The organism is Ideonella sp. (assembly GCF_036277275.1).
GTDB lineage: Bacteria > Pseudomonadota > Gammaproteobacteria > Burkholderiales > Burkholderiaceae_C > Ideonella.
The window spans coordinates 1-57671 of the sequence record NZ_DASUNH010000043.1 but is presented as its reverse complement, the minus strand read 5'-3'; the positions used below and the strand labels follow the sequence as shown (position 1 = coordinate 57671).

49 protein-coding genes (1 of these 49 running past the window's edge) are annotated in these 57671 nt (G+C 67.3%); 22 read left to right on the top strand and 27 right to left on the bottom strand.

Features of this window, described 5'->3' with window-relative positions:
- Positions 1-372, top strand: partial view of an SRPBCC family protein gene (locus tag VFY73_RS08945; RefSeq protein ID WP_329717791.1) — the 3' portion only. It extends 57 nt beyond the left edge of the window; 372 of the gene's 429 nt are visible here — the last part of the coding sequence; its start codon lies off the left edge, out of view; the stop codon is at positions 370-372.
- A 15-nt stretch (positions 373-387) separates the two neighbouring features.
- Here the strand turns inward: VFY73_RS08945 and VFY73_RS08940 are convergent, their stop codons facing one another.
- Positions 388-2952 (bottom strand): ABC transporter permease, encoded by a 2565-nt coding sequence (locus VFY73_RS08940; RefSeq protein WP_329717789.1) that lies wholly within the window; start codon positions 2950-2952, stop codon positions 388-390.
- A 123-nt stretch (positions 2953-3075) separates the two neighbouring features.
- On the opposite strand from VFY73_RS08940, the gene VFY73_RS08935 reads away from it, so the two are divergent.
- A complete protein-coding gene (locus tag VFY73_RS08935; RefSeq protein WP_329717787.1) occupies positions 3076-3933 on the top strand; it encodes a class III extradiol ring-cleavage dioxygenase in 858 nt (285 codons plus the stop codon).
- Between the two features lie 117 nt (positions 3934-4050).
- On the opposite strand, the gene VFY73_RS08930 is transcribed toward VFY73_RS08935, so the two are convergent.
- Entirely contained in the window at positions 4051-5172 is a 1122-nt protein-coding gene (locus tag VFY73_RS08930; RefSeq protein ID WP_414654439.1) for an ABC transporter substrate-binding protein, read from the bottom strand.
- A gap of 319 nt (positions 5173-5491) precedes the next feature.
- Positions 5492-6487, bottom strand: a complete 996-nt coding sequence (locus tag VFY73_RS08925) for a tripartite tricarboxylate transporter substrate-binding protein (protein ID WP_329717785.1) — start codon at positions 6485-6487, stop codon at positions 5492-5494.
- A gap of 485 nt (positions 6488-6972) precedes the next feature.
- Between VFY73_RS08925 and VFY73_RS08920 the strand changes: the two genes are divergently transcribed.
- The 3 genes from VFY73_RS08920 to VFY73_RS08910 all read left to right on the top strand — a co-directional run bounded on the left by VFY73_RS08920 (position 6973) and on the right by VFY73_RS08910 (position 10472).
- Positions 6973-8460: an alkaline phosphatase PhoX gene (locus VFY73_RS08920; RefSeq protein ID WP_329717783.1), complete on the top strand. Its 1488-nt coding sequence runs from the start codon at positions 6973-6975 to the stop codon at positions 8458-8460.
- Positions 8461-8673: 213 nt separating this feature from the next.
- Positions 8674-9513 carry a DUF1906 domain-containing protein gene (locus VFY73_RS08915; RefSeq protein WP_329717804.1) on the top strand — a complete coding sequence of 280 codons (840 nt, stop codon included), beginning with the start codon at positions 8674-8676 and terminating at the stop codon, positions 9511-9513.
- A 50-nt stretch (positions 9514-9563) separates the two neighbouring features.
- Positions 9564-10472 carry a DUF4232 domain-containing protein gene (locus VFY73_RS08910; RefSeq protein ID WP_329717782.1) on the top strand — a complete coding sequence of 303 codons (909 nt, stop codon included), beginning with the start codon at positions 9564-9566 and terminating at the stop codon, positions 10470-10472.
- A gap of 78 nt (positions 10473-10550) precedes the next feature.
- Here VFY73_RS08910 and VFY73_RS08905 read toward each other — a convergent pair whose 3' ends face one another.
- Positions 10551-11543, bottom strand: a complete 993-nt coding sequence (locus VFY73_RS08905; protein WP_329717780.1) for a quinone oxidoreductase — start codon at positions 11541-11543, stop codon at positions 10551-10553.
- A gap of 161 nt (positions 11544-11704) precedes the next feature.
- Entirely contained in the window at positions 11705-12337 is a 633-nt protein-coding gene (locus VFY73_RS08900; protein WP_329717778.1) for a sulfotransferase family 2 domain-containing protein, read from the bottom strand.
- 92 nt (positions 12338-12429) lie between these two features.
- Between VFY73_RS08900 and VFY73_RS08895 the strand changes: the two genes are divergently transcribed.
- From VFY73_RS08895 to VFY73_RS08865, 7 genes are all read left to right on the top strand, one after another.
- Complete coding sequence (locus tag VFY73_RS08895; RefSeq protein WP_329717776.1) at positions 12430-13149, top strand: FkbM family methyltransferase; 720 nt, start codon at positions 12430-12432, stop codon at positions 13147-13149.
- Between the two features lie 56 nt (positions 13150-13205).
- A complete protein-coding gene (locus tag VFY73_RS08890) occupies positions 13206-13847 on the top strand; it encodes an FkbM family methyltransferase (RefSeq protein ID WP_329717774.1) in 642 nt (213 codons plus the stop codon).
- Between the two features lie 18 nt (positions 13848-13865).
- Positions 13866-15272 (top strand): sulfatase family protein, encoded by a 1407-nt coding sequence (locus tag VFY73_RS08885; protein WP_329717772.1) that lies wholly within the window; start codon positions 13866-13868, stop codon positions 15270-15272.
- A gap of 288 nt (positions 15273-15560) precedes the next feature.
- Positions 15561-16484 carry a DMT family transporter gene (locus VFY73_RS08880; RefSeq protein WP_329717770.1) on the top strand — a complete coding sequence of 308 codons (924 nt, stop codon included), beginning with the start codon at positions 15561-15563 and terminating at the stop codon, positions 16482-16484.
- Positions 16485-16535: 51 nt separating this feature from the next.
- The gene (locus tag VFY73_RS08875) at positions 16536-17012 is read left to right on the top strand and encodes a thioredoxin family protein (protein WP_329717768.1); all 477 of its coding nucleotides are present in this window, start codon (positions 16536-16538) and stop codon (positions 17010-17012) included.
- Positions 17009-17638 carry a DUF924 family protein gene (locus VFY73_RS08870; RefSeq protein WP_329717766.1) on the top strand — a complete coding sequence of 210 codons (630 nt, stop codon included), beginning with the start codon at positions 17009-17011 and terminating at the stop codon, positions 17636-17638. The genes VFY73_RS08875 and VFY73_RS08870 overlap by 4 nt, the downstream gene beginning before the upstream one ends.
- 102 nt (positions 17639-17740) lie before the next feature.
- Positions 17741-18079 (top strand): NIPSNAP family protein, encoded by a 339-nt coding sequence (locus VFY73_RS08865; RefSeq protein WP_329717764.1) that lies wholly within the window; start codon positions 17741-17743, stop codon positions 18077-18079.
- Positions 18080-18127: 48 nt separating this feature from the next.
- On the opposite strand, the gene VFY73_RS08860 is transcribed toward VFY73_RS08865, so the two are convergent.
- Positions 18128-18946, bottom strand: a complete 819-nt coding sequence (locus tag VFY73_RS08860; protein ID WP_329717762.1) for an alpha/beta fold hydrolase — start codon at positions 18944-18946, stop codon at positions 18128-18130.
- A gap of 163 nt (positions 18947-19109) precedes the next feature.
- Between VFY73_RS08860 and VFY73_RS08855 the strand changes: the two genes are divergently transcribed.
- Positions 19110-19706 carry a DUF6940 family protein gene (locus VFY73_RS08855; RefSeq protein WP_329717760.1) on the top strand — a complete coding sequence of 199 codons (597 nt, stop codon included), beginning with the start codon at positions 19110-19112 and terminating at the stop codon, positions 19704-19706.
- An 11-nt stretch (positions 19707-19717) separates the two neighbouring features.
- On the opposite strand, the gene VFY73_RS08850 is transcribed toward VFY73_RS08855, so the two are convergent.
- From VFY73_RS08850 to VFY73_RS08780, 15 genes are all read right to left on the bottom strand, one after another.
- The gene (locus VFY73_RS08850) at positions 19718-22756 is read right to left on the bottom strand and encodes a diguanylate cyclase domain-containing protein (RefSeq protein WP_329717758.1); all 3039 of its coding nucleotides are present in this window, start codon (positions 22754-22756) and stop codon (positions 19718-19720) included.
- 211 nt (positions 22757-22967) lie between these two features.
- Positions 22968-23756 carry an SDR family oxidoreductase gene (locus VFY73_RS08845; RefSeq protein ID WP_329717756.1) on the bottom strand — a complete coding sequence of 263 codons (789 nt, stop codon included), beginning with the start codon at positions 23754-23756 and terminating at the stop codon, positions 22968-22970.
- Positions 23756-24187 carry a VOC family protein gene (locus VFY73_RS08840; RefSeq protein ID WP_329717754.1) on the bottom strand — a complete coding sequence of 144 codons (432 nt, stop codon included), beginning with the start codon at positions 24185-24187 and terminating at the stop codon, positions 23756-23758. The genes VFY73_RS08845 and VFY73_RS08840 overlap by 1 nt, the downstream gene beginning before the upstream one ends.
- A gap of 11 nt (positions 24188-24198) precedes the next feature.
- Positions 24199-24837, bottom strand: coding sequence for a LysE family transporter (locus VFY73_RS08835; RefSeq protein ID WP_329717752.1), 639 nt, complete (start codon positions 24835-24837; stop codon positions 24199-24201).
- Positions 24830-25255 carry a hypothetical protein gene (locus VFY73_RS08830; protein ID WP_329717750.1) on the bottom strand — a complete coding sequence of 142 codons (426 nt, stop codon included), beginning with the start codon at positions 25253-25255 and terminating at the stop codon, positions 24830-24832. Before VFY73_RS08830 ends, VFY73_RS08835 begins: the two co-directional genes overlap by 8 nt.
- A 1-nt stretch (position 25256) precedes the next feature.
- On the bottom strand, positions 25257-26189 hold the full coding sequence (locus VFY73_RS08825) for a DMT family transporter (protein WP_329717748.1): 933 nt from the start codon (positions 26187-26189) through the stop codon (positions 25257-25259).
- Positions 26186-27052: a GNAT family N-acetyltransferase gene (locus VFY73_RS08820; protein ID WP_329717746.1), complete on the bottom strand. Its 867-nt coding sequence runs from the start codon at positions 27050-27052 to the stop codon at positions 26186-26188. Before VFY73_RS08820 ends, VFY73_RS08825 begins: the two co-directional genes overlap by 4 nt.
- Positions 27053-27233: 181 nt before the next feature.
- On the bottom strand, positions 27234-28862 hold the full coding sequence (locus VFY73_RS08815; protein ID WP_329717744.1) for a gamma-glutamyltransferase family protein: 1629 nt from the start codon (positions 28860-28862) through the stop codon (positions 27234-27236).
- A 134-nt stretch (positions 28863-28996) separates the two neighbouring features.
- Complete coding sequence (locus VFY73_RS08810; RefSeq protein ID WP_414654438.1) at positions 28997-30628, bottom strand: MFS transporter; 1632 nt, start codon at positions 30626-30628, stop codon at positions 28997-28999.
- Positions 30629-30913: 285 nt separating this feature from the next.
- Positions 30914-32428 carry a tripartite tricarboxylate transporter permease gene (locus VFY73_RS08805; protein WP_329717742.1) on the bottom strand — a complete coding sequence of 505 codons (1515 nt, stop codon included), beginning with the start codon at positions 32426-32428 and terminating at the stop codon, positions 30914-30916.
- A 19-nt stretch (positions 32429-32447) separates the two neighbouring features.
- Positions 32448-32912, bottom strand: a complete 465-nt coding sequence (locus VFY73_RS08800) for a tripartite tricarboxylate transporter TctB family protein (protein WP_329717740.1) — start codon at positions 32910-32912, stop codon at positions 32448-32450.
- 183 nt (positions 32913-33095) lie between these two features.
- On the bottom strand, positions 33096-34934 hold the full coding sequence (locus VFY73_RS08795) for a GspE/PulE family protein (RefSeq protein ID WP_329717738.1): 1839 nt from the start codon (positions 34932-34934) through the stop codon (positions 33096-33098).
- Positions 34935-34946: 12 nt separating this feature from the next.
- Positions 34947-35714, bottom strand: a complete 768-nt coding sequence (locus VFY73_RS08790; protein ID WP_329717736.1) for a spermidine synthase — start codon at positions 35712-35714, stop codon at positions 34947-34949.
- Between the two features lie 76 nt (positions 35715-35790).
- On the bottom strand, positions 35791-36357 hold the full coding sequence (locus VFY73_RS08785; RefSeq protein WP_329717734.1) for an outer membrane beta-barrel protein: 567 nt from the start codon (positions 36355-36357) through the stop codon (positions 35791-35793).
- Between the two features lie 177 nt (positions 36358-36534).
- On the bottom strand, positions 36535-40113 hold the full coding sequence (locus VFY73_RS08780; RefSeq protein WP_329717732.1) for an indolepyruvate ferredoxin oxidoreductase family protein: 3579 nt from the start codon (positions 40111-40113) through the stop codon (positions 36535-36537).
- A gap of 272 nt (positions 40114-40385) precedes the next feature.
- Here VFY73_RS08780 and VFY73_RS08775 point away from each other — a divergent pair, with 272 nt between their 5' ends.
- The 9 genes from VFY73_RS08775 (at position 40386) to VFY73_RS08735 (ending at position 50995) form a co-directional block, all read left to right on the top strand.
- Positions 40386-40880, top strand: a complete 495-nt coding sequence (locus tag VFY73_RS08775; protein WP_329717730.1) for an Lrp/AsnC family transcriptional regulator — start codon at positions 40386-40388, stop codon at positions 40878-40880.
- Between the two features lie 32 nt (positions 40881-40912).
- Complete coding sequence (locus VFY73_RS08770; RefSeq protein WP_329717728.1) at positions 40913-41500, top strand: GNAT family N-acetyltransferase; 588 nt, start codon at positions 40913-40915, stop codon at positions 41498-41500.
- A 250-nt stretch (positions 41501-41750) separates the two neighbouring features.
- Positions 41751-43352, top strand: coding sequence for an ABC transporter substrate-binding protein (locus tag VFY73_RS08765; protein WP_329717726.1), 1602 nt, complete (start codon positions 41751-41753; stop codon positions 43350-43352).
- A 13-nt stretch (positions 43353-43365) separates the two neighbouring features.
- Positions 43366-44514, top strand: a complete 1149-nt coding sequence (locus VFY73_RS08760; RefSeq protein WP_329717725.1) for a branched-chain amino acid ABC transporter substrate-binding protein — start codon at positions 43366-43368, stop codon at positions 44512-44514.
- Positions 44515-44683: 169 nt separating this feature from the next.
- Positions 44684-45694, top strand: coding sequence for an ABC transporter permease subunit (locus VFY73_RS08755; RefSeq protein ID WP_329717723.1), 1011 nt, complete (start codon positions 44684-44686; stop codon positions 45692-45694).
- Positions 45687-46613, top strand: a complete 927-nt coding sequence (locus tag VFY73_RS08750; protein WP_414654437.1) for an ABC transporter permease subunit — start codon at positions 45687-45689, stop codon at positions 46611-46613. The genes VFY73_RS08755 and VFY73_RS08750 overlap by 8 nt, the downstream gene beginning before the upstream one ends.
- A 215-nt stretch (positions 46614-46828) precedes the next feature.
- The gene (locus VFY73_RS08745; protein WP_329717719.1) at positions 46829-47845 is read left to right on the top strand and encodes an ABC transporter ATP-binding protein; all 1017 of its coding nucleotides are present in this window, start codon (positions 46829-46831) and stop codon (positions 47843-47845) included.
- The gene (locus VFY73_RS08740; RefSeq protein WP_329717717.1) at positions 47842-48843 is read left to right on the top strand and encodes a dipeptide ABC transporter ATP-binding protein; all 1002 of its coding nucleotides are present in this window, start codon (positions 47842-47844) and stop codon (positions 48841-48843) included. Before VFY73_RS08745 ends, VFY73_RS08740 begins: the two co-directional genes overlap by 4 nt.
- Positions 48844-48925: 82 nt before the next feature.
- Entirely contained in the window at positions 48926-50995 is a 2070-nt protein-coding gene (locus tag VFY73_RS08735) for an FG-GAP-like repeat-containing protein (protein ID WP_329717715.1), read from the top strand.
- A gap of 133 nt (positions 50996-51128) precedes the next feature.
- Here the strand turns inward: VFY73_RS08735 and VFY73_RS08730 are convergent, their stop codons facing one another.
- From VFY73_RS08730 to VFY73_RS08705, 6 genes are all read right to left on the bottom strand, one after another.
- Positions 51129-51593 (bottom strand): YbhB/YbcL family Raf kinase inhibitor-like protein, encoded by a 465-nt coding sequence (locus VFY73_RS08730; RefSeq protein WP_329717713.1) that lies wholly within the window; start codon positions 51591-51593, stop codon positions 51129-51131.
- Between the two features lie 153 nt (positions 51594-51746).
- Complete coding sequence (locus VFY73_RS08725) at positions 51747-53831, bottom strand: S46 family peptidase (protein WP_329717711.1); 2085 nt, start codon at positions 53829-53831, stop codon at positions 51747-51749.
- Positions 53832-53967: 136 nt separating this feature from the next.
- On the bottom strand, positions 53968-54174 hold the full coding sequence (locus VFY73_RS08720) for a DUF3606 domain-containing protein (protein WP_329717709.1): 207 nt from the start codon (positions 54172-54174) through the stop codon (positions 53968-53970).
- Positions 54175-54342: 168 nt separating this feature from the next.
- Positions 54343-55431, bottom strand: a complete 1089-nt coding sequence (locus tag VFY73_RS08715; RefSeq protein ID WP_329717707.1) for a hypothetical protein — start codon at positions 55429-55431, stop codon at positions 54343-54345.
- Positions 55432-55545: 114 nt separating this feature from the next.
- Entirely contained in the window at positions 55546-56661 is a 1116-nt protein-coding gene (locus VFY73_RS08710; protein ID WP_329717705.1) for an ABC transporter substrate-binding protein, read from the bottom strand.
- A gap of 684 nt (positions 56662-57345) precedes the next feature.
- Positions 57346-57671 (bottom strand): helix-turn-helix domain-containing protein (locus VFY73_RS08705; protein ID WP_329717703.1); only part of this gene is annotated, 326 nt, incomplete at its 5' end.

Genomic DNA, 57671 nt, shown 5'->3' with positions numbered 1-57671 from the left:
GCGCTGCGCGACGTAGGCGCCTTGCACACCAGGCTGGTCAAGGGTTTCGTCGTCGACTGCCGGTTGGACGGCGAAGCACGTACCGTGCAGTTCGCCAACGGCATGACGGCGCGCGAGCTGATCATCGACGTCAGCGACGGCCAGCGCCGCGTCGCCTGGTCGGCCACTGGCGGCCGTCTGACGCACCACAACGCGTCGGCGCAGGTGCAAGACGACGGCACGGGCCGCAGCCGCGTGGTCTGGCTGGCCGACCTGCTGCCGCACGAGATGGCCCCGGCCATCGCCGGAATGATCGAGCAGGGTCTGCAGGCGATGCGGCGCACGCTCGAAGGCGAGGCCGTCAGCACCGAGGGCGACTGGCGCGGTGGTTGAGAGCCAATCCCGGCGTCAGATTTCGCCGGCGCGGCGCAGTGTGTCCATCACCGGCCGATGCAACAGGCCGCGCAGGCTCCACCAGCCGGCGGCCAGCGCCAGCCACGCCCCGGCCAGCGCGCCCGCCAGCGGCACCCAGGGCGCCGCGGTCCACGGGAACTCGAACGCATAACGCGCCAATGCACTGCCCACGGCCGCCGCCGCCAACGTGGCCAACAGGCCGGCCAACGCGCCCACGCCCAGCAACTCCGCGCGCTGCACCTGGCCCAGCAGTCGGGCGCCGGCGCCGCAGGCGCGCATCACCGCGTATTCGCGGGCCCGCGCCTCGCGCGTGGCGCTGACCGCCGCGAACAGCACCGCCAGCCCGGTGGCCAGCGTGAACGCGAACAGAAACTCGACCGCGCGAATCACCTGGTCGAGCACCTGCTGCAACTGGCGCACCGAGGCCGAGACGTCGATCACCGTGATGTTCGGGAAGCGCTTGGTCAACGCGTTGTCGAAGCCTGGTGCGGCCGTTGCATCCGGCGCGCGAAACGCGGCCATGAAAGTCACCGGCACATCGGTCATCTCGCCCAACGGGTAGATGACGAAGAAATTGGCCCGCATCGAGCCCCAGTCGACCTTGCGGATGCTGGTGATGCGAGCTTCGCGCAGTTGACCCGCGATGTCGAAACGCAGCGTGTCGCCGAGCTTGGCGCCTATCGTTTCGGCCACGCCCTGCTCGATGCTCAGGCCGTCGGCCTCGTTGGGAGTCCATTTCCCTTCCAGCACCTGGTTGTGCGGCGGCATCTGGCCACTGTGGCTCAGGTTGAACTCACGTTCCACGGTACGCCGCGCCCGCTCATCTTCGGCAAAGCGGGTGCCGATTGGCTCGCCGTTGATCGCCACCAACCGGCCGCGGAACATCGGGTACCAGTCGTAGCCCTGCGGCACCTTTGCGTCGGCCAGCATGGCGCGGAACTCGTCGACCTGGTCGGGCTGAACGTTGATCACGAAGCGATTGGGGGCGTCGACCGGCGTGCTGGCGCGCCAGCTGTCGACCAGGTCGGTGCGCAGCAGCACCAACAGCGCCAGGGCCATCAACCCCACCGACAGCGACGACACCTGCAGCACCGTGAACGCTGGCCGCGCCGCGATCTGCCGCGTGGCCAGCACCAGCCAACGCGGCGCGCGCGCTTCGGGCACGGCGCGACGCAGCAGCCACACGGCCAGCCAGGCGAGCAGCGCGAAGAAGGCGAGCGCGGCTGCAAAACCGCCGACGGCGATGGCGCCCAGCACCGGATCGCGTGCCACGGTCAGCAACAGGCCGGCGAAGCTGGCGGTGCCGGCCAGCAACACGCCCAACGACACCGGCCGCAGCTGACCCACGTCACGCCGTATCACCCGCAGCGGCGGCACCTTGGCCAGTTGCAGCACCGGCGGCAAACCAAAGCCCAGCAGCAGCGTCAGACCCACGCCGAGGCCGAACAGCGCCGGCCAGACGCCGGGCGGCGGCAGCGTGGCCGGCACCAAGGCGCCCAGCAGCTTGACGAACAGCAGGTGCATCGCCAGCCCTGCCAACACACCGGCCAGGCTGGCCGCGAGGCCCAGGCCGATGAACTCGATCGCGAATGCGCCGGCGATGCGCCGTTGCGGCAAGCCCAGCACCCGCAGCATCGCGCAATCGTCGAGGTGGCGCTGCGCGAAGTCGCGTGCGGCAATCGCCACCGCCACGGCGGCCAGCAGTGCCGCCAGCAACGCGACGAGGTTCAGGAACTTCTCGGCCCGGTCCAGCGTCTGGCGCATTTCCGGCCGGCCCGCCTCGAGCGACTCGACACGCATGCCGCGCAGTCCTTCGCCCTTGATCTTGGCGCCCGCCCATTGGGTGTAGTCGCGCACCGCCGCCTCGCGGCCGGCTGGTGCCACCAGCGCGAGCCGGTAGGTCACCCGGCTGGCCGGCTGCACCAGGCCGGTCGCGGCCAGGTCGGCCTCGTTCAACATCACCCGCGGCGCGAACGCGAGGAAGCCGGCGCCGCGGTCGGGCTCGATCACGATGACCTTGGCCAGCACCAGCCTGGCGTCGCCCAGCAGCAGGCCATCACCGAGCTTCAGGCCCAGCGCGTCGAGCACCGTGGCGTCCGCCCACACCTCACCACGCGCCGGGCCCGCCTGCACCGTTGCCTCGCCACCGCCGGCACTCACCGTCAGGCTGCCGCGCAGCGGGTAGCCGCTGCTGACCGACTTCACCGCCACCAGCCGGCTGGCGCCGCCCTTGTCGTCCGGCGCCCGCGCCATGCTGGGGAAGGCCGCCGTGCGCGCGGTCGTCAACCCGACCTGTTTCGCGTGTTGCTCGAACACTGGCGGCAATGGGTGGTCGCTGCTGATCACCGAATCGCCCCCCAACAGCTGCGCTGCGTCGCGCGTCAAGCCCGCCTGCAGCCGGTCGGCAAAAAAACCGACCGCCGTCAGTGCCGCCACCGCCAGCAACACCGCCACCAGCACCAGCCTCAACTCGCCGGCGCGGAAGTCACGCAGCGCCTGCTGCGCCGCCAGGCGCCAGACCGAGGGTTCGCGGAGTGTCGAAGTGAGAGCGTCAGTCATGGCCGGCACGGTACACCGAAAGACCATCGGCGCCGGTGCCCGCCCTACAAGCCCGACTGCGTTGAATGCAGCATGCAGTGGGCTCGAAGCTTGGCCGAGGCCGCCGATGCTTCAATCTCCGACATGGACACCCCCACCGCGCTGCCGCCGCTGTACATCTCCCACGGCTCGCCGATGACCGCGCTCGACGCGGGCGAGGCCGGCGCCTTCTGGCGCCGCCTCGGCCCAGCGATCACCGCCACCTTCGGCAGGCCCAAGGCCATTCTTGCCGTGTCGGCCCATTCGCTGACGCGAGAGCCAGTGCTGCTGGCCGCGGCGCGGCATGCGGCGGTCTACGATTTCTCCGGTTTTCCCGACGTGCTGTACCGGCTGCGCTACGACGCGCCCGGGGCGCCTGCGCTGGCCGAGCGTGCGGCCACGCTGCTGCGCGACACTGGCCTGCCGGTGCATGTGGACAACGACGGCGGGCTGGACCACGGCATCTGGACACCGCTGCGCTCGATGTTCCCCGACGCCGACATCCCGGTGCTGCCGCTGGCGTGGCCGTCCCATTGGAAGCCCGAGGCATTGTTCAAGCTCGGTGAAGCGCTGGCGCCGTTGGCGGCCAACGGCGTGCTGGTGATGGGCAGCGGCGCGATCACCCACAACCTGCGGCTGTTTGCCGCCGGGCGTGGCGCCATCGATGCGCCGGAGTTTCCCGAAAGCGCGGCCTTCCGTCGGTGGGTGCGCGACGAAGCGGCTGCGCGCGACTGGCCCGCGCTGTTCGACTATCGCGCCCAAGCGCCACACGCTGTACACATGCACCCGAGCGACGAACACTGGCTGCCCTTCTACGTGGCCGCCGGCGCCGGCGGCCACGACGCCGCGGGTCTGCGCCTGCACGACAGCGTGACCTACGGCCACCTGGGCATGGACGCCTATGCCTTCGGTCCGCAGGCCGGCCGGCTGGCCGACGCGCTGAAGACGCCGCAAGCCGCGTGAACCGCGGCATGTCCACCCTGCAGACACGTCGACGCGCGTCGCTTCATCACCCGGGCCACGCGCGCCTTGCCGCTTGATGGGCGCCCAATCGACCATCGGAACGCCGTCGACGCCAGGTCAACGCCGGAAGCGACCGTCGTCCCCGATGATCGACAGGTCCGCATAGTCGAGCCCCGTGTGGTCGGTCGCGCTGTAGCTCACCTCCAGGCCGCCCAGATCCACACGCTTGAAGCTCTCCAGCGCGGTGCGCAATTTCTCTCGAGTGATGTTCGGCCCGGCCCGGCGCAGCCCTTCCACCAGCACCTTGGCTGCCGTGTAACCCTCGAGCACCGACGGGGTCACTTCCGCCACGTTCGCCGCCCGCGCGGACTCGATCGCCTCTTTGACGATCGGTGCCGCGATCGAGCGTTCGTACGGGAAGACCTGACTCACCACGGTCCCCCGCGCATGGCTGCCAAGCATCTTGATGAAGCCCGCCGACGCGTTGTTCGACAGCGTCACAATCTGGGCCCCCGAGCCGGCCGCCCTCAGTCTTGCCGCGCCGTCCGCCACCACCGGGCCCGCTGCGAGAAGCATGACCGCCTGTGCTTCTGACTTGACCACTTTCGGGATGATCTGCGACAGGTCAGGCTTGTTGCGGTCGAACCTCTCGTGCAAGACCGGTTGCTTGCCCACGGCGGCAAACCCCGCCATCGCTCCCGCGGCGGCGTCGGCGCCAAACGAATCGTCCACCTGCACCAGTGCAATCCGGCTCATGCCGATCAGACTCAGGTGCCGAATCGCCCGCTCGGCTTCGCGTTGGTAGGTGGCTCGCACGTTGAACAACCACGGGTGCGCAGGCTGGTGCAGCGCCATCGCACCCGATGACGGGCCAACCAAGGGCAGGCGGTACTGCAGCAGCAGCGGCATGATCGCCTGGGTGTGCGGCGTCCCGCGCGTCAGGAAGAGCGCAACCACCCCCTGATCAATCAGCTTCTTCGCGTTCTCCGCAGCCAGCGCCGGGCTGAACTTGTCGTCCAGCGCCAGCACCTCGATCTGCTGTCCGGCAATGCCGCCCGCCTTGTTGACCGCATCGAAGTACAGCTTCGCACCGAGACTCGCCTCTCTGACCCCTGGCGCAATGGGCCCAGTGAAATCGGCCGTCTGTCCTATCTTGATCTGCGCCGCCGCACCACCCACCGCACACGACATGGCCAACGCACCGCACAGCTGAACTACCCAACGCGTCCACGAATTCACACTCTCTCTCCCATCATCGAAGTCCCCTGGGGTGTGGCACGCGTCCCCGCAGGCGCCCCGTCCGGCTGGCCCGGTGTCTACCCGCCGAAGCTCGCGCTCAACCGGCGCTTGAACCCGTAGGTGCTGTTTTGGGGGACATGTGGTTGTGCCGAATGGCATTGCCTTACGGAAAATTACGCCTCGCTCGCAGGCGCGCGTCATCAGCAAGGGGAGTCGCCCGCAGCACGGTGGCGCGTCTGCGAAGCGCGCGCACGACAGGGGCAGCGTCTCATCGCCCATGCTCCCATGCGTCCAGCGCTCATCGCCATGGATCGATCTCTCACGGAAGGTCGCCAGGCGAGCCAGGTGGGCCGAGCACGGAGCGCCAGTGGGCGATCTGTTCAGCGACGAAGCTCTGGTGCCCCTTCGGTGATTGGCGCGCGTCGCTGATGACGACTGCACCAGCCGCCGACTGCTCTTCCACGAAGTCGCGGCTTTGCGCAACGGCGCGGACAATGTCGGCGAGCCGGGCGATTTCCGCGCTGGGCGTGGCCTTGGGCACGCTGAGGCCGAACCACACCCCCATCTCGGCGTTGCGAAAGCCCTGCTCTTGCAGGGTCGGTATCTCCCGCAGCGACTCGCGTCGCGACCGCGCTGTCGATGTCAGCCCGTAGGGACGGACTTGCCCCTCTTGAACCGTTTGAGCGGCTGTGTTCGCCGCGTCGCACAACAGGTCGACCTTGCCCGACTTCAAGTCGACAGTCGCCGGTGCGTTTCCCGCATATGGCTTTGCGTCGAACTGCTGCTGGATCGCCCGCTGGAAGAGCAAGCCGCACAAGTGTGAGGCCGAGCCTTTGCCAGCATGGGCAAGGGTCAATCTGGCCGCGGATCGACCCGCCAGTCCCCGCAACTCGGCGAGGCTCGTTGGCAACTGGGGCCGGCCCATGATGACCATTGGCACCTCCAGCAGCATGCCAAGGTACGCAAAGTCACCCACCGTGTCGTAGCTCAGAGATGGGTACAGCGACGGGGCACTGCTGATGGCGATGTTGTGCAGCAAGACCACCGAACCGTCGGCAGGCCCACGTGCCACGCGGGCGGCGGCGATGGTCCCGCCCTCGCCGCCAACATTCTCGACAACGAATGTTTGCCCACCAGCATGGCGCTGGGCCTCATTGGCAAACGCCTGCGCGACCTTGTCCGTCGGCCCCCCCGCGGCGAACGGGACGACGATCGTCACGGTGGCAGGACTGGCAGCCACCCCGTCAACTTGGACGGCGATGGCTGCGCCAAGGCAGATCCCCCTGACGACAGAACTCGCGAGCACGCTGCGCATTGCCAACTCCCAAGATGGTGCCCAAAAGAGTGAAGAGTGCAGGTCCGTGCCAGGCACGGCTCGTCAGCAGTCTTCTCGAACTGCGTTTCAGCGCTCCCTGGCCGCCATACAAGCCCCTGCGACCTGGGTGATGCCGTTGTTCACCACCAGCCCGCCGTAGGACTCATGCGGCCCGTCCCACCAACCTGTTCTCGTCGGTCTGCTGCCCCAGCATGCTGGCGTTGTAGCTGTCGTTCGCGCGTACCTCGCCGGACGCGAATCAACCTCGTGTCCCAACGGCGTCGAAGGGTATGCCCCGCCACCTGAGAAGAACCTGAAACACCCGCTTCGCACTGGCCCCATTCCAGTCTCGCCGTTATGGACCGGCGCCGGTCATCGGCCCGTCATCCGCCCTTCAACACGGTGTCATCGGTGCCGCCTAGCCTGTGCTGCAGCTGCGCCGCCCTGCACAGGTGGCGAGCCCATCATCACAAGGAGCGAGATTCATGAAGTTGAAGACCTTGGCGCTGGCCGCCGCGATGACCCTGGTCTTGTCACCGACACTGGCCGCCACCGGCCCGAGCAGCAGCAAGCCGTCGTATGTCCTGCCGACCGCGACCGGCGTGACGCTGACGTCGATCCTCACGGTCGGCGATGTCGCCGACAACGGCTACAAGATGGTCGGCATTCCCGATGGCCTGGGCGCCTACGACAACGGCACCGGCACCATCACCATCACGATGAACCATGAGCTGGGCAACACCGTCGGCGCCGTCCGTGCCCATGGCAGCATCGGCGCCTTCGTGTCGAAGTGGGTCGTGCGCAAGAGCGACCTGAAGGTCCTGAGCGGACAGGACATGGTGCAGTCGGGCGCCAACGTCTACACCTGGGACACCAGCACCAACGCCTGGGTGGCTGGCACCACGGCGTTCGCCCGTACCTGCTCGGCCGACATGGCCGACCCGGGCGCCTTCTGGAACCCACTGACCCGCAAGGGCGTGAAGACCGCGCGCATCCACCTGAACGGCGAGGAGAATGGAGTCGAAGGCCGCGCCCTGGCCTGGGTGGTCGGCGAAAACGGCGGCCCGAACACCGTGTGGGAACTGCCGGCGCTGGGCCGCTTCTCGTTCGAAAACGCCGTGGCGAACCGCGTGAAGCAGGACAAAACGATCGTCGTCGGCACCGACGACGCCAGCGTCGACGGTCAGGTCTACGTCTACGTCGGCCAGAAGCAGAACACCGGCAACGTGATTCAGAGGGCCGGCCTGCACGGTGGCAAGCTGTATGCGATCAAGGTCACCGGCAACCAGAGCGAAGACACCAGCGACAAGCCGTTCGGCGATGCGGCCGACGGCTCCTTCACGCTGGTCGATGTGACGCCCACCGCCTACGGCAGCGGCAGCGGCCTGGCGCTGAACGTGCAGACCGTGGCGGCCGGCGGCAGCAACTTCCTGCGCCCCGAGGACGCCGGCTGGGACCCGCAACGCCCGACCGTGTTGCACTTGGCCACGACCTCCAGCACGACGGGCCGTTCGCGCGTCTGGGAACTCAGCTTCAGTGACATCGCGAACCCCGAGCAGGGCGGCCACATCCGCGTGGCTGGCGACGGCGGGGCCAATGGTTCCGTCTTCCAGATGGCCGACAACCTGACGGTCGACAAGAAGACCGGTCATGTCATCGTCCAGGAAGACGTGGGCAGCAACGCCCGCCTGGGCAAGATCTGGGCGTTGAACCCCGGCACCGGCGCGGTGGCCGAACTGGCCGCGCACGACCCCGCGCTGTTCCTGACAGGCGCCCCGGGCTTCCTGACGCAGGACGAAGAAGCGTCCGGCGTCATCGACGTGACGGATCTCTTCAAGGCCACGCCGGGCTATGACACCAAGGCCAATCGCTACTACCTGATGAGCGACCAGACCCACTATCCGATCGCCGGTGAACTGGTCGAGGGCGGCCAGCTCCAGCTGATGGCGGTGCCGACGAAACTGCTCAAGTAACGCCATCCATCCGGCTGTGCACGCAGGCCGGCCGCCCGCCAGGGTGGCCGGCTTTTTTCATGGTGCAACCAAACAAACCCGCCGACGCATTTTCGTCGTTGCAGGACGCGCGCCGCGGGTGCATGGTGCGCCCGGACGCCGTGGGATCCTGCGACGCGTCCTGGCGTCGCTGCCCACTGCGTTCTCAAACCACAAGGAGATCACCCAGTGAAGATGCAAAGAAACGGTTCTTCTCGAACCTGGCTTTCGTTGGCAGCGCTGGCCGGGGTTGGCCTGACGCTGTGCGGCCCCGCGCAGGCGGTGCCGGCGGGCAATGGTGTGATGCAAGGCCAAGGCTTCGACGCCTGCACGGCGCCGTCAACGTCGACGATGCAGAAGTGGTGGAGCGGCACGCCGTGGTCGTGGATCGGCGTCTACATCGGCGGCAACTCGCGCGCCTGCAGCCAGCCCAACCTGACCTCGTCGTGGTTCAACACCACCTATGCGCAAGGCTGGCGCTACGAGCTGCTGTGGGTCGGCCCGCAGGCGCCGTGCACCAGCTTCGCGCACCGCTTCAGCTCGGACACCGCCACCGCCTACCAGCAGGGCAAGACCGAAGCGATCGCCGCCTACAACGCACTGAAGGCACTGGGCTTCGGCACCGCGCTGAACACCCCGGTCACCTACGACATGGAGGCCTATCCCAACAGCAGCTCGTGCCGCGCGGCCGTCAAGTCTTTCATGCAGGGCTGGGTCGACCAGCTCGCCGTCGCGCCAGCGCAGGTCTCGGGCGTCTACGGCTCGGCCTGCGGCACCTACCTGAGCGACTACGCGTCGATGGCGCGGCCGCCACGCTTCATCAACGCGGCCGACTGGGACCTGGACCATTCGACCTGGCACCTGTCGTGCATCAGCTCGAGCTACTGGGTCAACAACCAGCGCTTCAAGCAGTTCCGCGGCGATCACAACGAGACCTGGGGCGGCGTGACGATCAACATCGACAGCAACTGCGCGAACGGGCCCACCGCCTCCGGCGGCCACTTGTTCCCGAACAGCTCGTGCATCGTCAAGTGAGCGCCGCCGCGCGCCGCCCACAGACCACAACCTCTCAAGGAGTCGTCCAGATGATCTCTCTGTCGAATTCGAACGCCCACCGTGTCGCCGCTGCCTGGGCGGTGCTGGCACCGCTGGCCGTCGCCGCGGCCCCGGTGGCCTGGCTGGACCAGCCGGCCCTGATGCCGGTGCCCGACGCCGTGGCTGCCGCGCCCGGTGCGCCGTGCGCACAGTCCGACCTGGTGCTCACGCTCGGTGGACAAGGCGCCTGGCATGGCCAGGCCACCCAAGAACTGCTGCTGCGCAACCGCTCGGCCGCCCGCTGCCAGCTGTCGGCGTTGCCGGTGATCGAGCTGCAATCGGCGTCGGGCTGGCAGGCCGCGCGGGTGCGGCCCATGGCCGAGACCGCCGATGCAGTCGAGCTCGCGCCGAACGAGGCGCTGGCCGTGCTGTTGGGCACGCCGGGCGCCTGCGAGGCCACGCTGAGGCCTGAACGCACCGTCGTGCGCCACCTGCGCGTGTTGCCGCCTGGAGGCGGTGTGCTCGACGCAGCGGGTGCCCACGTCGACACCACCTGCGGCCCGGCGATGATCGTGCGCGCCGATCGCCACGGTACGCGGGCAGCGCGGCCGATGCCGGGCTCCACCGAATCGCTGACCGTGCAGGTCACCACCCCTGCCACGGTGGTCGCCGGCGCGTCGTTCAACTACCTGGTGACGCTGAAGAATCCGGGGGACCAGGCAGTGGCGTTGTCACCCTGCCCGAGCTACGAACAGGTGTTGAACACCCACACCGGCACCACGGCCGCGGCGCTGCGCCTGAACTGCAGCGGCGCCGGCGACAGCGTGCCCGCGCACGGCGAGGTGCAGTTCGAGATGCGAGCCAGCGTGCCCGAGGCGTCGGCGCACGACGCCGGGGTGAAGCTCAGCTGGCGCCTGGCCGGTGGGCCTGCGGCCGGCACGGTGATTCCGCTGCACTGACGCGCGGTCTCAGGAAAACGAGGGGCCGCTCCCGAGTTTCCTGATCCCCGGCCGCCTCGCCGCGCCAGACCGGGGTGCCTATTTCGGCAACAGCACGCTGCAGCCGGTGGTGGCGCGGGCCTCGAGATCGCGGTGGGCCTGCGCCACATCGGCCAGCGGGTAACGCTGGTCGATGCGGATCTTCACCGCCCCCGAGGCCACCACCGCGAACAGGTCGTCGGCCATCGCCTGCGTGCGCTCGCGCGTGGCGATGTGGGTGAACAGCGTCGGGCGGGTGATGTACAGCGAGCCCTTGGCCAGCACGCCGGTGTCGAGCGGCGCCGGCTTGCCCGAGGCACTGCCGAAATTGGCCAGCAGGCCGAACGGCGCCAGGCAGTCGAGCGATTTCATGAAGGTGTCGGCCCCGACCGAGTCGTAGACCACCTTGACGCCGGCGCCGTTGGTGATCTCCTTGACCTTGGCGACGAAATCGTCGCGCCGGTAGTTGATGGCATGCGCGGCGCCATGGTCGATCGCCAGTGCGCACTTGTCGTCGCTGCCGGCCGTGCCGATCAGCTGCAGGCCCAGTGCACGTGCCCACTGGCACGCGATCAGCCCCACACCACCGGCTGCGGCGTGGAAGAGCACGAAGTCACCGGCCTGCAGCCCGCCCTGCGGCAGCGTCTGGCGCAGCAGGTACTGCGCCGTCAGGCCCTTGAGCATCATCGCCGCGCCGGTCTCGAAGCTGATCGCCTCGGGCAGCTTCACCACGCACTTGGCCGGCATCACGCGGCGTTCGCAGTAGCTGCCGGGCGGGTTGCTGGCGTAAGCGGCGCGATCGCCGACCGCGAGGTGCGTGACGCCTTCGCCGACCGCCTCGATGACGCCGGCGCCCTCCATGCCCAGTTGCAGCGGCAGCGGGTTGGGGTACAGCCCCGTGCGCTGGTAGACATCGATGAAGTTCAGGCCCACCGCCTCGTGGCGGATGCGGATCTCGCCCGGGCCGGGCTCACCCACCTGGGTGTCGACGAGCTGCATCTGCTCGGGGCCGCCGAAGGCGTTGATCTGAATGGCGCGGCTGGGTAGGCTCATGGCAGCAGGCTCGCTGGTTCTTGGATGGGCTCGGGTATCGTGCCACCCTTTGCGCCGCCGCGCCCGACCCGCGCCGATGAAACCCCACGCCCTGCCCCCGCCTGTGGGTCGCGCCGTGCGGCTGACGCGGTAACGCCGTCGTGCCGGCCATTCGCAGCAGGCTATGGAACGTCGGGGTGCTCGAATGTGTAGCCGAAGAACTCGATCTCGTCCCGGAAACGCTGGGTCACCAGCGCCCGGGTCTCGTCGTCGTAGTACTTGCGGTAGCCTTCGCGCTCAGAACGGTTGCGCCGCGGCAGCTCCTGTGAGGCGATGCCGATCGTGCTGCAGACGGCGTTGAAATCATCCTGCAGGTGTTCGAAGCGCAGGATCCGGTGCACGTTGCGCGCCGCGACAGCCAACGTGGGTGCCGCATCGCCCGGCAACGCGAGGTACTCCCTGGTCGCCGGCACGGTGGGTATGAAGCGTAGGAAATCCTCGCGGGTCCACTGCACCCGCCCGCGATGGGGCGAAAAATAGAAAGACACGACGCGGTCCCAAGGATTGCGCGTGCAAGTGAACCTGAACAGGCTGTCGAACAACTCGGCACCGTACTCGCGGTGGTACTCGGCGAGCGTCGAATGCTTCTGCGTCCGGTAGCGGTTCGAACGCAACTCGAAGCGCTCGATGCCGTCCTGGTGCGGCGCGAGGCAGACGAGCCGGTCATCGGACAGCGGACGCAGCAAGTCTTGGATCGAGTTGCCACCTGTCTTCGGGATGTGCAGGAAGAGGAACTGGCGTTCGATCGAAAGCATCGCTGCGCTTGAGCCCTGTGTACTCGAGAGTCAAAGTCAGTATGGCACACTCGTGTCGGGTCTTCGGGCGGGTATCGAGTGAGGAATCGGGGATGAGCACCACGGTGTACGAGTTCGGCAACGGTTTGCGGCTGCACCGTACCGACCTGATGGACGTCCAGTTGCAGCGCTACACGATGGAGGGCAACCCCAACCTGCACGAGCCCGTCGAGGAGGAGTGCATGCTGAGTGCCTTTGCCACCGACATGCCACCCGAGCCTGTATTCCTCGATATCGGCGCGGCCGTCGGCTACTACTCGATCCTGATCAAGTCGCGCTGGCCGGCGGCACGCGTGATCGCGGTGGATGCGCTGCCGCGCCACCTGGCCGCGTTGCGCTCGAACGTCGAGCTCAACGGTCTCGCGCCCGACGCGCTCGAACTCGCGCAGGTTGCGGTCGGCAAGGAAGATGGCTACGCCGACTTCGTCGACGCGGGCTACGGCAGCGCGTTTGCCGAGGCGATCGCGCTCCCCCGGCGCCAGCAATTGCCATTGCTCCGGGTGCGCATGCGGCCGTTGGCGAGCCTGCTGGCGGAGTTGCCGCGGGTGCACCTGATGAAGATGGATATCCAGGGCGCCGAACTCGAGGTGCTCACGGCGGCACGCGAGGCCCTCGCGGCCGGACGCGTCGCGCATGCGCTGGTCGGCACACATGGACGCGCGCTTCACGACGGGGTGCGGTCGCTGCTCCTGGACTGCGGCTTTCGCATCGTGCTCGACGATCCAGCCCCGCCCATGCAGCCCGACGGCATCGTGCTGGCGCGGCACGCGTGAAGACCGAGCCCATCTGGGACATCGCCTGCGACCTGGTGCGGCGCGTGCAGCCGCGCGTGGTCTTCGATGTCGGCGCGCACCGCGGCCGCATGAGCCGCCTCTTCCTCGACGCTCTGCCGGGTGTCCGGGTCTATGCGTTCGAGCCGCAGGCTGAACTGCAGGCCTATCTGCGCGAGCAGTTCGCCGGCGAGTCGCGGCTCAACGTGATCGATGCCGCACTCGGCGACAGCGAAGGGCGCACCACGTTTCACAGGGGCGCGTCCACTGCGACCTCGTCACGCTTTCCGCGCAACGTGACCGGCCGCCGCTACCATCGTGCGGACTTCGTCATGGTCGACACGACGGAGGTTCGCCTCGACACGCTCGACGCCTTTTGCGCGCGCGAGGGCATCGAGCGCATCGATCTGCTGAAGCTGGACACCCAGGGCGGCGAGCGCGACATCCTCCTCGGCGCCAGCGGGCTGCTCGCCGCCGGCCGCGTCGAAGTGATCGTCACCGAGTTCTTCGCCGTGTCCCACTACGAGGGCACGCCGCTGCTCGACGAGATCTGGAGCCTGCTGCGCCGCTTCGGTTATGGACTGTTCGACATCTTCTGCGGCCCGCATGCGGTCAACGGCCAGCTGCGCTACGGCGATGCCATCTTCGTCAGCCCGGGGTTCCGCAGCGAGCATCTCGATAGCGCCCCCCCGGAACCCTGACCACGCGAAGCCGCGCTGATGACCAGCACCCGCCCGCTCAACATCGTGATCGTCAATCCCGACCAGATGCGGTGGGACTACTGCACGCACGCTGGCCACCCATTCATCGGAACCCGGCATCTGTCACGGCTTGCGGCCATGGGCACGGCGTTCGGCAAGGCCTTCGTGGCCAATCCGATGTGCGCTCCCAGTCGCACGTCGTTCATCACCGGCACCTACCCGATGCAGCACGGCGTGCGCGACTTCGGACCGGCCCTCGATGCGGCACCTCCGAATGCGCTGTCGAACCTCGGTGCAGCCGGCTACGTACGCGCGCTGCACGGCAAGGACCACGTACTGCGCGAGCGCCCCAAAGGCCCGCGGGCGATCGGCACCTTCTATGACGAAGGCGAGAACATTTGCCTCGGCAACCTGTCGGACCACCCGGACAACCACGCGAGCTATGCTTCCGGCGTGCTGGCATCAGGCAGCAAGTGGGACATCACCGAGCGTCTCACGACCGCCGGTATCGAGTTCATCCATCGACAGGCGCGTGCAGGGAACCGCTTCTTCCTTACCCTCAATTTCCAGGATCCCCACCCGTACTTCTGCTGCCCCGAGCGCTATGCGAGCCTGTTCTCGGCCGAGCAGTTCAGTCTGCCGCCGAACTTTCGCCAGGAACCGGATACACGCGAGCCGCGGCGCTTGACGCTGTGGCGCGAGCACAGCCGGCACCATGAAGCCTCCGAGCATGAGATGCTCAAACTGATGGCCATCTACAGCGGCCAGATTCGCTACGTCGACGATCAGCTCGGCCGCGTGCTGGACGCGCTCACCGCGCTGGAGTTGCTCGACAGCACCATCGTCTTGTTCTGGTCGGACCACGGCGAGTACCTCAACGACTACGGGGTCACGCACAAGCAAGCCGCCTTCTACGACTGCCTGATGCGCGTGCCGCTCGTGCTGTGGGACCCCACCGGCCGCGTCGCGCGCGGACCCTGCAACGACCTGGTGGAGGCGATGGACATAATGGCCACGGTGCTCGACCTCGTCGGTGTCCCGCAACCCGCCGGCAGCCGGGCATGGAGCCTGTTGCGCCCCGGATACTCGCCCCGTGTCGACGTGTTTGCCGATGGGGGCCTGTACCGCATTCCGCCGACCGAGCCCGTCCCGGGCCTGCGGCTGCGCGGCGCGCACCCGCCTACCGCCTACGGCCCGGGCGCAATGCTGCGAACGCACAGCCACAAGCTCTGCATCTCTGCCTTCGACTGCACCGAGCTGTACGACCTCGAGAACGATCCATACGAGACGATCAACCTCGCAGGCGATCCGGATCATGCGACCGTGCAGGCTGATCTGACACGGCGGCTGATGTCACGCATGTTGTGCATGGGCCAGGCGCCCGAGCACTTGGATCCCTGGGGCGCGGAGGTCGTCAGCCGCTGAGCACGCCGCGATGGCACTTCAGAGCATCGGCACGCGCTCGAACCGGCCGGGGCGCCGTCCGGGCGGACAACGCCGGCGCGAGTGAGTGCGGCACGGGCCTCGTGCTTGAGCGTTGAGCACAAGCAGGAACCGTGGCGACCATGAGGCATGGTTGCCGCGCAATGCCGACACCGAAATGGTGAGTCCAGCAGTTGGGCGTCAAGCCTATAGTCGGACGTGCGATCACAGTGGCGGCAGCGCACCGGCAGCGGCGCGCCATGCAAACCGCCCTGCGGCTGCCCGCGCCGAATGAAACCCCACGCCCTCACCCCCCGATTGGCCCTGTTGTTGACGCTGCCGCCGCTGCTGTGGGCCGGCAATGCGGTGGTTGGCCGGATGGCGGTGGGCGCCGTGCCGCCCATCGCGCTGAACTTCAGCCGCTGGCTGCTGGCCTTTGTGCTGCTGTGGCCGCTGGGGCGACTGGCGCTGAGCCAGCGCGCGGTGATCGCGCAGCGCTGGAAGTACTTTGCCCTGCTCGGCCTGCTCGGGATGGGCAGCTACAACGCGCTGCAGTACATGGCACTGCACAGTTCGAGCCCACTGAACGTGACGCTGATCGCCGCCAGCATGCCGGCCTGGATGCTCGGCTTCGGCCTGCTGCTGCACCGTGTCCACCCGACGCCACGCGAGCTGGGGGGCGCGGTGCTGTCGCTGGCGGGCGTGGCGCTGGTCATCGCACGCGGCCAGCCAGCCCGCCTGGCCGAGCTGCAGCTGGTGCCCGGCGACCTGCTGATGCTGCTGGCCATCGTCAGCTGGGCGCTGTACAGCTGGCTGCTGGCGCGCCCACCCGCGCACATGCAAGGCGATGCGCGGCCCGATTGGGACTGGGCCGGCTTCCTGCTGGTGCAGATCAGCTTCGGCCTGGTGTGGAGCGGCGGCGCGGCCGGCCTGGAGGCACTGGTGGCCGACGATGCGCGCTGGCACTGGTCGCCCTGGGTGCCTGCGCTGCTGCTGTATGTGGCGATAGGCCCGTCGCTGGTGGCCTATCGCTGCTGGGGCCTGGGTGTGTCGACCGTCGGGCCGGCCATGGCCGCCTTCTTCGGCAACCTGACGCCCGTCTTCGCGGCCATCCTGTCGGCGGCGCTTTTGGGCGAGGCGCCGCACTGGTATCACGGGGCGGCGTTCGCGCTGATCGTCGGGGGGATCTGGCTGTCGGCGCGCCGAAGGGGCTGATCTGTCCTAACCTTGAGCCCCTGTCACCCTTTCAACTTTTGCGAGAAGCCGATGCTGATCAAACGCCGCCTGCTGTTGCTCGCCATGGCCCTGGCCACCACGCTGGCCACTGCCGCCACCGGCCCCTACGACGAGAGCGCCGATGCGCACAAGGATGTACAGCGCGCGTTCGAGACGGCCGCCAAATCGCAACGGCCCGTGCTGGTGATCTTCGGAGCCAACTGGTGCGGCGACTGCCGTGCGCTGGACACGGCGCTGAAGAGCCAGGCCAACGCCGATCTGATCGCCAAGGAATTCGTGGTCGTCAAGGTTGACGTCGGCAACTTCAACCGCCACCTGGACATCGCCGAACGCTACGGCAACGCGATCAAGAAGGGCATCCCGGCCGCAGCCGTCGTGTCGCCCAAGCAAGAGCTGCTCTATACCACCCGCGGTGGCGAGTTGGCCAATGCGCGCAAGATGAGCGACGCCGGCGTCTACGAGTTCTTCCGCGACGTGGTGGCCACCGCGGCGAAGGCCGGCAAATGAGCACCGCGCCTCACGCCCACCCGAGCACCGAAACCGCGGCCAGCGTGCTGGCCTTCTGGTTTGGCGAGCGGCCCGAACGCGCAGCGACCAGCCCGGATTGTGCGCGGCTGTGGTGGTCCAAGCAGCCGGCGGTCGACGCCGAGATGCGCGTGCGCTTCGGCTCGCTGATCGCCCAAGCCGGCGCCGGCGCGCTCGAAGGCTGGGACGCTACGCCCGAAGGCCGCCTGGCGCTGATCCTGTTGTGCGACCAGTTCACCCGCAACACGGCACGCGGCACGCCCGAAGCCTTCGCACTCGACCCGCTGGCCCGGGCCTGGTGCCTGGAGGGCCTGCAAGCGAACGCTTTCGCAGCGCTGCTGCCGATCCAGCGGCTGTTCGCCTACATGCCGCTGGAGCATTCGGAGTCGCTCGATCACCAGGACCGTTGCGTCGCGCTGATGCAGGGCCTGCGCGACGAGGCCGGCCCGACCGAGCGCGAGACCTTCAACGGCTTCGTCGATTACGCCGAGAAGCACCGCGAGATCATCCGCCGGTTCGGCCGCTTCCCCCATCGCAACGCCATCCTCGGCCGCACCAGCACGCCCGAAGAGGCGGCCTTCCTGCAGACGCCGGGTTCGTCGTTCTGACAGCCGGGAGTCGGCAGCCGGGGCTGCCGTCAAATGCTGACGTGGCTTGTCAGCCATGGCGGTGCAACATGGCGCCTTCGAAAACCCAGCCGAAAAGACGCCATGAAGCGACTGATCGAAATCCGCTCCTACAAGCTCAAGGCCGGCGAAGCGGTGGCCTTCCACGACGCGGTGCTCCACACCGTGATGCCGATGCTGCGCGAGGCGATGGACGTCGTCGCCCACGGCCCCTCGGCCCATGAGCCCGACACCTATTACCTGGTCCGCGCCTACGCCGACCTGGCCGACCTCGAAGCGCAGCAGGCCGCGTTCTACGGCGCCGATGCGTGGCGCCAAGGCCCCCGCGAATCGATCGTGTCGCGCATCGAGAGCTACCTGAACACCGTGCTGTGGCTGTCGAGTGAGGCGGTGGAAGACATGCGGCGGCAGAACGCCGCTTGACCTGCGCACACGCCATGCGGATCGCTGGCAAAGATTGACACCGCGGCGTCAGTGGCGACGCTGCTTCAACATCCACTCGAACAGGTCGGCCCGGTCATAGGCCTGGGTCCACGCATCGTGGGAGACGCCGGGCAGTTCGGTGTACTGGACGCTGGCGCCCGCCGCCTTCAGCGCGGCGAACATGCGGCGCGACTGCTCCACCGCCACGACGTTGTCGGCGTCACCGTGGAAGATCCAGATCGGCAGCGAGGCGAGCGGCCGCGCCACGGCGGCGTACGGATCGGCCGCGTCTTTCGGGGCCAGCGAGGGGTAGCGGACCCCGCTTTGCCGGCCCTTGAACTCGGTCACGAAACCGCAGGCCACGGCGACGGCGGCAAAGCGTTCGGGGTGCCGTGACGCGAGGTACCAGGCGCCATTGCCGCCGGCCGAGTAACCGGTGAGGTAGACCCGCGCCGGATCGCCCGAGAACTCGGCGATCGCGGCGTCGACCGCGCGCAGCGCCGCGCGGCCAGCGTCGAGTTGCCAGCCGGGTTTGCCGTCGGCGGGCGCCTGCGGAAAGACGACGATCGCCGGCACGCGCTCGGGATGCTGGCGGATGGCGGCGGCCACGCCATGCACGGTCGGTCGGATCCCGTCGCTGCCGTACTCCCCGCCGCCGTGCAGCGTCAGGATGACCGGCCACTTCGTCGCGCGGCTGAAGCTGCGCGGCACGTACACCTGGTACGGGTATTCGGCGCCTTCCAGCGCCAACGACCGGTCCAAGAAGCCGGTTTCGGTGCGCTGCGTCGCGGTGGCATTCGGAACGCCGCCTCCCCCAAGCGTGGCGAAGGCGACGAGGGCGCACAGGGCCCATGGCCTCAGGTTCATGGTGGGTTTCCTCCTCGATGCACGGGCGCACGGCAGACGTCGATGCTACTGCCCGACCCGACGAGATGGCGCCTGGCCACCGCTTTGCACGGTGTCAGCACCAGCACCCGGTTGAGCGCGGCCGCCCGCAGAATGCGGACACCGTACCGACAGGCCATCGACCATGGATACGCTTTCCCACCGACGTGAATCGCTCGCCGCAGGCCGGGTCACGCGCTATGCATTGAGCCGCGATACGCAACCGCTGAGTTATCGACAAGCGCTCGACCTGCTGGCCGGCGATGTCTCGTTCAGGCAGTACCTGAGCAACTTGCTGGCGCAGGCCGACTTCGAATCGTTCCGCTGGGAAACGCCGCCGATCACGCGGGCCACCGTCGATCGTCCGTTCGAGTTCGTGCTGGTCCACGACCCGTACCTGCAGGCACCAGCCGAACCGCAGGTGTTTGCAGAACACTTTGCCAACGCCGGCCCGGCCGCGCTGGTGCTGCCGCTGCCGAACCTCGGCCGCACGGCGACGCTGGTGGTGCCGCGGCAGCTCGATGCGGCGTGCGCCTACCCGCACCTGGCCGCGTTCGTTCGCACCGCGCCCGAGCTGCAGTTGCACGCGCTGTGGCAGTGCGTCGCGGTCACGGCGCAGCAGCAACTGTCCGGCTCGCCGATGTGGATCAGCACCGCCGGCGGCGGCGTGGCCTGGCTGCATGTTCGCCTCGAAGGCACTCCGAAGTACTACGCCCACCGCCCCTACGCCACCGAGGCTTGACGAGACCCGGATCACAGCGACGCCGTCTGTTCCGGCACGTCGATCCTGGTTCCCGGGCACATCTGCCAACGATTGCGCCCCGCACGCTTGGCCGCATAGAGGGCCATGTCGGCCGCCTTGTACAGGACGTCCAGCGTTTGACCGTGGCGCGGGCACTGCGCCGCACCAATGCTGCCTTGGGGCATCAGGCGAATCATGTTGTGTTCGACGGGCTCGGCGAAGGCGGCAAAGATCCGCTCGCAGACGGTGGCCACGTTGGCATCGTCGTCCAGGTCGTGCAACAGAACGGCGAACTCGTCACCACCCAGCCGAGCCACCCGATCGGTCTCTCGAACGGCGGCCTGCAAGCGCAGCGCCACGGCCACCAGCAAGGCATCGCCGGCATCGTGGCCCTGCGTGTCGTTGACCTGCTTGAAATGGTCGAGGTCGATGAGCAGCAATGCGAAACCCCTTCCCGTGCGCTGCGACTGCGCCAGCAGCCGGCGCGATTCGTCGTTGAAGAGGCGGCGGTTGGCCAAGCCAGTCAGGCCGTCGAAATAGGCGATCTTCTCGAGCTGACGCTGACTCTCGAGCAGTTGCTGCGTGCGCTCGTCGACCAGTGCCTGCAAGACCAGTTGCCGCCGCCGCAGGTACATCGTGCGGGTATGGACCAGCCCGACCAGCGCGACGCAGGCGATCACGGCCAGCGCCCCCCTGAACCAGGCGGTCTCGTGCCAGGCAGGCTCGACGGCCAGCGGAATCCGAAGGATCGGCGACCAAGGGCCCGTCGGCCCGGCCGCGCGAAGCTCCAGCGTGTGCTGCCCCACCGGCAGGTTCGTGTACATGGCGACGCGGCGGCTGGCATCGACCGTTCGCCATTCGTCATCGATGCCGCGCAGTCGATGCTCGTATCGATTGCGCTCCGGTGCTGCGAAGTCGAGCGCGGCGAACTCCACCAGGATGCTGCGCCGCGCCGGGTCGATGGCCAGCGGCGCGACCGGTGCGCGATCCGCGGGGTAGCTCATGACCGGCGGCTGGTCGCCGACACGCAACTCGGTGACCACGACCGGCGCCACGTACGACGACTCGTTCATCGCACGCGACGGCGCAACGATCGCCAAGCCGCCCATGCCGCCGAAGAGCACTTCACCATCGGCCGTCAACGCGCCGGCGTTGGTCCAGTACATCGGGATTCCCAGGCCCTGCTCCACGCCGATGGCCTGGGCTTGCAGCGTTGTCGAATCGATGCGGGCGAGGCCCTTGTCCGTGCTGACCCAGCCGACGCCCGCCTGATCGATCAGCACCATGTTGACGCTGTTGTGCGGCAGTCCTTCGGTCGCCGTGACCCGACGGATATCGGGCTCGGCACTGTCGGACGCCCAGGTCACCACCCGCACCCCAGCGCCGAAGGCCCCGATCCACAAACGGCCCTGGTGGTCATAGACCAGCGAAGAAATGAAGCCGGCAGGAACGCCGATGCGGCCGATCCGTTCCGGCGGCAGGCGCGACACCGACATGTCGCGCGGCTGCAATCGCACCAGGCCTGAGCGCGTGCCGACCCACATCGTCGAATCGGGCCCGGGAAGCAGGGCGCTGATGCGGTGGTCGGGCAGCCGATGCCCCTCCTCGCGAAGCAGGGGGGTGAGGGTCGTCGTGGTGGGCTGCGGCTGCGTCACCCAGAGCCCATCCGAACCACCGATCCACAAGCGGTCTCCCTGCCACGCCATCGCCCAAACCGCCTGCACCGCCGAACGGCCTGGCACCTCGAGGCGGCGCACCGCGGCGCCCGTCGAGTCCGCGCGATAGAGGCCGTGCTGGGTGCCCAGGTAGATGTCGCCCGACGGTGCCAGCGACATCGACAGCACCCGCCCCGGCGGCAAGGCTGTGCGGGGCGACCGCGCGTCAGGCGACAGCCGCCCGACCTTGCCTCGCGCGGCGTGGACGATGTCCACGCCACCGTCGCCAGTGCCCAGCCACACCCGCCCGTCCGGCAGTGCCAGTACGGACGGCACGTTCATGTGGCTGATGCCACCCCGGCCGCTGTGCATCCAGTTCATCACGATGTCTTGGCGAGGATCGTGCACGCTGAAGGCGCTGTCCGAGCCCACCCACACCATCCCGCGGCGATCGCGCAGCAAGGCATGGATGTCGTTGTCCCGCAGACTAGCGCTGACGCCCTCGATGTGCTTGTCGCGCCGCACCGTCCACCGGACGGTGTCCACCCGCAAAATCCCACTGCCTTCGGTGCCGATCCACACTTCGGTGGGTGTCGCCTGCACCATCGAGAACACGACATCGGCGTCATGGTCCAACGGCTCCTTGATGCGTTCGCGCAGCACCACGGCCTCGGCGGCGCCTTTCTCGACGACGAAGATGCCGGACGATCGGGTGCCCACCCACAAGCGGCCGTCGCTGTCCAGCAGCAGCTTGCGCACATCCGGCGGCGCAGTCTCGGCCGTCGCCAGGACCACCGGCTCGAAACGGCTCGTCTCCGACGCACGCCGGAACAAACCCCGGTCGGTGCCCACCCAGAGCGCCCCGGCAGCATCGACGGCGACGGCATGCGCCGGTCGGTCGGGCAACCCTTGCGGCCCTGCGAATTTCGCGTGCGGCTGCACTGCCCCGGTCCGCGTGTCCAGATGGTCCAGGCCACCGCCGGTGGCCACCCACAGGCCGTGCGGGCCATCGTCCGCCATCGCGAAGACGCTGTGGCGCGACAACGCCGCCTGCGTGGCCAGCGGCGAGACGAAGCGGTCCTGCGCAGCGTCGTAGCGGACCAGGCCGCCGGCACTGGTGCCGACCCAGAAGCGGCCCGCCTGATCGGTGTGCAGCGACAGGATGAAGCTGTCAGGCAAGGCGCCCGCGACGCTGACATCGCTCAGATAACTGCGCAGCTTGTAGCCATCCCACCGAAGCAGCCCGCTTTGCGTGCCGAGCCAGATGAAGCCACCGGAATCCTGCCCCAGCGTCACGAAGGAGAGCGTGCCCGCCACGACCTGCCGGAAGACCGGGTCGGCCCGTTCTGACCACGCGGTTTCCGCCCGTGCGGCAGCGGCCACCAGCCAGGCCACCAGCAGAAGACAGCAGATTCGACCGCCGGGCGATCTTGCTGGTTGCCGCATTTTTGGGGGGCCGGTGGGTGTGAGTCGTCGCGGCCGGCGGCGGACCGCGGCCGACTCCCTGGGGACCCCGTCAGACCGGCAATTGCCGTACCCGACTCCGGGGACCGCGCGTGGCCGATTTTTGCTGGTGAATGCCCGGCCCGCTCATGGGCCGGGAGGATCAGTAAGTGCCGGGATAGAGCCCACCATCAAGCAGCCAGTTCTGCCCGGTGATGAAGCCGGCGTGTACGCTGCAGAGGAACGCGCACGCGGCCCCGAATTCGTCGGCGGTGCCATAGCGCTGTGCCGGCACCCCCAGCCGCCGCTGGTCCCACACCGATTCAACCGGACGGCCCTGGCGCTCGGCGGCGGCCTGCACGGTCTTGCGCAGCCGGTCGGTGTCGAACGGGCCGGGCAGCAGGTTGTTGATCGTCACGTTGCGGCCGGCCAGGCGTGGCTGGCGAGCGAGGCCGGCGACGAAGCCGGTCAGGCCGCTGCGCGCGCCATTGGACAGGCCCAGCGTGTCGATCGGTGCCTTCACGGCGGCCGAGGTGATGTTGACGACGCGACCGAAACCGCGCTGCGCCATCGCGTCGACAGTCGACTTGATCAGCGCGATCGGCGTCAGCATGTTGGCGTCGAGCGCGGCGATCCATTGCTCGCGGTCCCACTCGCGAAAATCACCCGGCGGTGGGCCCCCCGCGTTGTTGACCAGGATGTCCACCTGCGGCGCCGCCGCCAGTGCGGCGGCCCGGCCCTCTTCGGTGGTGATGTCGCCGGCCACGGGCCGCACGACGACGTTCGGGTTCAGCTTGCGCAACTCGGCCGCGGTCTCATGCAGCGCGTCGACTCCTCGCGCGGTGATCACCACGTTGACGCCCTCGGCCACCAGGGCCTTCGCGCAACCCTTGCCCAGCCCCTTGCTCGCTGCGCAGACCAGCGCCCACTTGCCCTTCAGCCCCAGGTCCATCACCGCTCCTCGTTGTTGGTCTCAGGGGCCGCCGCCTTCGGCTGCAACAGATCCCACTGGTTGCCGTACATGTCCTCGAACACCGCGACGGTGCCGTAGGGCTGCTCGACCGGCGGCCGCACGAAGACCACGCCCTTGGCCGAGTAGGCCGCATGATCGCGCCGCAAGTCATCGGTGCACAGGAACAGGAACACCCGGCCGCCGGTCTGGTTGCCGATGCGCGAAGCCTGTTCATCGTTGCTCGCTTTGGCCAGCAGCAGCCGGGTCTCGCGCGCACCTGGCGGCGCGACGACGACCCAGCGTTTGTTCTGCTCGGGCACGAACGAATCTTCGACCAGCTCGAACCCGAGCACGCCGACGTAGAAGTCCAGGGCCTCGTCGTAGTCGCGCACGACCAGCGATACCAGGCCGATCGATTGACGCGCGGTCATCGGCGCGGCCCTCAACGCCGCGCCTCGCGCAGCGAGGCGAACAACAGGCTCACGCCGAGCGCACCGAGCGCTGCGCCGGCCAGACGGCCAACGATGCCCCGCTGCGCGGCGTAGCCGGCCTGCACGCGGCGGCGCGAGAACACATAGGCCAGCGCCACATGCCAGGCCAGCGCATTGCACACGATCAAGGTCACCGAGGCCACCAGCACGGGCGCACCCGGCTCGGGCGGCAGCGCGGCCGAGAACACGCTGCCAAAAAACAGCGCCGATTTCGGGTTGGACAGGTTGGTCAGCAGGCCCAGGCGGTAGGCGCGCCAGGCGGGCAGACCGGCGGCGGCCTGCCCGCCTGGCATGGCCTGGGCACGCCACAGCCGGGTTGCGATGTACAGCAGGTACAGCGCGCCGGCGACTTGCAGCATCAGCCGCACGGTGGGAAAAGCGGCGAACAGCGCCTGGACCCCCGCCACCGCCGCACCAGCCCAGACCGCCGCGCCAGTGGCTACCCCAAGAGCGGCCCGCATCGCAGCCTGCCGCTGACCACTGGCCGCCAGTTGCGACACCAGCAGCACATTGGCGCCCGGCGTGATCAGCGCGGCCACGTGCAGCAGCCAGATGGTGACGAAGGTCGACAGCATGGCGTGTTCAGGCATTCACGAATTCGACATCGGGGATCCAGTGTCGCCGACGTCGCGCCAGCCGCGTCGCTTCGTCCTCGCCGTCGAAGCTGGCCGGCGAGCGTCTGAGCAGCTCGCTGGGCACGCCTTCGAAGGTATTGACGTTGACGACCGCATAGAGCCTGCCGTCGAGCCGGCAGCTGACGACCGGCACGACACCGCAACGCGTGCAGACGTGAAAGTCCGCGGTCTTCGTGCCGAAGGCGTAGGTCGAGACCTGCGCCGGCTCCTTCACCGCAACCTTCAAGGAGCCGGTCTGGCACGACGTCCAGACACCACCGTGCTTGACGCAGAAGGTGCAGCCACAGGCCCGCGCCGGGATCTCGGCCGGCTCGGGCGACCAGTTCAGCTGAAACGCAAGATTGCCGCAATGGCAAGCGCCGGAAATCAACATCTCAACTCCTCGTGGGCGCAGGGGCCCGCGCCAGCAGCCACACACCAGCCAGGACCAGCGCGGTGCCGGCCACGAGCGGCGGCGTGAACGGCTCGTCGAGGAACACCACGCCCATCGCGATGGTGCTCATCGGGCCGATCATGCCGGCCTGTGAAGCCAGGCCCGGGCCGATGCGCTCGATCGCCATCATCACCATCCACACCGGCGCAACCGTGCAAGCCGTCGCGTTCAGCACCGACAACCACAGCACCGGCTCGGTCACCTGCGCCGACGCGAGCGGGTTGACGACCAGGAAGTGGGCAATGCAGAACACGCAGGCCACGCAGCCTGCCCAGCCGGCCAAGCGCATCGCCCCCAGGCGCTGCACCCATTCGCCGCTGAGCACCAGGTAGACCGCGTAGCTCACCGCGCTGCCGAACACCAGCGCCGTGCCGGCTGCAACGCCATCGCCTTCGAGCTTCAGCTCCTGCCCGAACACCAGCGCGACGCCGGCGTAGCTGACCGCCAGCGCCAGCATCTGCCGCGCACTGACCTTCTTGCCGAGGAACAGCGCCGACAGGCCCAGCACGATCGTCGGGTTGAGGTAGAGGACCAGCCGCTCCAGGCTGGCGCTGACCAGCGCGAGGCCCATGAAGTCCAGCAGGCTCGCGAGGTAGTAGCCCGAGAAACCCAGGCCGACCAGTGCCAGCATCTCGCGCCGCGTCAGCCCCGGCTTGCCGCGCCCGGCCCACCAGGCCAGCAAGCCGAACAGCGGCAGCGCAAACAGCATGCGGTACATGATCAGCGTGACCGGGTCGACACCGTGTCGGTACGCGAGCTTGACGATCACCGCCTTGCCGGAGAACGCGATCGAGCCGGCCAGGGCCAACGCCAGCCCTGGCCAGCGGCGCGGAGTCGTGGAAGGGACCGCCACGGCGGCACTGGCGACGGTCATGCAGCAGCAGCGTCCTTGCCCAGGCGCACCGAACGCCGCGCATCGGCGTCCTCCTGCGGATAGCGCTGCAGGCCCCATTCGCGGCCGAAGCTCACGAAGCCCAGCGACTCGTAGAGTCCGATCGCCACGTCATCGGGGTCGGCGCACATCAGCAGCTCGCCGAGGCCGCGCTCCTCGTATCCGAAACGGCACACCCCGTGCACGAGCGTGCTGCACAGCCCTCGGCGGCGCCAGTCCGGATGCGTCATCACGTTCTGGAAGCGGCCCAGCTTTCCGTCGTAGAGAAGGCCACAGTCGGCGACCAGGGTGCCGTCGCACCACAACCCGAACCAGTCAGCCAGACCACCAGCTTGCAGCTTGGCGAAGCGCTCCATCTGACGCAGGCGAAACACCCGGTAGCCGACCGGCTCGAAGCCGAACGTGTCCGACAACTGCAACTCGACGTGGGCCGCGATGCCATCGGGCAGCGTCATGCGCCGCAGCTGCAGCGGCCCGGCCTGCGCTTCGCGTGGGACGCGCAGCTGACCGGGCCGCAGCATCATCGTGTGCACTTCAATGCGATCGAAACCAGCCGCCACCCAGCTCGGCAGCGCGTCTTCCGGCGGCGGCTCGCAATTGATGCCGATGGCCACATGCCGAACCCCAGGCCGGCCCGCCGCCACTTCTTCATCGAACCGACGCAGCCAGTGATCCAGATCGGCATCGTTCGGCAGCGCCGGCAGCATCAGGCAGTTGCCCCAGTAGAAGTTTTCTTGCCCAGGGCTGCGCACCGCCAGGCAATCCGGCAGCTCACGCACTTCGGCATCCACACGATGGCGCAGAAAGTCAGTGCGCCAGCCGGGGCTCAAATCCTCAACGCGCATCGCGCCTCGTCCCTTCAACAGCGATGCTGTCCACATCCACTCGACTCACGCTCGCCTTCGCACAGCACCCACGTCGCCTGGCCGGTGAGGGGTGCCCGTTGGGCCGATTTCTCAATGAGGCCCGGCGGGTACCCCTCATCGGCCCGCACAGCCCTCGCCGACGAACAGCAACGACCACTCCTCAGAACCCCACCGCCGCACCATCCCGCCTCGGATCACTCGCCGCCACATACCCTTCGACCGCCGGATCGCCCTGGCGCCAGATGAACTGGCCGGCACCAAAGTCCATGTAGCTGTCGTCCAAGCCTTCGAACTGGTGGCCCAGCGCCTGCAGCCCGGCCAGCGTGTCCGGCCGCATTGACCGCTCGGCGTTCAGCGCCCGGCCCCGGTTGAAACGCCAGCGCGGCGCGTCGCACGCGGCCTGCGGGCTCTGGTGGTAGTCGAGCATGCGCACCAGCGTCTGCAGATGGCCTTGCGGCTGCATGTTGCCGCCCATCACGCCAAAGCTCATCTGCGGCTCACCGTCGCGCATCAGGAAAGCCGGGATGATGGTGTGGAACGGACGCTTGCGAGGACCGACGACGTTAGGGTGCCGCTCGTCGAGCGTGAAGCCATGGCCGCGGTTCTGCAGGCTGACGCCGTACTCGGGCACGACGACGCCGGAGCCGAAGCCCATGTAGTTGCTCTGGATGAAGCTGACCATCATGCCGCGCTCGTCGGCCGCAGTGAGGTAGATCGTGCCGCCCTTGACGGGGTTGCCGGCCTGGAAATCCTGCGCCCGCTTCGGGTCGACCAGGCGCGCACGCTCGGCCAGGTAGGTGTCGTCGAGCAGGTCAGCTGGCCGCAGCCCCATGCTCGCGGGATCGCTGACGTAGCGGTAAGTGTCGGCAAAGGCGAGCTTCATCGCCTCGATCTGCAGGTGCTGGCTCTCGACGCCATCGGGGTCGAGGCCGCCGATGTCGAAGTGGCGCAAGATGCCGAGCGCCATCAGCGCAGCGATGCCCTGGCCGTTCGGCGGGATCTCGTGCAGCCGGTAGCCGTGTCGGTAATCGATCTCGATCGTGTCGACCCATTCGGGGCGGTAGGCGGCCAGATCGGCTTCGCTCATCGCACCGCCCTGCTCCTGGGCCTGGCGCGCGATGGCGGCGGCGATCTCGCCACGGTAGAAAGCTTCGGCCTTCGTTTCGGCGATCAGGCGCAAGGCCTTGGCCGCGGCCGGCAAGCGAAACAGCTCGCCCACCTCGGGCGCACGGCCCCGTGGCAGGAAGGTTTCGGCGAAACCGGGTTGGCTGACCAGCTCGTGCACACGCGATGCCAGCAGCCATTTCTGCTGCACGATGACCGGCACCGCATAGCCGCGCTCGGCGATCTCGATCGCCGGCGCCAGCAGGTCGGCAAACGGCAGTTGGCCGAAGCGCTCGGACAAGGCCGCCCAAGCCGAGACGGCGCCGGGCACCGTCACCGCGCCCCAACCGCGCGCCGGCGGGGCCTTCTGGTCGGCGGTGCCTTTTTGGCGGAAGTATTCGGGTGTCCACGCGGCAGGCGCATGGCCGGAGGCGTTCAGGCCCTGCAGGCGCTGGCCGTCCCAGACGATCGCGAACGCGTCGGAGCCGAGGCCATTGCTGCACGGCTCGACCAGCGTCATCACCGCCGCCGTGGCCACCGCGGCGTCGACGGCATTGCCGCCGGCGGCCAGCATGCGCAAGCCAGCCTGGGCGGCCAGCGGGTGCGAAGTGGCCACGATGTTGCGCGCGAAGACCGGCGCGCGGGTGGAGGCGTAACCGGTCGACCAGTGGAAGTCGTGTCTCATGGCAGCAGGCCTTATGGTGCAGCGTCGCCAGTGAAAGGCAAGCGACAGAGTCTGCCACCAGACGCCCGTGGCACCCTTTCCATTCGGCGATGGCCGGCTTGCCGCAGGGGCAATCGCGTCGGCTTGCCGGGCGATCAGCCCACCAGGCGCTCGGCGACGTAACGCTTGACCTTGGGTGGCGCATCGCCGAGGTGAAAGGCCAGGCGCTGCTCGCGCAGGCCGATGTCCGAAGCGGTGAAGCGCTCCAGCCGGCGCTGGTGCTCGATCCAGTTCTCGTCCACGAAGTATTCGATGTATCGGCCCGGCACCGAGGTGTCGCGCAGCAGCGCCCAGGTCAAAGCACCCTGGCGCAGGCGGGCACGGCGGGTCATCTGCATCACGCGCGCGAAATCTTCGGCGCGCGCCGGGTCGATCTGGTACTCGACCGAGACCATCACCGGCCCGTCGTCCGGCGCCACGTTGATCGCCACCTCGGGCACGCTGGCTGGCTGGGCCGGCGTCAGGTCTTCGTCGCCGCCGCCCTCGACCGATACGCGGCGCGTGGCCAGCAGCGCGAGCGGCCCGAACACCGCGGCCGCAATCACCGCGGTGCGCACGCTGCTGAAGCCGGCCACCTGGCCCCACAGCAGCGAACCGGCCGCCGAGCCGCCCATCAACGCCATCTGGTAGATCGACATGCCGCGCGCCCGCACCCAGTTCGGCAACGCCAGCTGGGCCGAGATGGTCAACGAGTTGGCGGTCGAGATCCAGGCCATGCCGGCGATCACCATCGCCGGCAGCGCCAGCCAGATCTCGGGCGAGAAGATCACGACCAACGACATCGCCGCGTGCACCAGCGTGCCGTAGCGGACGAACTGGTCGCGGTCGAAGCGCGCGCGCCACCTGGGGAACAGCAGCGCTGCCGTGATGGCCCCGGCCCCCAGGCAGGCCAGCATCACCGTGAAGCTGCCAGGCCCGCCCCCGTGCAGGCCCTTGGCGATCAACGGTAGCAGCGCCATCAGCGCAGTCGACTGCAGGAAGAACAAGAAGATGCGCAGCAGCACCGCCTTCATGCGCGGCGACTGCATCACGTGCTGCCACCCGACGCGCATCGCGCCGACGAAACGTTCGCCGGGCAGCGCGCTTTCCTTGTGCTGCGACTTCCAGCGCAGGATCAGGATGAAGGCACCGAAAGCCAGCAGTGCGTTGAGCACGAAGACCCAGGCACTCGAGGTGGCCGCGAGGATGGCACCGGCCACCACCGGCCCGACGATGCGCGACAGGTTCATCGCGACGCCGTTGAGCGCCAGCGCCTGTGGCATGTGGTGGCGTGGCACGATCTCGGGCACGATCGCTGCGAAGACCGGCCAGCGCATCGCCAGGCCGATGCCGTTGGTGAAGGTCAAGGCGATCAGCAGCGGCGCCGTCAACGCGTCGGCCAGTGACAACGCCGCGAGCACCACCGCGTTCAGCGCCACCCACAGCTGGGTGGCGGCGAAGTAGCGCCGCCGGTCCAGGATATCGGCCAACGCCCCGCTGGGCAGGCCCAGCAGGAAGACCGGCAGCGTCGACGCCGTCTGCACCAGCGCCACCAGCACCGGGCTGGTCGTCAACGTGGTCATCAGCCAGGCGGCCGCCACGTCGTTCATCCACATCGTGATGTTGGCCGCCAGCCAGGCCAGCCACAGCATGCGGAACAGCGGCGTCGAGAACGGCGCCAATGCCGAGGTCGAGTGGGCGGGGTCGGCCTTGTCGTCTGCAGGTGGGGCGGCAGGCTCAGTCGTCACAAGGCTAGTGTCGCGTCAAAGACGATGGAACGAGAAAGGCCCGCGCAAGCGGGCCCTCAACCAACGGGGTCGCGCAGATCCGACCGGCCCCGCGGGCGCACACGCAGCGCCGCCCCCCCCCTTCAAGTGGCGTGCGCGGATCCGACTTGGCCGGTCCACCGCGCGAGCCCCTTCGATGCCCCGAGGGGGCCGAGGCCAGACATGACCCCTGCCGAGGGGCCGGGCCTCTGGCCCGTCGCGGCCTGCAAGGCGCACCCCGGAAGGGGTGCGCGCGTGGGGGCTCCATCAATCGGCGTCTTGGAACGCTTCTTCGCGCTTGCTCTTGATTGACGGCAGCATCACCACCACGATCATCGCGAGCGCTGCCAGCAACAGGCCCGCCGACAACGGCCGGGTCACGAAGGCCGACCAGTCGCCACGCGACAGCAGCAATGCGCGGCGCAGGTTCTCTTCCATCATCGGGCCGAGGATGAAGCCCAGCAGCAGCGGCGCTGGCTCGCAGCCGAGCTTGTAGAACAGGTAACCGACGAGGCCGAAGCCGGCCGCCACGTATACGTCGAAGTTGTTGTTGTTCAGCGTATACAGGCCGATACAGCAGAACACCAGGATCGCCGGGAACAGGTGGCGGTAGGGCACGGTCAGCAGCTTGATCCAGATGCCGATCAGCGGCAGGTTCAGGACCACCAGAATCAGGTTGCCGATCCACATCGACGCGATCAAACCCCAGAACAGTTCAGGGTTGCTGGTCATCACCTGCGGACCGGGCTGGATGCCCTTGATCGTCATCGCACCGACCATCAGCGCCATCACTGCATTCGGGGGTATGCCCAGCGTCAGCATCGGGATGAAGCTGGTCTGCGCGCCAGCGTTGTTGGCCGCTTCGGGGCCCGCGACGCCGCGGATGTTGCCCTTGCCGAAGGCCACCTCGCCCGGACGGCCCTTCATCTTTTTCTCGACCGTGTAGGCGGCGAACGAGGCCAGCAGCGCGCCGCCGCCGGGCAGCACACCCAGCATTGAGCCGAGCGTCGTGCCGCGCAACACGGCAGGGAAGGCATCCTTGAAATCCTGCCGCGTCGGCCACAGGCCGGTGACGTGCTTAGTAAACACCTCGCGGTGCTCAGCCGGGCGGCCCAGGTTGGCGATGATCTCGCCGAAGCCGAACACGCCCATCGCGATCGTGACGAACGCAATGCCGTCGGTCAGCTCCGCGATGTCGAAGCTGTAGCGAGGTACGCCGGAGATCACGTCGGTGTTGATCTGGCCCAGCAGCAAGCCCAGCAAGATCATCGCAATCGCCTTGACCAGCGAGCCGGAGCCCAGCACCACCGCGCCGATCAGGCCGAGTGTCATCAGCGAAAAGTACTCGGCCGGGCCGAACTGGAAGGCCAGTTCGGTCAATGGCGGTGCGAAGGCCGCAATGATGACCGTGCCGACGCAGCCGGCGAAGAACGAGCCCAGGCCCGCGGCGGCCAGCGCGGCACCGGCACGACCCTTGCGCGCCATCTGGTAGCCGTCGATCGCGGTCACGACCGAGCTCGATTCGCCCGGCACGTTGATCAGGATCGCGGTCGTCGAGCCGCCGTACTGCGCGCCGTAGTAGATGCCGGCGAGCATGATCAGCGCAGGCGTGGCATCGAGCGCGTAGATCGACGGCAGCAGCATCGCAATCGTCGCGACGGGCCCCAGGCCCGGCAGCACACCGATCAGCGTGCCAAGCAAGGCGCCGCCGAAGGCGTAAAGGATGTTGGTCAGCGTGAACGCGGTCTGGAAACCGAGCCCGAGGTTGTGAATCAGGTCCATGTTCGGTGTGTCCTCGTTCTCAGCCGCCGATGAAGCTCGGCCACATCGGGATGGTGAGCTTCAACCCGAGCACGAAGATGGCCCAGGACATGATGGTCAAGACCACTGCGTTGATGATCGACCCGAGCCAGGTGTGCTCTTCGCTCGCGTAGGCCGACATCAGCACCAGCAGCGGCAGCGAGACGACCATGCCCAGCCGCGGCAGCGCGAAGCCGAAGACCACGACCGACACGAGGATCACGGCCAGCGGCTTCCAGGCAAAGGCGCCAATCGGCTCACCGTCTTCGGTCTCGATGGTCAGCGCCTCGAACAGGATCATTCCGCCCAGCAAGGCCAGCAGCACCCCGAGGCCGAATGGGAAGTACGCGGGCCCAGGTCGCGCTGAACTGCCGAAGTTGTAGTTCAGCGCGCCGATGGCGAAAGCACCGCCAACGACAACGAACATCAGCCCGGACCAGAAGTCCCTTTGGCTTTTCACTTTCACGGGCTGTCTCCTCGGGAAAACTGAGGTGGGTACAGGGGTTCGGCGGATTCTAGGGAGCACCCCTGCCAGCGCCGCTGTGGATTACACGTAAGGAGTGAGCGCAGCGCCTGGCGCGCGTACGCAGGCACAGACCACCTCGCGTGGCCCCGGTGGCACCGTGTCGAGCCGGCCGGCGGACGCGCCTCAGGATGCGGTCTCGCTCTCCCAACGCGGGGTGCAGCGCAGCACTTCTTCCAGCGAGGTCAGCCCCTGCGCCACCTTGGCCAAGCCCGCCACGCGCAAAGGCTGCATGCCTTCGCTGACGGCGTGGCGGCGCAGGCGCGCGGTGTCCAGGTGCGGGTGGATGGCCGCGCGCGCCGGCTCGGTCATCATCATCAGCTCGTACAGCGCGGCGCGGCCGCGGTAGCCGGTGCCGCGGCAGGCCGGGCAGCCCACCGCCTTGTGCGGGCGGATGGTGCCAGCCAGGCGCCACGGCGCCGCGAGCGTTTGCAGCGCCTCGACCGAGACCGCCGCGTCGGGCTGCTTGCAGCTGGGGCACAACGTGCGCGTCAGCCGCTGCGCCAGCACACCGATCACCGTCGCGGTGATCAGGTAAGGCGGCACGCCCAGGTCGATCAGGCGAGTAATGGAGGCTGGCGCGTCGTTGGTATGCACCGTCGAAAACACCAGGTGGCCGGTCAACGAAGCCTGGATCGCCATCTCGGCGGTCTCCAGGTCACGGATTTCGCCGACCATGATGATGTCCGGATCCTGCCGCATCAGCGCACGCAGGCCGTCGGCAAAACCAAGGTCGAGCGCCGGTTGCACCTGCGTCTGGTTGAAGGCCGGCTCGACCATTTCGATCGGGTCTTCGACCGTGCAAACGTTGACCTCTTCGGTCGCCAGCTTCTTCAGCGTCGAGTACAGCGTGGTCGTCTTGCCCGAGCCGGTCGGGCCGGTGACGAGGATGATGCCGTGCGGATGCTCGATCAACTCCTTCCAGCGCCGCGCCTCGTCGGCCGAGAAGCCGAGCGCATCGAAGGGCTTGTCGACGGTGCCAGGGTCGAAGATCCGCATCACGACCTTCTCGCCGAAAGCCGTGGGCAGGGTTGACAAGCGCATTTCGACTTCGGCGCCACCACCGGGCACGTTGTCCGGCCGGCGCGTCTTGATGCGGCCGTCCTGCGGGCGGCGGCGTTCGACCACGTCCATGCGTCCCAGCAATTTGATGCGGGCGGTCATGGCGGCCATCACTGGCGCCGGCACCTGGTGCACGAGATGCAGCACGCCGTCGATGCGGAAGCGGATCACGCCGGTGTCGCGGCGGGGTTCGAGATGGATGTCACTCGCGCGCTGCTCGAAGGCGTATTGCCACAGCCAGTCGACGATCTGCACCACGCCCTGGTCGTTGGCGTCGAGCGCATGGTCCTTGATCTTGCCCAGGTCGACCAATTGTTCGAAGCTGACCGCCGAGGCCGCCAGGTCGCCGGTCTTCTTGGCCACGCGCACGTTGGCGGCCAGTGCGTAGAACTCGGTCGTGAAGCGCGACACGTCGTCGGGTGTCGCGAGCACCAGCTTGATCGGGCGGCGGGTGTGGGCCTCGATGTCCGGCAGCCAGGCCACGTCGAACGGTTCACACGTGGCGATGGTGATCTCTTGCGCGCCGACGTTCAGCGGCAGCGCGCGCCGCGTCTCGGCGTAGGCCAGCGACATCACGTCGGCCACCTTGCTGGCATCGACACGCAAGGGGTCGATGCGCTGGAATGGCAGGCCGAAGCGGGCGGCCAGCCAGCGCGTCAGGATCTCGGTGTCGAGTGCACTGCCGTCGCGCACATCCTTCAGCCCCGCGCCCCCCAACCGCAGCAGCGGGTGCAGGCTGGAGCCGGCCTGGCCAAAGCGCTTGGCCAGCACATCGGCCTCCTGTGGCGCCAGCACGCCGTCGTCACGCAGCCACTTCAGCAGCTGCCGCATGTCCAACCGACCCTTCGGCGGCACCGCGGGGCGGGGCGTGGTGCCGGTGGGCGATTGGGTCGATGCGGTCATGAGAGGCTCGGTTCAAATCGGTTCAACGGGCAAGGGCCGGACCATCCGCAGCCACTTGCGCGCCGGCAGGCCATAGCGCTCTTCGATGTTAGCGGCCCGCGCGGTCAAGGTCTCGCGGTCGGGCACCTTTACATCGCGTGCGGCCACGATCACGGTGTTGCCCTCGCGCGTGGGCCGCAGGCTCCAGACCTGGTCGCGGCCGAACACGGCAGCGATGCGGTTGGCGCTGCGGTCGAAGCTGGTGTCACGGCCGAACAGGTTGACGGTCATCACGCCGCCGTCGGCGTCCAACACATTGCGACAGTCGGCGTAGAAATCTTCGTCGTCGAGCACCGGCGCGGCGGCCTCGTGGTCGTACAGATCCACATTCAGCACCTGCGCGACGCCGATGTGTGCGGCGTCGGCCACCCAGCGGGCCGCGTCGTCTTCGACCACCGTCAACCGCGCATCGTCGGCCGGCAAGCGAAACCACAGCCGGTTGGCGCCGATCACTGTGGGGTTGATCTCGACCACCGTGGTCTTCATCCGCAACACCTTGTGGCAAAAACGCGTGATCGAGCCGGCGCCCAGGCCCAATTGCACCGCGTGGCCCTTGCTCACCTCGCCTTCGGGTCGCCACAGCATCCACGCCATCATGCGCTGGATGTATTCGAGCTCCAGCGATTGGGGTTGCGACAGGCGCATCGCGCCCTGCACCCAGGGGGAGTCGAGGTGAAGGTAGCGCACGCCGTCGTGTTCGGACATCGTGGCGCCGGCGAGGTCTTGGGTTCGGGCAGGCATCGGGCGGGACTGTAAAAGAAAACGCCACCCGGGAAACCCGGGTGGCGCCTGGCTGGCCGTGCTTCAGCGGCGAAGATCAGAAGTCGTAGCGCACGCCCAGCGACAGCGAACGGACGCTGGCTTCGTCGTCGTCGTACTCGGCGCGGCTGAAGTCGGCGTCGCCGACGAACTTCAGGTTCGGGTTGAACGAGTAGCCGAAGCCGAGGCCGACGTAGGCCTTGACGTTCGTCTCCGAATCCGAGGCGCTGAGGCCCGGTGCCGAGGCGCGCAGCTTGGTTTCCATGTTGATGGCGCCCAGGCGCACGTTGCCGAACCAGTTCTCGCCGAACGGAACCTGGTAGGCCAGGCCGAGCATCAAACCGCTGGCGCGCGCGGTCGTCCTGACGCTCTGGCCGAGCACCGTCGTCGTGGCCTTGGCCTTGCCAAAGTCGATATAGCCGAGTTCACCGTACAGGTTGCTGGTCAGCTCGTAGCCACCGACCAGCTTGTACGACGTCGTCGAGTTCTTGCACGAGTCCGTGCCGTCGCAGTCGACTTCGATGTGGCCCGCGCCAATGTTGCCGCCGACATAACCCGCGGCGTGGCCGGCGGTGGACAACAGGCAGCCCATCGCGGCGGCCAACGCAAAAGCAATCTTTCTCATCACAACCATTCCTGAGTCATTGTTGAACAACCGCATCCGCGATTGCGGGCGGATTGTCCGGACGCCGCCGTAGAGGCGGCTCACCAAAACAGCCTCAGGACGTAACGCCGTCGCTTGGTGGCGACGGCGTTCTCGGAAAGGTCGAAACAGTCGTTTCAAACAGTCCTTGCGAATCGATCAGACCGCTTGTGCCGCTGGCTGCTTGGCGGCCGTGCGCCAACGCGCCATCAGCTCGCTCCACTTGGCGCGTGCCGTCTTCAGGTGGCGCTCCTTCACGTGACCGTAGCCGCGGATGTCTTCCGGCAGCTTGGCGATCTCGACCGCCAGTGCCAGCTTGTCGGCCGACAGCCCAGCCAGCAGCTCGTCGATCGCCGCGCGGTACTCGCCGATCAGCGCCCGCTCGGTGCGGCGTTCTTCGGTATAGCCGAAGATGTCGAACGTGGTGCCACGCAGCCCCTTCATCTTGGCCAGCAGGCCGAAGGCCGAGCGCATCCACGGGCCGAACGGCTTCTTGATCAGTTCGCCCTGGTCGTTCTTCTTCGCGAACAGCGGCGGCGCCAGGTGGTGCACCAGCTTGAAGTCGCCTTCGAACTGCGCGTTGACCTTGGCCAGGAAGCTCGCATCGGTGTGCAGGCGGGCGACCTCGTACTCGTCCTTGTAGGCCATCAGCTTGAACAGGTAGCGGGCCACGGCTTCGCTCAGGCGCGTGCCCGTGCCGAGCTTGGCTTCGGCGGCTCGCACCTTGTCGACGAAGGCCCTGTACTCGGCTGCATACGCTTCATGCTGGTAGCCGGTCAGGAACTCGACGCGCTTGGTGATCATCTCGTCGAGCGACGGGCGCTTGACGAACTGGATCACCGCGGCGGCCTTGAACAGCGCCTTGACCGACGCCAGGTCGTGCGCGCAACGACGGCCCCATTCGAAGGCGTCCTTGTTCTTCTCGATCTGCACGCCGTTCAGCTCCATCGCGCGCATCAGCGACGCGTGGCTGAGCGGGATGCGGCCATGCTGCCAGGCAAAGCCCAGCATCAGCGGGTTGGTGTAGATCGAGTCGCCCAGCAGCTGCGTGGCGGCTTCTTCGGCGTCGAAGGTGGCGAAGTGGTTCGCACCCACCGCAGCCGAGATCGCCTGCTCGCACTGGCCGGCCGGGAAGGTCCACTCGGTGTCGGTGACGAAGCTGGCCGTCGGCGTCGAGTGGTTGTTCAGCGCAACGAACGTGCGCTCCGGGTGCATCGCGCTCAGCGTCGTCTTGCTCGCCGCGACGATCGCATCGCAGCCGATGATCAGGTCGGCCTTGGCGGTGTCGACCTTGGTGGTGTGGATCGCGTCCTGGTTCTCGGCGATCTGCACATGGCTCCAGGTCGCGCCGCCTTTTTGCGCCAGGCCCGCCGCGTCCTGCGTGACGATGCCCTTGCCTTCCAGGTGCGCGGCCATGCCGAGCAGCTGGCCGATCGTGATGACGCCGGTGCCGCCGACGCCGGCGACGACGATGCCCCAGGCCTGCTCGGCCACCGGCAGCGTCGGCTGCGGAATCGGCGGCAGCGTGAACGGGTTCGGGCGTGTCTTCTCGCCCTTCTTCGAGCCCTTGAGCTGTCCGCCTTCGACGGTGACGAAGCTCGGGCAGAAGCCCTTCACGCAAGAGAAGTCCTTGTTGCAGGAGTTCTGGTTGATCTGGCGCTTGCGGCCGAACTCGGTTTCCAGCGGCTCGACCGAGACGCAGTTGCTTTGCACCGAGCAGTCGCCGCAGCCTTCGCAGACCAGCTCGTTGATGACGACACGCTTCTCGACGTCGGCCATCGTGCCGCGCTTGCGGCGGCGGCGCTTCTCGGTCGCGCAGGTCTGGTCGTAGATGATCGCGGTGGTGCCCTTGAGCTCACGGAACTCGCGCTGGATGTGGTCCAGCTCGTCGCGGTGGTGCACGGTGACGCCGGGGGAGAGTGCCACGCCGTCGTACTTGCCCGGCTCGTCGGTCACGATCACCAGCTTGGACACGCCTTCGCTGACCACGCTGTTCATGATCTGCAGCACCGAGTGGCCCTCGGGTCGCTCGCCCACGCGCTGGCCGCCGGTCATCGCGACCGCGTCGTTGTAGAGGATCTTGTAGGTGATGTTGACACCCGAGGCGATCGACTGGCGGATCGCCAGGATGCCGCTGTGGAAGTAGGTGCCGTCGCCCAGGTTCGAGAAGATGTGCTGCTCGTTGGTGAACGGCGCCTGGCCGACCCAGGGCACGCCCTCGCCGCCCATCTGCGTGAAGGTCTCGGTGCGGCGGCCCGGCATCCAGTTGACCATGTAGTGGCAGCCGATGCCGGCCACCGCGCGCGAGCCCTCGGGCACGCGGGTCGAGGTGTTGTGCGGGCAGCCCGAGCAGAACCACGGCGTGCGGTCGCCGGTCTTCACTTCGAGCGCGGCCAGCGCCTGTTCCTTGGCGGTGATGACGGCGATGCGCTCGTCCATGCGCGCGGCCACATCGGCCGGCACACCCAGCTTCTTCAGGCGCTTGGCAATGGCCTTGGCGATGATCGCCGGCGTCAGGTCGGCCTTGGCGCGCAACAACCAGTTCTCGCTCGGGTTCGGCATCGACCACTCGCCGCCGGAGAGGTCGCCTTCCTGCTCCTGGAACTTGCCGATCACGTTCGGCCGCACGTCCGAGCGCCAGCCGTAGAGCTGTTCCTTGATCTGGTACTCGATGACCTGGCGCTTCTCTTCGACGACCAGGATCTCTTGCAGCCCGGTCGCGAAGTCGCGCGTGATCGTCGCTTCCAGCGGCCACACCACGTTGACCTTGTGCACGCGGATGCCGAGCGCGCGGCAGGTGTCGTCGTCCAGGCCCAGGTCGCTCAGCGCCTGGCGCATGTCATTGAAGGCCTTGCCGCTGGCGATGATGCCGAAGCGATCGCGCGCTGATTCGACGACGTTGTAGTTCAGCTTGTTGGCACGCACATAGGCCAGTGCGGCGTACCACTTGTAGTCCATCATCCGCGCTTCCTGCTCCAGCGGCGGATCGGGCCAGCGGATGTGCAGGCCGCCCGGCGGCATCTGGAAGTCCTCCGGCATGATGATCTTCACGCGATCGGGGTCGACGCTGACGCTGGAGCCCGACTCGACGACCTCCTGGATCGTCTTCATGCCGCTCCACAGTCCCGAGAAGCGGCTCATCGCATAGGCGTGCAGGCCCATGTCGAGGATGTCCTGCACGTTGCTCGGGAAGAAGGTCGGGAAACCGCAGGCCTTGAAGACGTGGTCGCTCTGGTGCGGCGCCGTGGAGCTCTTCGACACGTGGTCGTCGCCGGCGATCGCGATCACGCCACCATGCTTCGACGTACCGGCCATGTTCGCGTGCTTGAACACGTCGATGCAGCGGTCCACGCCCGGGCCCTTGCCGTACCAGATGCCGAAGACACCGTCGTACTTGGCCTTCTCTTTGAACAGGTCGAGCTGCTGGGTGCCCCAGACGGCCGTCGCGCCGAGTTCTTCGTTGACGCCTGGCTGGAACACGACATGGTTGGCGGCCAGGTGCTTCTTGGCACCCCACAGCGCCTGGTCGTAGGTGCCGAGCGGCGAGCCGCGGTAGCCGCTGATGAAGCCGGCGGTGTTCAGGCCGTTGCGGGCGTCACGCGTGCGCTGCAGCATCGGCAGGCGCACCAGCGCCTGCACACCACTCATGAAGGCACGGCCGGTTGGTAGCGCGTATTTGTCGTCGAGCGTGACCGATTCCAGCGCTTTGCGGATCGAGTCGGACAGCGGGGCGTTCATGGCGTGCGTGCTCCTAAAGGGGCTGCGTGTGGCGTGGCAGGAGAGTGCGCGCGAAGGCGCGGTCGGGCTCGTGGCCCGCGCGCCTTGGCGAAGAGGGGTGAATGCGCAAAGTGTAGAAGCAAGCCTGAGACAGGTGCTTTCTTTTGATTGCCTCATCACAGCACTTTGAGAAACAATCTTGCTCCCATGCCGATCCAAGAGAACGAAGATTGCCGAAGTCAGCAAAATCCGGGAAAACCAGTAGTGCCGGACCCGGCCCGGCACCCGCCGCGGTGTCGACAGCCGCCGGCGTCACGCTGGACCGCTACGACGTCGCGATCCTCGACGCCCTGCAGCGCGATGCGCGCCAGTCGAACGCCGACCTGGCCGCCGTCATCGGCCTGTCTGCCGCTCCCACTTGGCGCCGCGTGCGCCGGCTGGAGGAGCTCGGCGTGATCACCGGCTACCGGGCCGAGATCGACCGCCGCAAGATCGGCCTGGGCGTGCTCGCCTTCGTGCGGGTCGACACCGACCGCGACAACGCCGCCGCGACGCAGGCGCTGGAGGCCGCGATCAGGAAGTTGCCCGAGGTCATCGCTTGCCACTACATCAGCGGTGCCGGCACCTTCGAGCTGCAGGTGCTGGTGACCGACCTCGATGCCTATTCACGCTGGACGATGGACACGCTGTTCAAGCTACCCAACGTGAAGGATCTGCACACCAGCTTTTCGCTGGGCGAGGTGAAGGCGGGGGCGGCGTTGCCGCTGGGGCATTTGCAGCCGCGCTGACGGGTCCCCACGTTGCATTACGCTTCGGCCCCATGGACCTGACCCCGGCCCGCCGCGAAATCGTCACCGAGCGCCTGCTGCTGCAAGCAGGCGATGCCAGCCTGGCCGATTCGCTGGCGGATTTCTACCGGCGCAACCGGCGCCACTTCGCGCCGTGGGATCCGCCGACAGCCGAGAGCTTCTACACCGCCCCAGCCCAGGCCGAGCGCGTGCGCCTGGGCCTGAAAGCCTTCGCCGAGGGCACTGGCTTTCGCTACTGGCTGTCGCCAGCCGATGACCCCCAGCGGGTGATCGGCTCGGTCCATTTCAGCCAGGTCTCGCGCGGCGCCTTCCACAGCTGCGTGCTGGGCTATGCACTGGACGAGCGGTGCCAGGGCCGCGGCCTGATGCACGAAGCCCTCTCGGCCGCGATCGAGGAGATGTTTTCACCGCTCGTGAACCTGCACCGCATCCAGGCCGCCTACCGGCCCGAGAACAAGCGCAGCGGTGCGGTGCTGTCCCGGTTGGGGTTTCGCATCGAAGGGCTGGCCAAGGACTACCTGTTCATCGACGGCGCCTGGCGCGATCACCAATTGACCGCACTGACCAATCCCACGTTCAACGAACCGGCCGACTGGTAGCGGCCGGATGCGCATGGGCCGCACGGTCGACGGCGGGATGATCGAATCGACCGACCTTGCACCGCGTCCTTCAAGAAGCCGGTCGGTTGCAAGTTCGCGTCGCGCTCGTATCAACAGGAAAAACCCCAGTGTCGGGCACCGGGTTTGCGTGGAGATCCGGTTCAGAATGCCGCACCTTGCGTCCCTTGCCCTCGCGGCACCCTATTCTTCAATCCCCAACGCACGGCACAACCGTCCTCGGAGATTTCGCATGAGCCATTCACGCTCCACCCCTTCGATGCACCACCTGGCCGCATTGGCCCTGCTCGCCGCCACCGGTGTGCAAGCCAAGACCCTGGTTTATTGCTCCGAAGGTTCGCCCGAAAACTTCACCCCGGCGCTGAACACCACCGGCACCAGCTTCGACGCGGCGCGCCCCGTCTACGACCGGCTGACCCACTTCGCCCGCGGCTCCACCCAGGTCGAGCCCGGTCTGGCCGAGAGCTGGACGGTCTCTGAAGACGGCAAGACCTACACCTTCAAGCTGCGCAAGGGCGTCAAGTTCCACAGCGTGGCCGGCTTTACGCCGACGCGTGAGTTCAATGCCGACGACGTGCTGTGGTCGTTCGAGCGCCAGTGGAAGCCCGAGCATCCGTATGCCAAGGTCTCGGGTGGCAAGTACGACTACTTCGCCGACATGGGCTTCAAGGACGACTTGGTCTCGGTCGAGAAGGTCGATCCGCTGACGGTCAAGATGACCTTCAAGAAGCCGAACGTCGCGATGCTGCCGAACCTGGCGATGGACTTCGCCGCCATCCATTCGGCCGAGTACGCCGAGGCGCTGGCCAAGGCCAACAAGAAAGAGCAGTTCGACCAGGTGCCGGTAGGCACCGGCCCGTTCAGCTTCGTCACCTACCAGAAGGATGCCGTGATCCGCTTCAAGGCCCACAAGGCCTATTGGGGCGCCGAGAAGGCGATGGTCGACGACCTGGTCTACGCGATCACGCCCGATGCGACCGCGCGCTATTCCAAATTGAAGGCCGGTGAGTGCCATCTGTCGAGCTACCCGCGTCCGGCCGATCTGCCCGAAATGCAGAAGGACCCGACACTGAAGGTCATCAACCTGCCTGGCCTGAACATTGCGTACTGGTCGTTCAACACGCAGAAGCCTCCGTTCGACAAGAAGGAAGTCCGCCAGGCCTTCACGATGGCGATCGACAAGGCTGCCATCCTGAAAGAGGTATACCTGGGCGCCGGTACGCCGGCGAAGAACCTGATTCCGCCGACGCTGTGGGGCTACAACGACAAGGTGCAGGACTGGCCGCATGACCCGGCCAAGGCGAAGGATCTGCTGGCCAAGGCCGGCGTGAAGACACCGATGGAAGTCGACCTCTGGTACATGCCGGTGCAGCGTCCCTACAACCCCAATGCCAAGCGCATGGCCGAAATGATGCAGTCCGACCTGGCCAAGATCGGCGTCAACGCCAAGCTGGTCACCTACGAGTGGGGTGAGTACCGCAAACGCCTGCAGCAGGGCGAGCACCTGACCGGCATGCTCGGCTGGAACGGCGACAACGGCGATCCGGACAATTTCTTCTTCCTGCATGGTTGCGATGCCGCACGTCCGGGTGGCCAGAACCTGTCGAAGTGGTGCAATAAGCCCTTTGACGAACGTCTGGAGAAGGCCCGCACCTTGACCGACAACAAGGCGCGCGCCAAGCTCTATGAGGAAATGCAGGCCATCGAGCACGAAGAAGCACCCGACTTCAAGATCGCGCACTCGGTGGTCTACGAGGTGATGCGTAAAGAGGTGACGGGCTACAAGCAAAGCCCGTTCAACACGCATGAGTTCAAAGGTGTCGAACTGAAGTGAGAAAGTGACCGCCATGACGATGTTTGCCCATACCCGTGTTGCTCTTGGCCTGTTGGTGCTGGTCGGCATGGCCGCCCTGACCGGCTGCCAGCCCGGCGTGCCGGACACGGTGAAGATCGGCGTGGCGCAGCCGCTTTCCGGCCCGCTGAAGGACCTTGGCCAGGACCTGGTCGATGGCACCCAGATGGCCATCGACGACATCAACAAGGAAGGCCTGAAGATCGACGGCAAGCTCGTCAAGCTGGAGATCATGACGGCCGACGACAAGGCTGACGCCGAAGCCGGCAAGGCGGCGGCGAAGACCCTGATCGATGGCGGCGTGATCGCCGTGATCGGCCACCTGAACTCCGGCGTCAGCATTGCCGCCGCTCCGCTGTACGCCGAGAAGATGATCCCGCAGCTGGCGATCTCGACCAAGCCCGAGTACACCCAGCTCGGGCTGCCGACGACATTCCGCCTGGTGGCCAGCGATGCACTGCAGTCCAAGGCCATGGGCTCGATTGCCGGCGGCCTGCCCGGTGACCACGTTTACGCCGTCGTCGACGACAACACGCCGTACGGCAAGAGCCTGGCCGAGAACGCCTTGGCGCAGCTCAAGGGCAAGACGATCGGCGTGCGCGCCTCGCTGGACGACAAGACGACCGACTTCAAGGCGCTGATCGGTCAGCTGCAGGAGAAGAAGGTCGACATCTTCGTCACCACGCTGGCGGACTTCCAGATCGTTGCGCTGGCCGACCAGATGGTGCTGGCCGGCATGAAGAACATGCAGATCGTCGGCAGCGACACGATCAAGACCGAAGGCATGCTGAAGGTCAATCCGGCGGTCGGCACGATCTACGCCACCTCACCGATCATCGGTGCGGCCGAGTTCACCGGTGGCAAACCCTTCCTGGAGAAGTTCCGTGCCCGCTTCAAGCACGAGCCGGTGTACGCCGCTCACTACGCGTACGACGCGGTGCACGTGCTGGCCGCCGCGCTGAAGCAGGCGAAGTCGGCCGATGGCACCAAGCTGGTGTCCGCGCTGAAGAAGGTCGACGCGCTGGCCCCGGTGACCAGCAGCATGCGTTTCGCCGAAGACGGCGAGCAGCGTTACGGCTCGGTCAGCGTTTATCAGCTCAACCACGGCGCCTGGTTCCTGCTGACGCGCAGCGACGTGTGGTGATCGGCCGGCGGCGACAATAGCGCCCCAGCCCCTCGAGGGGCTGACATAAGAGAGAGACAAGCGGCCCTCGTCACAGGGGCCTCCAGGAAACACCTTTGGCGTTTCCGCCCCCCGAGGGGGTTCAAGAACTCGGGAACGGCCCTTCGTTTCTCGAGGGCCGCAACAATTCATGCTGAAGTTTCTTTGGCGCCGCCTGGCGCTGACCGTTCCCACGTTCATCGCGCTGATGTTCGTAACCTTCGTGGCCATCCGGCTGGTGCCGGGTGATCCGGTCGAGGTGCGCGTGGGCGAGCGCGGCATTTCGCCCGAGCGTCTGGCCCAGTTCCGGCACGAGCTCGGGCTGGACCAGCCGGTGTGGAAGCAATTCCTCGACTACATGTGGCAGTTGCTGCACGGCGACTTCGGCACCTCGCTGGCCACCAACCAGAAGGTGCTGACCGAGTTCGCGGCGCTGTTTCCGGCCACGCTGGAGCTGAGCCTGTTCGCGATGCTGTTCGCGGCGCTGATCGGCCTGCCCGCCGGCACGATGGCCGCCGCCAAGCGCGGCAGCCTGTACGACCAGACGCTGATGGGCCTGTCGGTCACCGGCTACTCGATGCCGATCTTCTGGTGGGGCCTGCTGCTGATCATGTTCGTCGGCGAGCGCTGGGGCCTGACCCCGGTGTCCGGCCGCATCGACCTGATCCAGTACTACTTCGAGCCGGTCACCGGCTTCATGGTGATCGACGCATGGCTGTCGGGCCAGGCTGGCGCGGTGATGGATGCGCTGCACCACCTGGTGCTGCCCGGCATCGTGCTCGGCACCATCCCGCTCGCGGTGATCGCCCGCATGACACGCTCGGCGATGCTCGAGGTGCTGAGCGAAGACTATGTGCGCACCGCCCGGGCCAAGGGCCTGCCGGCATGGCGCGTGATCGGCGTGCACGCGCTGCGCAATGCGCTGATCCCGGTCGTCACGGTCATCGGCCTGCAGGTCGGCGCGCTGATGGCCGGCGCCGTGCTGACGGAGACCATCTTCTCGTGGCCGGGGGTCGGCAAATGGCTGATCGAGTCGATCGCCCGTCGCGACTACCCAGCCCTGCAAGGCGGGGTGATGCTCGTCTCCACCATCGTCATCGGCGTGAACCTGCTGGTCGACCTGACCTATGGGTTGATCAACCCCCGTATCCGCCATGCCTGAGACCCAGACCCTCGTGGCCCCCACCCCTACACCTGCCCCGGTCGCATCGCCGGCCCCACCCTCGCCCCTGCGCTCGTTCTGGCTCGCCTTCAGCGAGAACAAGGGCGCCGTCGCCGGCCTGATCGTCGTCGCCATCGTCGTCGTGCTGGCGCTGCTGGCCGACTGGGTGGCGCCCTATTCGCCCAATGAGCAGTTCCGCGACGCAGTGCGCGCCGCACCGGCCTGGGCCGAAGGCGGCTCGACGCGCTTCCTGCTCGGCACCGACAGCCTGGGCCGCGACATGCTCTCGCGCCTGATCCACGGTGCACGCATCTCGCTGTTCATCGGCATGTCGGTGATGGGCGTGTCCTTCGTCATCGGCGTGTTGCTGGGCCTGGCCTGCGCATCGCTCGGCAATGCGGTCGACGTCGCCATCACCCGGGTGATGGACCTGATCATGGCGGTGCCCAGCCTGGTGCTCGCGATCCTGGTCGTTGCGGTGCTGGGCCCGAGCCTGGCCAACACGATCATCGCGGTGACCATCGTCTACCTGCCCCGTTATGTGCGGCTGCTGCGCGCCTCGGCACTGGCGGAGTTGAAGAAGGACTACGTCATCGCCGCCCGCGTGGCCGGCGTCGGCAAGTGGCGTCTGATGTTCCGCACCGTGCTGCCGAACTGCCTGGCACCGCTGATCGTGCAGGCCGCGCTCGGCGTGTCGGACGCCATCCTCGAAGCGGCGGCGCTCGGCTTCCTCGGTCTGGGCGCCCAGCCGCCCACCGCCGAGTGGGGCACGATGCTGGCCGACGCGCGGGAGTTCATCCGCTCCGACCCCTGGCTGGTCACGCTGCCCGGCCTGGCCATCCTGATCACCGTGGTGTCGATCAACCTCGCCGGCGACGGCCTGCGAGACGCCCTGGATCCCAAAATGAGGAAAACGTGAGCCAGGGATTGTTGGCCCCTACGGCCCCTTGCGGGGTGCGCCTTGCAGGCCACGCCGGCCCAGAGGCCCGGCCCCTCGGCAGGCACGAACAGTCCTCAAGACTGTTCATGTCCGGCCTCGGCCCCCCAAGTGGGCTCGCGCAGCGGACCGGCAGAGCCGGATCCGCGCACGCCACCGGAATGACGCAGGCTCCTTCGGAGCGCAGCTTCTAAGACATGAATTCAACTCCAAAGCCGCTGCTTGACATCAAAGGGCTGACCGTCAGCTTCGCCACCCGCGGCGGCGCGTTCCGCGCGGTCGATGGCGTGGACCTGCACGTGGCCCCGAACGAAGTGCTGGCGATCGTCGGCGAATCGGGCTCGGGCAAGTCGGTCGCGATGCTGGCCATCATGGGCCTGCTGCCGTGGACGGCGACGGTCAAGGCCGAGCGCATGATGTTCGATGGCCAGGACCTGCTCGCGATGACGCCCAAGCAGCGCCGGGCCCTCGTCGGACGCGATGTCGCGATGGTGTTCCAGGAGCCGATGAGCTCGCTGAACCCCTGCTTCACTGTCGGCTACCAGATCGGCGAAGCGCTGGCCGAGCACACCGACCTCGACCGCAACGCACGCAAGAAGCGCGTGATCGAGCTGCTGGACCATGTCGGCATCCCCGACCCGTTGCGTCGCGCCCGCGCCTTCCCGCACCAGTTGTCGGGTGGCATGAGTCAGCGCGTGATGATCGCGATGGCGCTCGCCTGCAAGCCGCGCCTGCTGATCGCCGACGAACCGACCACCGCGCTGGACGTCACGATCCAGGCCCAGATCCTGGATTTGCTGCAGGCCCTGCGGCGCGACACCGGCATGGCACTGGTGCTGATCACGCACGATCTCGGTGTGGTCGCCGAAGGTGCCGACCGCGTGCTGGTGCAGTACGCCGGCCGCCCGGTCGAGACCCAGCGCGCAGACACCTTGTTCACCGATCCGCACCACCCCTACACCGCGGCGCTGCTGTCGGCCCTGCCGGAGCGCGCGCGCCAAGGCGAGCGCCTGGCCGCGATCGACGGCATGGTGCCGGGCCAGTTCGACCGCCCCACCGGCTGCCTGTTCTCGCCGCGCTGCCCCTTCGTGCAGCCGGCCTGCCGCGCGGCCGCCCCACAACCTGCCAGCGACGCGCTGGGCAGCGCGTTGTGCATCACCCCGCTGGTCCACGGCCAGCCCTCGCCACTGCAGGTGGAAGCGCAAGCCGCATGAGCAGTACCCATACCTCCAACGCCCCGGTGCTCGAAGCTCGCGACCTGCGGCGCGACTATCCCGTCTCGCGCGGATGGATGAAGGGCACCGCCACGGTGCAGGCGCTGGCCGGCGTCAGCTTCTCGGTGCGCGCCGGCCGCACGCTGGCAGTCGTCGGCGAATCGGGCTGCGGCAAGTCGACGCTGGCACGCCTGCTGACGATGATCGAGCTGCCGACCAGTGGCCAGCTGATGATCGACGGCAAGGACGTGGCCCATGCCGACGCCGCGCTGCGCCACGCGCTGCGGCGCCAGATCCAGATCGTGTTCCAGAACCCCTACGGCTCGCTGAACCCGCGCCAGACCGTAGGCGATGCGTTGACGGAACCGCTGCTGGTCAACCATATCGGCAACGCCACCGAGCGCGAGGCCCAGGCCCGCGCGATGCTGCGCAAGGTGGGCCTGCGCGAAGAGCACTTCGGCCGCTACCCGCACATGTTCTCCGGCGGCCAGCGCCAGCGCGTGGCGATCGCCCGCGCACTGATGCTCAAGCCGCGCGTGCTGGTGCTGGACGAGCCGGTATCGGCGCTGGACGTGTCGATCCGGGCCCAGGTGCTCAACCTGCTCGACGACCTGCAGCAGGCACTCGGCGTGGCCTATGTCTTCATCTCGCACGACCTGGGCGTGGTGCGCCACGTGGCCGACGACGTGATGGTGATGTACCTCGGCCGCTGCGTCGAGCAGGGCCCGCGCGATGCGGTGTTCGACGACCCGCAGCACCCGTACACCAAGGCCCTGCTGTCGGCCACGCCGACAGTGGACCCGGCGCTGCGCCGCGAACGCGTCATCCTGAAAGGTGAACTGCCCTCGCCGATCGACCGGCCCACCGGCTGCCCCTTCCGCACCCGCTGCCCGCTGGCTTTCGACCGCTGCGCTCAGGTCGAGCCGGCGCTCGAACCGCATGGCGAGCAGCGTGTAGCATGCTGGGCGGTGACGCCGGCGGTTGCGCAAGCCGCCTGATACTGCGGCCACAGGTCGCAAGGCGCCATCGCCGCAGCTGGCGGGATTCGCCAGAACAAGAACCAACCTGGGAGGATTGACGATGAACCGGCAGCGCCTGTTTCGGATGGCGGTCTGCGCGCTCGGCGCAGCCACGCTTTGCACCTCGACCTGGGCGGCCAAGGCGCCTCCCACGGCTGTCGAGCCGACCTGGAAGTACGTCTCTCTCGGCAGCGACATCGGGGGCAGCAGCATGGTCTCCGCCACCGTCGGCAACGTCACCGAGGTCTACGCCACTGCGCGCAACGATGGGAGCGAGCCCGAGCCGGAGGACAACGGCTACTACTGGTATGCCTTGACGAGGGCTTCCAATTCGCTGGCAGACGGCCTGAAGCAGGTCTTCGTCTCGGAAGAGTTCTTCAGGCCGATCGTCCAGTTGCGAGTGGCCAAGGCGGGCGCTGAACAGCGCATTGTTCTCGCGCTCGACGATGGGACGATCGTCCAGTACGACGCCGTCACGAAGCAGGTCAAGGACCGCAGTGCCGGCCCTTGTGCCACTACTGGCAGTCAGACGGCATTCAGCACAGGCGACCTCAACGGTGATGGAACGGACGAGTTCCTGTCCATCTGCGGCGACAGCTCCCTCGTGGTCCATGGCCCGTCGTACACCCCCTGGAGCCTGGCCGGGGTCAGCGGCACCGGCATCGCCCTGGGCCAGATGGACAAGGACGGCGCAATCGAACTGGTCTCGACGTCGGGACAGGTCATCGATACGCGCGCGAAAGCGGTGCAATGGACCCAGAGCGAATGCCTCGGATCGCACCTGGTCGCAGGCGACATCGATGCCGACGGCCGCGACGAGCTGCTCTGCGGCCGCAGCGGGGAGGTCCGGGCCTACGACGTCGAGAAGAAGCTGCTCAAGTGGACACTGCCGACCCGACAGAACATCGCTAGCCTTCAGTTGGCCGACATCACCGGCGACGGCGTGCGCGAACTGCTGGTCGGCGACGTCAGCGAACTCCATGCCTACGACCCTGCGAACCTGGCCGACGTAGGCCACTTGGTCAGCCCCACTCCCGACGTCACCAACCTGCTCGTGGCCGACACAGACGGCGACGGCATTTCCGAACTCCTCTGGGGAGCGGGACGTAACTTTCAGGCAGCCTCGTTTCTGTTCGTCTCGACTTGGTCGACCAAGCAGATCGACTGGCGCAGCCTGCACCTGTCACAGCACTTCGCAGGGCCTGCGAAAGGCGACCTCGACGGCGATGGAATCGACGAGCTTGTCTTTGCCAGCGTTAGTGGGAGCGACGGCGTCAATGTCGGTGGCCGGATCTTCGTGCTGGACAGCCGCACCTTGGCGATCCGTGGTATCTCCAGCGTCCCAGGTGACGTCCATGACCTGCGACTCAGCGACGTCGATGGCAACGGCCGGCTGGAAATCCTGACTGCAGGCTCTGCAATCACCGCCCATCGATTCACCCGCAAGAACGCCTTCATCCAAACTGCATCGGCATCCACCAACGACGCCGCTCAGCACGGGTCGATCGCGATCGCCGACTTGGACGGCGACGGCAGGCGCGAGTTTATTGCCGGTTCGTATGACGGCTACGTCGACGCCTTCGACCCGTTCACCGGCGGGTTCAAATGGCGCTCGCCGGTCGACATGGGCGGCGGCTGGATCATGGACCTCGCCATTGGCGACTTCGACAAGGACGGCCAGCTGGATTTCGCCGCGATGGGCCTGCGGGAGGGACTGGTGCATGTCCATGATGGCAAGACCCATGCAGTCAAGGCTGTCCTGGAGAACCAGGCCGAAGCCATGGTCGCGGTCGAACGTCTCGCCGGGCCGAACCTGATGTTGGGCATCTTCGCCGGTGACGTCCAGGAGTTTGCCTACCAGGACGGCACCTACAAGCTGATCGACAACTGGCATGCGGCGCCGCGTCTGAACGCCCTCGCCGTGGCCCCCAACGGCGTGACGTGGGTCAGCAACTACGGCGAGTTGAGTGCGTTCAGCAGCGGACACAAGCTTCGCTACACGAGTGTCGACCTGGGCGGCCCCATTTCCAGGTATTGGGTCGGCCGCCAGGTGGTGCGACTGAAGGAATCGGGCCTCGACCTGACAACCGGCTCACGCGGCATCTTCGCTCTGCCCTACGCCACACGCTAGCCAGTGCGGCGAAGAACCGGCGGATCGAAGGGGCCGCCCCGGTTTCGCTGTTCCGATCGAGCATGGGGTCGCCCGGCGGCCAGCTGTCAGGCCAATAGTGACGCGCTGCCTACCGCACGCGTTCGGGTGGGGCTCAACCTTGCTTCTGGTACGTGCCCATCAGCACCGCCTCGGCCAACACATGGCCTTTCATCGCCTGCTCCAACTCGGCCTTGGTCGGCTGTGACATCCCGGGCAATGCGATGTCGAGCGCGTAGAGCTTGAAGAAGTAGCGGTGCCGGCCGATCGGCGGGCAGGGACCGCCGTAGCCTGCGCGCTTCCAGTCGTTCGTGCCGTCGCGGCTGCCCGCTGGCAACGAGCGCCCCTCGCCATCCAACCCACCTGCGCTTGGCGGGATGTCAACTACCACCCAATGCACCCAGGTGCGCTGCGGCTTGGCCGGGTCCGGCGCGTCCGGGTCGTCGACGATCAACGCCAGGCTGGCGGCATTCGGCGGCACGGCGCTCCAGCGCAGCGGCGGCGCCAGGTCTTCGCCTTCACAGGTGCAGCGGCGCGGCATTTCGCCACCGTGGCTGAACGCGCTCGAACTCAGTTCCATCGCGGGGCTCCTTTCTGGCGGACGGCGCCGGCGCCGCCCGCACCGGCGACGCGCTGTGGCCCGCATGCCGGTCGCCGGCAAACGGCGCGCCCATGCCCCCCCTGCAGCCGGCGTGCGATCGGCCAGACGGCGGGTTGGCTGGCGCCCGGCGGTTCAAACGCCGCCGGGCCCTGCCCTGCCGTGCAGCTCGCGCGCAATGCGCTGTGCGCCGTACACCTGCTCCAGCGCATAGACGATCGCCTGGGCATGCACGGCGATCGAGCGGGCCTGCGCATCGGTGTAGATGAAGCGGCCGCCGAGTGCTTCGAGGTTGCTGTCGAACATCAGACCGACCAGCTCGCCACGATGGTTGACCACCGGCGAGCCGGAGTTGCCGCCGATGATGTCGGCCGTGGTCACGAAATCCAGCGGCACCCGCGCGTCAATCCTGGCGCGTGCTTTCTGGATCGACGGCGGCAGGTCGAACGGCCGCTTGCCGTCGAACGCGTCGGCGCGGGCGAGAAGGCCACCGAACGTGGTCTTCCACGGCGTCACCCAGCCGCGTGATTCATAACCCGTCACCTTGCCGTACGACAGCCGCAAGGTGCCGGTCGCATCGGGCGGCAGGTTGCGGCCGTAGATCGTGAAACGGGCCTGCCCCAGGTGGTCGGCGGCCCGCTCGATCGGCGTGTCGACCTGTTCCTCCTTGAAGCGTGCCAGCTCGCGGCGCAATGGGTAGACCTCGCGCGCCAGCTTGATCAGCGGGTCGTCCGAAGCCTCGATGGCCTTGACGCCGCCCGCCATCAGCGCGGTACGCACGGCCACGTCGTCCACGCGGCTGCCGCGCACCCACCGCTCGGCGGCGGCCTCCGGGCTGTCGTTGCCGAGCACCGTCTTGACGAATCGGTGCTCGGCGCCGAGCAAGGCCTGCGCCTCGCGGAACTGGCCCGCCAGGCGGGCAATCTCCAGGTCCTTGTACAGCGGCGCGTCGGCCTTCAGCTTGCGCTCGGTGTCGGGCAAGGCCGATTCGCGAAAGGCCTCCAGTCGTTGTGCCTCGGGCAGTTGCCGCTCGTAGGCCAGCTCGACCAGGTTGCCTGCATGCTCGAACAAGGTCTTGTAGCCGTAGCCGACGGCCCACAGCTCCTTGGCCTTGGCCGCATGGCGGCTGGTCGCGGCTTGAACCGTGGCCCAGGGATCGTCCTTCAAGCCGCGCTCGGCGTAGGCGCTGCGAAAGCGCGCCTCGTCGGCCTGCTTGGCGGCCATCACCGCCGCGTCGTTCAAGGCATCGAACTCGCCACGCATCGACTTCAACCAGTTCTCGGTCCCGAACAGCCGGTCCACGGCCTGCCTTGCGGCCTCGGCCGAACGCTTCGAATACGCCCGCAGCAGCCTCTGCTGGGCTTCGGCGCTGGCCAGTCGCAGCGGCAGCAGCGTATCGCGGTTGGTCTGCAGCTGCGCCACCGTCTGCAGCCGGTCGGTACGGCCGGGATGACCGATCACGAACACCGCGTCGCCTTCGGCCACCGGCTTGTCGGCCAGCTTCAGGTACTGCGGCGAAACGATCGGTTTGCCGTTCTCATAGACCCGCATCAGCGCAAAGTCGAGAGCAAAGCGGGGATAGACGAAGTTGTCCGGGTCGCCGCCGAAGAAGGCGGCCTGGAACTCGGGCGCAAAGACCAGGCGCACGTCGTCCCACTCCTTGAAGCGGTACAGGTGAAACAGCGCGCCGCTGTACAGCGACACCACCTCGCAACGACGGCTGGTCTTCGCATCGTCGCAGTTCTTTTCGAGGCCGGCGATGGCCTCTTTGCGCAGCGCGTTGCGTTGCTCGTCATTGCTGCCGCGGGCCATCGCCTGGCGCACGGTCTCGGTCACGTCTTCGATCGCCTGCAACACCCGCGCAGTGCCGCCCGGGCAGCGCAGCTCTTGGGCGGCCGACGCGGCGATGTGGCCGTGCTTGACCAAGTCTCGCTTGGCGCTGGACAGCTGTTCGATGCAGCCGATCGCCACATGGTGGTTGGTCAGCATCAGGCCGCTGGCCGAGACGAACGAGGCCGAAGCGTCGTAGTTCACTGCGGCGTGCTGCAGGTGTTTCAACAGCGAAGGCGACAACGTCACGCCGTAGCGCTCGCGCACCTGGTCGATCGGCGGGTTGTCGAAGGTCCACATGCCATCGTCAGCGATGGCGGCCGTGGCGGCGGCCAGTGCCATGGTGGCGACAAAAAAGCGCGCACCTGCCCGGTGCAGGCGGTCGGTCATCGGTCTCTCCCTGGTGAAAGCGAGCGGCTGATGGCCAGCGCACCGGCCCACGCCCGCCGGCGTTGTCGACCACCAAGTTTAGGGCCGGCCGCCCAGGCGCAGCAGCGCAGGCCGCCTCAAGCGGCCGCTTCGTCCATCATCGGGATGACAACAATCGCTCGCGTACCGCCGCGACATGTTGGCCCACCTCGTCGACGACCTGGATCAACAACTCTTCATTGCAGCCCAGCTCCTGGCACCAGTAGTGCAACTCCTGCGGGTCCATCGTGTTCACCCGGCCTGGGTCCAGCGGCTTCAGGAAGCTGGCCGGATCGGTCGTGGCTTGGGGGCTGCTCTGCATCATGGGGGCCTCCTGCAGTGGTGCGGGGCGTCGGGCCATGCGGCACCTGTGCGACGCCTTGCGGTCAGTGTGGCCACCGGTCACCACAAGAGCAACCGGCACCGATAAACCCCTGCAGGCGTCATGCTCAGACGGCGGCAGGGCCCCAGGCCAGCGACGGGTGTCAGTGCCCTACTGGACGCTGGCCGTCTGGTCGGCTTTGCCGATCGCTGCGGTCGGTTTGGCGTCGCCCGCCGCGGTGGCCGCCTGGCTCGCCTCCCACTGCTTGGCCAGATCGACCAGCCGCTCGAAAGCGGCCCCCTCGTTCAGCAGCGCTTCCTTGGTGCGGCTGTCCAGCGGATTCTCGATGCCGAACTCGTCGCGCGGCATGCGGTCCTTCCGAACGGATTCGATGACCCGCTTGATCTCCGACGCGGCATGCATCGGCGTCTGCAGCAGCACCAGGCGTTTCATGCCATCCGGGTTGTTCGGCACGTGGCAATCCATGCACTGGCCATCACGCATGCGCAGCGCGAAACTTCTGTAAGCAGCGTCTAGCCTGCCGAGGTATGGGTTGTCCGAACGCAGCAGGCCGTCGAAGACCGTGACCGTGGGTTGGCTGCGGCCTTGCGCGTCGGTCCAGCGCCATTGGCCATCGAACGCCGGCGGCGTCACGTGGGCATTGGCCTGGATTGGGGGATGGGCGCCGAAGACCGTGAACTGGGCGACCTTGACCCGATCGGTCTTCGGATCCCACCACAAGATCAGGTCGTTGGCCTTCTCGTACATGCTCCACTTCTCGGCCTCATGCCAGAAGGGATAGGGAAACTGACCCGGGCGCAGGCCGTTGCGAAACGCGGTTTCCAGCCTGATCTGGTACAGGCCCTCGCGGTCGACGTAGTTGACGCTGAACTGCCCGTTGAACATGAACAGCGGCACGTACATGCCGGCCAGCACGTCGGGCCCGAACTGGGTCAGCTTGGCATCGGACAGCTTGACCGCCGGATCCTTCTGACGGCCCCACAGCACGAAGCTCTGCAGACTGCGCTTGAGCTGCGAATCGCGAAACAACCCGGCGCGGCATTTGTCGAACGCAACCTGGTCAGCGGCATCGGCCACCGGGCACAACCGCGCCAACTCATCGGCGATCTGAGCGGCCAGCTTGATGGCCCGCCCCTGCGGGTCATGGCCCGCAGACGGTGCAGGCGGGGTCTGTGCCTGGGCCGACAACCAGGTTCCAACGAATGCGCAAGCAAGAAGAAAGAACTTCAGCTTCGTCATCAAGGTTCGTGCTCCATCGTGGGTGGGAGGGGAAGACGGTTGGCTTCGCCCCCAATCCATGGGCGACAAAGCACAGGATTGCGCAGACCTGCAGCGGCGTGTCGAACGATGCCGCTAGCCGATGATTCGCCCGGTGCGGTCGACCGCGATCACGTCGACGAAATGCGAACCTTCGAGCTTTTGCGGCCCGAAGTGCACCCGGTAGCCACCGAGGTCGACGTTGAGTTCGGACAAGGCCTCCTGGAAGCGCGAGCGGGTCAGCTGGGTGCCACCGCTCTTGGCCGTGCCGGCCTTGGCGGCCTCGATCGCGACGCGGCCGGCGATGTAGCCTTCCAGGCTGGTGAAGCCCATGCGCGCGCCGCTGCCCAGCGCCGCCAGATCTTCATGGCAGCGCTTGACGACCGTGGCCGACACGGAGCTGGGCCGCGGCACGACCTGGCTCATGATCACGCTGCGGCCCTTGTTGGCCATCGCGTCGATCAGGGTCTGGCCGGCGAACGAAGAGGCGAAGTAGAAGCCGGGGTAGCCGCCGATCGCCATGCCGGACATGATGTCCAGGATCGGCTGGGAGTTGGTCGTGAACAGCACGCAGTCCAACCGTGCGTCGAGCAACTTGCGCACCTCGGCGTCGAAATTTTTCGAATTGCGGTCGAGTGCCACGTTGACCGTCATCTCCAGGCCCACGGCCTTCAGCGCCCTGGCCATGGCCGCCTGGTTGGCCGCTGACGTGTCCTTCAGGTGCACGTAGCCGAGGCGCCGCATGTTGAAGCTCTTGATGTACGACAACATGCGGTGGTATTCGTCGTCGTACCCAGTGCGCACGTGGTAGGCCATCGTCAGCTTGTCACCGCGAATGCCCATGTTGCCGCTGGCCGTGCCGAGCAGCACGACGCGCTGTTCTTCGACGAATGGCATGCACGCTTCAGCGGCGGCGCCGCTGGTCAGGCCGACGAGCGCGGTGACACCCGCGTCGACGAGCTGCTTCACGTTGGTCTTGCAGCGTTCCTTGTCGCCACCATCGTCGAGCGTCGTCAGCTCGAAGCGCGGGCCCTTCGGATCGGCCCTGTTGGCGGCATTGAACGCGGCCAGGATGCCGTCTCGCACGTCCTTGCCGTAGCTGGCCTGACCGCCTGTCAGCGATGCGGACTGGCCGAACTTGACGACCGATGGCTGCGCACGCAGCGGCGCCACCCAACCGGCAGCCGCGAGCGCGGCGCCGCCTACAACCAAGCTTCTTCTTTTCACAACAGCCCCAACTACAAGGAAGGAAAACCGAACGCATCGCTGCGCCTGGCATTGCGGCCAATGCCGATGCTCAGTGCAGGAAGCCCAACTCTGTTCCCGCTGCAGCGAATCGAGCCGGCGTCACATCGGCTCTTGCGATGTTCTCTGGCCTGTGTGACAACTTGGCGAGCGTCACCGTTGGCCCTCTTCGCAGCAACCGGCCAACGCGAATCCGAACGGTGCGACCCGATCGACGCCCTGGCGGCGAGAACCCCTCACAAAAAAAAAGGGTGCCGGCAGCAAGCCACCGGCACCTTGAAAGTCAACCAACTCTTGCCCGAAGGCTCGACGCCGGTTGTGGAGGGATCTGGTTCGTCTTTGCCCGGGAGAAGCTTCTGAGAGCTGCTCGTCTACAGGCCCGCACGCAATGCGGCTAGATAGCTCTTGTGTTCTTAGGAAGGTCTAGCCTTCGCTCAGCCACCGTTGTAGGGGTAGTCGCACAGACCAAACAGCGCCAGCAAGAACTCAAACATCGCGTACTCCTCAACAACGTTCTCGATGGACAGGATTTCAGCAAAGAAGCGGCTGCTTGCCAGCTATCCGGTCGGATAGTTTCGAGGATAGTTTTGTCAGACCGAGAACCATGGTTGGCGACATACGCGCGGCCATCGCGTGCGAAGCACGCAACGTTCAGGGTGAAATCAGCCCCAGCGAAATCGCCTTGAGCACGGCCATGTGCTTCGAAGGTACTTGCAGCTTGGATAACGTTTTCTTGAGGTGAAACTTGACGGTCGGCTCGCTGATGCTGAGCTTGTCCCCCACCTCCCACGCCGTCATGCCTTCCTTGGTCCACCGAAGGACCTCGAGCTCTCGCTTCGAGAGCGACGGCACACTCGGCCCTTCTTCCGGCACTCCCAGAAATCTCAGTGCCGCGTCCTGGCAATGAACGGCAAGCATCTGCAGATCGGCGAGCAGCCGCATGATCCTCTCGTCGTCGGCCGGCAAATCTCGTTCCC

Bases quoted from the DNA above. Each gene is read 5' to 3' on its own strand.
- VFY73_RS08880 (WP_329717770.1), top strand. From the start codon at position 15,561: ATGAAACCCCACGCCCTCACCCCCCGATTGGCCCTGTTGTTGACGCTG.
- VFY73_RS08820 (WP_329717746.1), bottom strand. From the start codon at position 27,052: ATGCGCGTTGAGGATTTGAGCCCCGGCTGGCGCACTGACTTTCTGCGC.
- VFY73_RS08905 (WP_329717780.1), bottom strand. From the start codon at position 11,543: ATGAGCCTACCCAGCCGCGCCATTCAGATCAACGCCTTCGGCGGCCCC.
- VFY73_RS08875 (WP_329717768.1), top strand. From the start codon at position 16,536: ATGCTGATCAAACGCCGCCTGCTGTTGCTCGCCATGGCCCTGGCCACC.
- VFY73_RS08840 (WP_329717754.1), bottom strand. From the start codon at position 24,187: ATGACCGCGCGTCAATCGATCGGCCTGGTATCGCTGGTCGTGCGCGAC.
- VFY73_RS08785 (WP_329717734.1), bottom strand. From the start codon at position 36,357: ATGAGAAAGATTGCTTTTGCGTTGGCCGCCGCGATGGGCTGCCTGTTG.
- VFY73_RS08720 (WP_329717709.1), bottom strand. From the start codon at position 54,174: ATGATGCAGAGCAGCCCCCAAGCCACGACCGATCCGGCCAGCTTCCTG.
- VFY73_RS08765 (WP_329717726.1), top strand. From the start codon at position 41,751: ATGAGCCATTCACGCTCCACCCCTTCGATGCACCACCTGGCCGCATTG.
- VFY73_RS08795 (WP_329717738.1), bottom strand. From the start codon at position 34,934: ATGACCGCATCGACCCAATCGCCCACCGGCACCACGCCCCGCCCCGCG.
- VFY73_RS08770 (WP_329717728.1), top strand. From the start codon at position 40,913: ATGGACCTGACCCCGGCCCGCCGCGAAATCGTCACCGAGCGCCTGCTG.
- VFY73_RS08865 (WP_329717764.1), top strand. From the start codon at position 17,741: ATGAAGCGACTGATCGAAATCCGCTCCTACAAGCTCAAGGCCGGCGAA.
- VFY73_RS08790 (WP_329717736.1), bottom strand. From the start codon at position 35,714: ATGCCTGCCCGAACCCAAGACCTCGCCGGCGCCACGATGTCCGAACAC.
- VFY73_RS08755 (WP_329717723.1), top strand. From the start codon at position 44,684: ATGCTGAAGTTTCTTTGGCGCCGCCTGGCGCTGACCGTTCCCACGTTC.
- VFY73_RS08760 (WP_329717725.1), top strand. From the start codon at position 43,366: ATGACGATGTTTGCCCATACCCGTGTTGCTCTTGGCCTGTTGGTGCTG.
- VFY73_RS08885 (WP_329717772.1), top strand. From the start codon at position 13,866: ATGACCAGCACCCGCCCGCTCAACATCGTGATCGTCAATCCCGACCAG.
- VFY73_RS08780 (WP_329717732.1), bottom strand. From the start codon at position 40,113: ATGAACGCCCCGCTGTCCGACTCGATCCGCAAAGCGCTGGAATCGGTC.
- VFY73_RS08870 (WP_329717766.1), top strand. From the start codon at position 17,009: ATGAGCACCGCGCCTCACGCCCACCCGAGCACCGAAACCGCGGCCAGC.
- VFY73_RS08805 (WP_329717742.1), bottom strand. From the start codon at position 32,428: ATGGACCTGATTCACAACCTCGGGCTCGGTTTCCAGACCGCGTTCACG.
- VFY73_RS08920 (WP_329717783.1), top strand. From the start codon at position 6,973: ATGAAGTTGAAGACCTTGGCGCTGGCCGCCGCGATGACCCTGGTCTTG.
- VFY73_RS08725 (WP_329717711.1), bottom strand. From the start codon at position 53,831: ATGACCGACCGCCTGCACCGGGCAGGTGCGCGCTTTTTTGTCGCCACC.
- VFY73_RS08900 (WP_329717778.1), bottom strand. From the start codon at position 12,337: ATGCTTTCGATCGAACGCCAGTTCCTCTTCCTGCACATCCCGAAGACA.
- VFY73_RS08860 (WP_329717762.1), bottom strand. From the start codon at position 18,946: ATGAACCTGAGGCCATGGGCCCTGTGCGCCCTCGTCGCCTTCGCCACG.
- VFY73_RS08750 (WP_414654437.1), top strand. From the start codon at position 45,687: ATGCCTGAGACCCAGACCCTCGTGGCCCCCACCCCTACACCTGCCCCG.
- VFY73_RS08825 (WP_329717748.1), bottom strand. From the start codon at position 26,189: ATGACCGTCGCCAGTGCCGCCGTGGCGGTCCCTTCCACGACTCCGCGC.
- VFY73_RS08835 (WP_329717752.1), bottom strand. From the start codon at position 24,837: ATGCCTGAACACGCCATGCTGTCGACCTTCGTCACCATCTGGCTGCTG.
- VFY73_RS08740 (WP_329717717.1), top strand. From the start codon at position 47,842: ATGAGCAGTACCCATACCTCCAACGCCCCGGTGCTCGAAGCTCGCGAC.
- VFY73_RS08915 (WP_329717804.1), top strand. From the start codon at position 8,674: ATGCAAAGAAACGGTTCTTCTCGAACCTGGCTTTCGTTGGCAGCGCTG.
- VFY73_RS08815 (WP_329717744.1), bottom strand. From the start codon at position 28,862: ATGAGACACGACTTCCACTGGTCGACCGGTTACGCCTCCACCCGCGCG.
- VFY73_RS08910 (WP_329717782.1), top strand. From the start codon at position 9,564: ATGATCTCTCTGTCGAATTCGAACGCCCACCGTGTCGCCGCTGCCTGG.
- VFY73_RS08730 (WP_329717713.1), bottom strand. From the start codon at position 51,593: ATGGAACTGAGTTCGAGCGCGTTCAGCCACGGTGGCGAAATGCCGCGC.
- VFY73_RS08855 (WP_329717760.1), top strand. From the start codon at position 19,110: ATGGATACGCTTTCCCACCGACGTGAATCGCTCGCCGCAGGCCGGGTC.
- VFY73_RS08925 (WP_329717785.1), bottom strand. From the start codon at position 6,487: ATGCGCAGCGTGCTCGCGAGTTCTGTCGTCAGGGGGATCTGCCTTGGC.
- VFY73_RS08845 (WP_329717756.1), bottom strand. From the start codon at position 23,756: ATGGACCTGGGGCTGAAGGGCAAGTGGGCGCTGGTCTGCGCAGCGAGC.
- VFY73_RS08895 (WP_329717776.1), top strand. From the start codon at position 12,430: ATGAGCACCACGGTGTACGAGTTCGGCAACGGTTTGCGGCTGCACCGT.
- VFY73_RS08940 (WP_329717789.1), bottom strand. From the start codon at position 2,952: ATGACTGACGCTCTCACTTCGACACTCCGCGAACCCTCGGTCTGGCGC.
- VFY73_RS08745 (WP_329717719.1), top strand. From the start codon at position 46,829: ATGAATTCAACTCCAAAGCCGCTGCTTGACATCAAAGGGCTGACCGTC.
- VFY73_RS08715 (WP_329717707.1), bottom strand. From the start codon at position 55,431: ATGACGAAGCTGAAGTTCTTTCTTCTTGCTTGCGCATTCGTTGGAACC.
- VFY73_RS08735 (WP_329717715.1), top strand. From the start codon at position 48,926: ATGAACCGGCAGCGCCTGTTTCGGATGGCGGTCTGCGCGCTCGGCGCA.
- VFY73_RS08830 (WP_329717750.1), bottom strand. From the start codon at position 25,255: ATGTTGATTTCCGGCGCTTGCCATTGCGGCAATCTTGCGTTTCAGCTG.
- VFY73_RS08935 (WP_329717787.1), top strand. From the start codon at position 3,076: ATGGACACCCCCACCGCGCTGCCGCCGCTGTACATCTCCCACGGCTCG.